Source organism: Pseudooceanicola sp. NS-SX8 (genome assembly GCF_057380755.1).
The window spans coordinates 2,683,387-2,740,190 of the sequence record NZ_CM170819.1; the positions used below are offsets into that span (position 1 = coordinate 2,683,387).

General features: G+C 64.2%; 49 protein-coding genes (2 of these 49 only partly in view). 29 read left to right on the plus strand and 20 right to left on the minus strand.

The features are described from left to right. From AC2IR1_RS12285 to AC2IR1_RS12320, 8 genes are all read right to left on the minus strand, one after another. Positions 1-1,869, minus strand: partial view of an ATP-binding protein gene (locus AC2IR1_RS12285; protein ID WP_486472254.1) — the 5' portion only. 672 nt of this gene lie to the left of the window's left edge; 1,869 of the gene's 2,541 nt are visible here — the first part of the coding sequence; the start codon lies at positions 1,867-1,869; its stop codon lies beyond the left edge, outside the window. 23 nt (positions 1,870-1,892) lie between these two features. After that, positions 1,893-2,312, minus strand: a complete 420-nt coding sequence (locus AC2IR1_RS12290; RefSeq protein ID WP_486472255.1) for an ATP-binding protein — start codon at positions 2,310-2,312, stop codon at positions 1,893-1,895. Next, a complete protein-coding gene (locus tag AC2IR1_RS12295; protein WP_486472256.1) occupies positions 2,312-2,659 on the minus strand; it encodes an STAS domain-containing protein in 348 nt (115 codons plus the stop codon). Before AC2IR1_RS12295 ends, AC2IR1_RS12290 begins: the two co-directional genes overlap by 1 nt. Further along, positions 2,640-3,857, minus strand: a complete 1,218-nt coding sequence (locus AC2IR1_RS12300) for a PP2C family protein-serine/threonine phosphatase (protein WP_486472257.1) — start codon at positions 3,855-3,857, stop codon at positions 2,640-2,642. Before AC2IR1_RS12300 ends, AC2IR1_RS12295 begins: the two co-directional genes overlap by 20 nt. Before the next feature lie 464 nt (positions 3,858-4,321). Then, entirely contained in the window at positions 4,322-4,531 is a 210-nt protein-coding gene (locus AC2IR1_RS12305; protein ID WP_486472258.1) for a hypothetical protein, read from the minus strand. A gap of 142 nt (positions 4,532-4,673) precedes the next feature. Beyond that, a complete protein-coding gene (locus AC2IR1_RS12310; RefSeq protein ID WP_486472259.1) occupies positions 4,674-6,041 on the minus strand; it encodes a hypothetical protein in 1,368 nt (455 codons plus the stop codon). Positions 6,042-6,152: 111 nt separating this feature from the next. Continuing rightward, positions 6,153-7,319 carry an iron-containing alcohol dehydrogenase gene (locus AC2IR1_RS12315; RefSeq protein WP_486472260.1) on the minus strand — a complete coding sequence of 389 codons (1,167 nt, stop codon included), beginning with the start codon at positions 7,317-7,319 and terminating at the stop codon, positions 6,153-6,155. 67 nt (positions 7,320-7,386) lie between these two features. Then, entirely contained in the window at positions 7,387-8,832 is a 1,446-nt protein-coding gene (locus AC2IR1_RS12320) for an NAD-dependent succinate-semialdehyde dehydrogenase (RefSeq protein WP_486472261.1), read from the minus strand. 156 nt (positions 8,833-8,988) lie between these two features. On the opposite strand from AC2IR1_RS12320, the gene AC2IR1_RS12325 reads away from it, so the two are divergent. Next, entirely contained in the window at positions 8,989-9,741 is a 753-nt protein-coding gene (locus AC2IR1_RS12325) for an IclR family transcriptional regulator (protein WP_486472262.1), read from the plus strand. Positions 9,742-9,943: 202 nt separating this feature from the next. Here AC2IR1_RS12325 and htpX read toward each other — a convergent pair whose 3' ends face one another. After that, the gene (gene htpX, locus AC2IR1_RS12330; protein ID WP_486472263.1) at positions 9,944-10,795 is read right to left on the minus strand and encodes a zinc metalloprotease HtpX; all 852 of its coding nucleotides are present in this window, start codon (positions 10,793-10,795) and stop codon (positions 9,944-9,946) included. A gap of 106 nt (positions 10,796-10,901) precedes the next feature. Further along, on the minus strand, positions 10,902-11,693 hold the full coding sequence (locus AC2IR1_RS12335) for an IclR family transcriptional regulator (protein ID WP_486472264.1): 792 nt from the start codon (positions 11,691-11,693) through the stop codon (positions 10,902-10,904). A gap of 482 nt (positions 11,694-12,175) precedes the next feature. Between AC2IR1_RS12335 and AC2IR1_RS12340 the strand changes: the two genes are divergently transcribed. From AC2IR1_RS12340 to AC2IR1_RS12375, 8 genes are all read left to right on the plus strand, one after another. Beyond that, a complete protein-coding gene (locus AC2IR1_RS12340) occupies positions 12,176-13,318 on the plus strand; it encodes a hypothetical protein (protein ID WP_486472265.1) in 1,143 nt (380 codons plus the stop codon). Between the two features lie 170 nt (positions 13,319-13,488). Then, positions 13,489-15,468 (plus strand): tripartite tricarboxylate transporter permease, encoded by a 1,980-nt coding sequence (locus AC2IR1_RS12345; RefSeq protein WP_486472266.1) that lies wholly within the window; start codon positions 13,489-13,491, stop codon positions 15,466-15,468. Positions 15,469-15,489: 21 nt separating this feature from the next. Next, positions 15,490-16,572, plus strand: a complete 1,083-nt coding sequence (locus tag AC2IR1_RS12350; protein ID WP_486472267.1) for an amidohydrolase family protein — start codon at positions 15,490-15,492, stop codon at positions 16,570-16,572. 1 nt (position 16,573) lies between these two features. Next, a complete protein-coding gene (locus tag AC2IR1_RS12355; protein ID WP_486472268.1) occupies positions 16,574-17,671 on the plus strand; it encodes an amidohydrolase family protein in 1,098 nt (365 codons plus the stop codon). 9 nt (positions 17,672-17,680) lie between these two features. Then, positions 17,681-18,094, plus strand: coding sequence for a Rieske (2Fe-2S) protein (locus AC2IR1_RS12360; protein ID WP_486472269.1), 414 nt, complete (start codon positions 17,681-17,683; stop codon positions 18,092-18,094). Beyond that, positions 18,075-18,605 carry a GFA family protein gene (locus tag AC2IR1_RS12365; protein ID WP_486472270.1) on the plus strand — a complete coding sequence of 177 codons (531 nt, stop codon included), beginning with the start codon at positions 18,075-18,077 and terminating at the stop codon, positions 18,603-18,605. The genes AC2IR1_RS12360 and AC2IR1_RS12365 overlap by 20 nt, the downstream gene beginning before the upstream one ends. Beyond that, on the plus strand, positions 18,602-19,813 hold the full coding sequence (locus AC2IR1_RS12370) for an NAD(P)/FAD-dependent oxidoreductase (protein ID WP_486472271.1): 1,212 nt from the start codon (positions 18,602-18,604) through the stop codon (positions 19,811-19,813). The genes AC2IR1_RS12365 and AC2IR1_RS12370 overlap by 4 nt, the downstream gene beginning before the upstream one ends. 53 nt (positions 19,814-19,866) lie before the next feature. Then, positions 19,867-20,190: a 2Fe-2S iron-sulfur cluster-binding protein gene (locus AC2IR1_RS12375; RefSeq protein WP_486472272.1), complete on the plus strand. Its 324-nt coding sequence runs from the start codon at positions 19,867-19,869 to the stop codon at positions 20,188-20,190. A 69-nt stretch (positions 20,191-20,259) separates the two neighbouring features. On the opposite strand, the gene AC2IR1_RS12380 is transcribed toward AC2IR1_RS12375, so the two are convergent. After that, the gene (locus AC2IR1_RS12380; RefSeq protein ID WP_486472273.1) at positions 20,260-21,909 is read right to left on the minus strand and encodes an alpha/beta hydrolase fold domain-containing protein; all 1,650 of its coding nucleotides are present in this window, start codon (positions 21,907-21,909) and stop codon (positions 20,260-20,262) included. 183 nt (positions 21,910-22,092) lie between these two features. Here AC2IR1_RS12380 and AC2IR1_RS12385 point away from each other — a divergent pair, with 183 nt between their 5' ends. From AC2IR1_RS12385 to AC2IR1_RS12420, 8 genes are all read left to right on the plus strand, one after another. Next, positions 22,093-22,971 (plus strand): shikimate dehydrogenase, encoded by an 879-nt coding sequence (locus tag AC2IR1_RS12385; protein WP_486472274.1) that lies wholly within the window; start codon positions 22,093-22,095, stop codon positions 22,969-22,971. 65 nt (positions 22,972-23,036) lie between these two features. Then, positions 23,037-24,017 (plus strand): TRAP transporter substrate-binding protein DctP, encoded by a 981-nt coding sequence (gene dctP, locus AC2IR1_RS12390; RefSeq protein WP_486472275.1) that lies wholly within the window; start codon positions 23,037-23,039, stop codon positions 24,015-24,017. A 71-nt stretch (positions 24,018-24,088) separates the two neighbouring features. Further along, entirely contained in the window at positions 24,089-25,075 is a 987-nt protein-coding gene (dctP, locus tag AC2IR1_RS12395; protein WP_486472276.1) for a TRAP transporter substrate-binding protein DctP, read from the plus strand. A gap of 90 nt (positions 25,076-25,165) precedes the next feature. Continuing rightward, a complete protein-coding gene (locus tag AC2IR1_RS12400; protein ID WP_486472277.1) occupies positions 25,166-25,687 on the plus strand; it encodes a TRAP transporter small permease in 522 nt (173 codons plus the stop codon). After that, the gene (locus tag AC2IR1_RS12405) at positions 25,680-26,975 is read left to right on the plus strand and encodes a TRAP transporter large permease (RefSeq protein ID WP_486472278.1); all 1,296 of its coding nucleotides are present in this window, start codon (positions 25,680-25,682) and stop codon (positions 26,973-26,975) included. The genes AC2IR1_RS12400 and AC2IR1_RS12405 overlap by 8 nt, the downstream gene beginning before the upstream one ends. Before the next feature lie 4 nt (positions 26,976-26,979). Next, positions 26,980-27,909 carry an SMP-30/gluconolactonase/LRE family protein gene (locus AC2IR1_RS12410; RefSeq protein WP_486472279.1) on the plus strand — a complete coding sequence of 310 codons (930 nt, stop codon included), beginning with the start codon at positions 26,980-26,982 and terminating at the stop codon, positions 27,907-27,909. A gap of 22 nt (positions 27,910-27,931) precedes the next feature. Beyond that, positions 27,932-28,906, plus strand: coding sequence for a sialic acid TRAP transporter substrate-binding protein SiaP (locus AC2IR1_RS12415; RefSeq protein WP_486472280.1), 975 nt, complete (start codon positions 27,932-27,934; stop codon positions 28,904-28,906). Positions 28,907-29,246: 340 nt separating this feature from the next. After that, the gene (locus tag AC2IR1_RS12420) at positions 29,247-30,542 is read left to right on the plus strand and encodes a DEAD/DEAH box helicase (RefSeq protein ID WP_486472281.1); all 1,296 of its coding nucleotides are present in this window, start codon (positions 29,247-29,249) and stop codon (positions 30,540-30,542) included. 57 nt (positions 30,543-30,599) lie between these two features. On the opposite strand, the gene AC2IR1_RS12425 is transcribed toward AC2IR1_RS12420, so the two are convergent. The 3 genes from AC2IR1_RS12425 to AC2IR1_RS12435 form a co-directional block, all read right to left on the minus strand. Further along, complete coding sequence (locus AC2IR1_RS12425) at positions 30,600-31,601, minus strand: DUF3137 domain-containing protein (RefSeq protein ID WP_486472282.1); 1,002 nt, start codon at positions 31,599-31,601, stop codon at positions 30,600-30,602. A gap of 203 nt (positions 31,602-31,804) precedes the next feature. Beyond that, positions 31,805-32,887, minus strand: a complete 1,083-nt coding sequence (locus tag AC2IR1_RS12430; RefSeq protein ID WP_486472283.1) for an FAD-binding oxidoreductase — start codon at positions 32,885-32,887, stop codon at positions 31,805-31,807. Further along, positions 32,884-34,119 (minus strand): aromatic ring-hydroxylating oxygenase subunit alpha, encoded by a 1,236-nt coding sequence (locus tag AC2IR1_RS12435; RefSeq protein WP_486472284.1) that lies wholly within the window; start codon positions 34,117-34,119, stop codon positions 32,884-32,886. The genes AC2IR1_RS12430 and AC2IR1_RS12435 overlap by 4 nt, the downstream gene beginning before the upstream one ends. Positions 34,120-34,719: 600 nt before the next feature. Between AC2IR1_RS12435 and metH the strand changes: the two genes are divergently transcribed. The 5 genes from metH to AC2IR1_RS12460 all read left to right on the plus strand — a co-directional run bounded on the left by metH (position 34,720) and on the right by AC2IR1_RS12460 (position 42,763). After that, positions 34,720-38,508, plus strand: coding sequence for a methionine synthase (gene metH, locus AC2IR1_RS12440; RefSeq protein ID WP_486472285.1), 3,789 nt, complete (start codon positions 34,720-34,722; stop codon positions 38,506-38,508). A gap of 258 nt (positions 38,509-38,766) precedes the next feature. Further along, positions 38,767-40,260 carry an alkaline phosphatase gene (locus tag AC2IR1_RS12445; RefSeq protein ID WP_486472286.1) on the plus strand — a complete coding sequence of 498 codons (1,494 nt, stop codon included), beginning with the start codon at positions 38,767-38,769 and terminating at the stop codon, positions 40,258-40,260. Positions 40,261-40,334: 74 nt separating this feature from the next. Then, positions 40,335-40,766: a hypothetical protein gene (locus AC2IR1_RS12450; protein WP_486472287.1), complete on the plus strand. Its 432-nt coding sequence runs from the start codon at positions 40,335-40,337 to the stop codon at positions 40,764-40,766. A 3-nt stretch (positions 40,767-40,769) separates the two neighbouring features. Continuing rightward, positions 40,770-41,453, plus strand: coding sequence for an ABC transporter ATP-binding protein (locus AC2IR1_RS12455; RefSeq protein WP_486472288.1), 684 nt, complete (start codon positions 40,770-40,772; stop codon positions 41,451-41,453). Next, positions 41,450-42,763, plus strand: coding sequence for an ABC transporter permease (locus AC2IR1_RS12460; protein ID WP_486472289.1), 1,314 nt, complete (start codon positions 41,450-41,452; stop codon positions 42,761-42,763). The genes AC2IR1_RS12455 and AC2IR1_RS12460 overlap by 4 nt, the downstream gene beginning before the upstream one ends. Here the strand turns inward: AC2IR1_RS12460 and AC2IR1_RS12465 are convergent. The 4 genes from AC2IR1_RS12465 to AC2IR1_RS12480 are packed head-to-tail and all read right to left on the minus strand — an operon-like array spanning position 42,733 to position 46,819. Continuing rightward, positions 42,733-43,746, minus strand: a complete 1,014-nt coding sequence (locus AC2IR1_RS12465; RefSeq protein ID WP_486472290.1) for a Hint domain-containing protein — start codon at positions 43,744-43,746, stop codon at positions 42,733-42,735. The genes AC2IR1_RS12460 and AC2IR1_RS12465 overlap by 31 nt on opposite strands. A gap of 52 nt (positions 43,747-43,798) precedes the next feature. Continuing rightward, positions 43,799-44,485 carry a GntR family transcriptional regulator gene (locus AC2IR1_RS12470; protein WP_486472291.1) on the minus strand — a complete coding sequence of 229 codons (687 nt, stop codon included), beginning with the start codon at positions 44,483-44,485 and terminating at the stop codon, positions 43,799-43,801. Next, positions 44,475-45,635 carry an acetylornithine deacetylase gene (gene argE, locus AC2IR1_RS12475; protein WP_486472292.1) on the minus strand — a complete coding sequence of 387 codons (1,161 nt, stop codon included), beginning with the start codon at positions 45,633-45,635 and terminating at the stop codon, positions 44,475-44,477. The genes AC2IR1_RS12470 and argE overlap by 11 nt, the downstream gene beginning before the upstream one ends. Beyond that, positions 45,635-46,819, minus strand: coding sequence for a M24 family metallopeptidase (locus AC2IR1_RS12480; protein ID WP_486472293.1), 1,185 nt, complete (start codon positions 46,817-46,819; stop codon positions 45,635-45,637). Before AC2IR1_RS12480 ends, argE begins: the two co-directional genes overlap by 1 nt. 236 nt (positions 46,820-47,055) lie before the next feature. Between AC2IR1_RS12480 and eutB the strand changes: the two genes are divergently transcribed. The 3 genes from eutB to AC2IR1_RS12495 are packed head-to-tail and all read left to right on the plus strand — an operon-like array spanning position 47,056 to position 50,484. Beyond that, positions 47,056-48,096, plus strand: coding sequence for a hydroxyectoine utilization dehydratase EutB (gene eutB, locus AC2IR1_RS12485; protein WP_486472294.1), 1,041 nt, complete (start codon positions 47,056-47,058; stop codon positions 48,094-48,096). Then, positions 48,086-49,066, plus strand: a complete 981-nt coding sequence (locus AC2IR1_RS12490) for a cyclodeaminase (protein WP_486472295.1) — start codon at positions 48,086-48,088, stop codon at positions 49,064-49,066. The genes eutB and AC2IR1_RS12490 overlap by 11 nt, the downstream gene beginning before the upstream one ends. 47 nt (positions 49,067-49,113) lie before the next feature. Continuing rightward, positions 49,114-50,484, plus strand: coding sequence for an aminotransferase (locus tag AC2IR1_RS12495; RefSeq protein WP_486472296.1), 1,371 nt, complete (start codon positions 49,114-49,116; stop codon positions 50,482-50,484). Between the two features lie 389 nt (positions 50,485-50,873). Here the strand turns inward: AC2IR1_RS12495 and mepK are convergent, their stop codons facing one another. Next, the gene (gene mepK / locus AC2IR1_RS12500; RefSeq protein ID WP_486472297.1) at positions 50,874-51,440 is read right to left on the minus strand and encodes a peptidoglycan L,D-endopeptidase MepK; all 567 of its coding nucleotides are present in this window, start codon (positions 51,438-51,440) and stop codon (positions 50,874-50,876) included. 321 nt (positions 51,441-51,761) lie between these two features. Between mepK and AC2IR1_RS12505 the strand changes: the two genes are divergently transcribed. From AC2IR1_RS12505 to AC2IR1_RS12520, 4 genes are read left to right on the plus strand one after another with little or no spacing between them, the layout of a single operon-like run. Continuing rightward, entirely contained in the window at positions 51,762-53,474 is a 1,713-nt protein-coding gene (locus tag AC2IR1_RS12505; protein WP_486472298.1) for a L,D-transpeptidase family protein, read from the plus strand. A 32-nt stretch (positions 53,475-53,506) separates the two neighbouring features. Next, complete coding sequence (locus AC2IR1_RS12510; protein ID WP_486472299.1) at positions 53,507-54,598, plus strand: UDP-3-O-(3-hydroxymyristoyl)glucosamine N-acyltransferase; 1,092 nt, start codon at positions 53,507-53,509, stop codon at positions 54,596-54,598. 34 nt (positions 54,599-54,632) lie between these two features. Continuing rightward, positions 54,633-54,896 carry an acyl carrier protein gene (locus tag AC2IR1_RS12515; protein ID WP_486472300.1) on the plus strand — a complete coding sequence of 88 codons (264 nt, stop codon included), beginning with the start codon at positions 54,633-54,635 and terminating at the stop codon, positions 54,894-54,896. Beyond that, positions 54,893-56,101, plus strand: a complete 1,209-nt coding sequence (locus tag AC2IR1_RS12520) for a beta-ketoacyl-[acyl-carrier-protein] synthase family protein (RefSeq protein WP_486472301.1) — start codon at positions 54,893-54,895, stop codon at positions 56,099-56,101. The genes AC2IR1_RS12515 and AC2IR1_RS12520 overlap by 4 nt, the downstream gene beginning before the upstream one ends. A gap of 171 nt (positions 56,102-56,272) precedes the next feature. On the opposite strand, the gene AC2IR1_RS12525 is transcribed toward AC2IR1_RS12520, so the two are convergent. Continuing rightward, positions 56,273-56,804: the 3' portion of an invasion associated locus B family protein gene (locus tag AC2IR1_RS12525; RefSeq protein ID WP_486472302.1), read on the minus strand. The gene runs 50 nt beyond the window's last position; only the last 532 of its 582 coding nucleotides appear in the window; its start codon lies off the right edge, out of view; it ends in the stop codon at positions 56,273-56,275.

Genomic DNA, 56,804 nt, shown 5'->3' on the forward strand with positions numbered 1-56,804 from the left:
CGCATCTCCGCCCAGGCCGCGGATCGTCTTCGTTGCGGTCGGGCCATCCATTACGGGCATCGACACATCCATGAGGATCAGATCGTAGTCGTGCTTTTTCAGGGCGTTCACGGCTTCGGACCCGTTGACCACGAGGTCCACGTTCTGATCCAGCCTCTCCAGCATGGAGCGCGCGACAAGCTGGTTGGTGCTGTTGTCGTCCGCGACCAGAACACGCATGCGGGGCAGGGCGCTGTCCTCGGGAGAGAAGGAATTCTGTGCATGCGGTTTCGATGGCGTCACAGGCAGTTCCAGCCAGAAGGACGACCCCTCGCCCTCTTCACTTTCGAACCCCATCTCGCCATGCATGAGCTCGGCAAGGCTCTGGCTGATCGCGAGGCCGAGCCCGGTGCCGACCATGCGGTTGCTGTAAGATGCGCCGAGCTGCTCGAACCGCCGGAAGACACGGGAATGGAATTCCTTCGCGATACCTGTGCCCGTGTCACGGACGCAGAAGCGCAGGCGGAGGCTCTCGTTTTCACGCGTGGGCTGGCAGGACACCGAGAGCATGACGCTGCCCTTGTCGGTGAACTTGATCGCATTGCTCACGAGGTTGGCGAGGACCTGGCGAATGCGGCCCGAGTCCGCGCGGATCCAGGCGGGGATCTGCTGGTCGATCTCGCTGTCCAGCAGGACGCCTTTTTCAAGCGCGCGCTGTGCATACAGGTGGATGACACTGCGGACCATCGGTTGCAGTTCGAAGGTTTCCTCCTCGATCTGCATGCGCCCGGCCTCGATCTTCGACGCATCGAGGATATCGTTGAGGATAACAAGCAGCGAATGCGCGCTGCTGCGGGCGATCTTCAACTGGTCCTGCTGGGACTCGTCCAGCTCGGTTTCCTCAAGCGCGCCAAGCATCCCCAGGACACCGTTCATCGGCGTACGAAGTTCATGGCTGATCATCGCGAGGAATTCGCTTTTCGAGGCGTTGGCATGTTCTGCCGCCGCGACCGCATCGCGGAGCTCGTTCTCCTTCGCCACATCCTCGGAGATATCGCGGATGACCAGGTAAAGGACGACCGGCCGATCTTCTGTGTCGAAGGTGGTTTCCAGGACGATCCTGGCGGTCAGATCTTCGCCATTGCAGCGTCGCAGGCGCAGTTCGATGTTCTTGTGATTGTCACCGGCATCGGGTCGGGCGCCCTTGACGGTGGCGAGCTTCCGGCGGAAGGCGTCGAGATCATCTTCCTCGACGATTTCTTCGAGTTCGAGAGGACCCTTCGCGGGATCGCGCCCGACCAGCTCGTAGAGGCCATGGGACCAGGAAATGGACCCGTCCCGCAGGTCCTGACGATACCAGCTCAGATCGGCGACCCGCAGGGCGGCTGCGAGGTTGCGCTCGCTTTCACGCAACTCGGCCTGCTGGCGCAGTTCATCCGTCACGTCCCTGACCGTCGAGATCATGTAGACGGGCCGCCCATCCCGATCCGCCATGAGCTCGGACAGGGCGGAAATGTCCATGATCCGACCGTCGCGGCTGCGCACCTTGTAGACAATTTCGCGCCGGGCAGGTTCGCCCGTCTGCGCGGAGGTCTTGAGGGCGCGTTCCTCGCTGGCGACGACGCGTTCCTCATATTCCGGAAGCAGCATTCCCTGGAAATCAGCTCCGGTCATCCGGCCGCCGGGTTCCAGGCCCAGAAGGCGGGCATATTCGTCGGTCCATTCAACGATGTCTCGCTGAAAGTCCCAGCGGACTGTCCCGATCTGGGCGATGCGCTGCGATTCCTGCAGGTCATGCGCCAGCTCGGCCACGCGCCGTCCCCGGGCCCGAAAGGCCCAGCCCTGATAAAGAAGGGCTGCAATCGCGACGAGGACAGAAAGAAGTGCCACAGGATATCCGGTCTCAAAAAGCATTATTCGGCAAAGTCGGGATGGAAGATCAGTTCCAGGCGATTTTCGCCCTGACGCGGCTGGAATTTCAACCCATCCACGCAATGGCGGATCAGCGAAAGGCCACGTCCGCTTTCGGCCATGGGATCTATATCTTCAGGGCTGTCGACGTCCTCGTAAAGGTCGTCGGGCCCCTGATCGCCGGCGTCGACGATTTCCAGCTTCACGGCATCCTGCGCCATCTGCATCTTGATGCGGATCGGCTGGTCATTGGTCGGGGAAACGCCGTAACGAACCGCGTTTGTCAGCGCCTCGGCAATAGCGATCTCGAAAGAGGCCATCTTGAGCTCGGACAGGAAGGTGCTGGCGGCCTCGTTCAGGGCCAGCACGGTACCGTCGATCTCCGCCAGGTCTGGCCGCATTTCGAGCGATAGGGTCTGCACTAGACGTTTTCCTTGATTGCCCGCAGTGCGGCGTCGCGGTCTTCATAGCTGGAAAAGACACGGTCCATCCGGGTGATCTTGAACATCTGCCGGACATTGTCCGAAAGGCCGCAGACGACGACTTCACCCCGATTGCCGATACGCTTCAGCAGACCGACAAGGGCACCAATGCCGGAGGAGTCGATGAATTCGACATTGTCGAGATCGATCACGAGGCGACTGTTGCCATTGGAGATCAGTTCGAAAACTTCATCCTTGAACGCGGTTGCATTGGCCGCGGTCAGTCGTTCGGTTCCCGGGTCAACGACGCCGAGGCCTTCCTCGGTGTCACCGTGAAACTTGATCATCGGACGTTTTCCTTTCGCAGACGAGAATGGTGAGGTCATCCGCCAGGGTCCGTCCGTCGCGCCATTTGGTCAGCGCTTCGACGATGCGTCCGGGGATGGCTTCGGGTTGCTTTGCACTTTGGGTGAGGACCGCCAGGACGCGATCCTCGTCGAAGGGGGTGCCGGCCAGGTTTTCGGCCTCGGTTGCACCATCGGAGAAGACGGCAATCGCTTCGCCATCGGAAAGCGTGGTCGTGCGGTTGACGAATTCCACGTTTTCCAGAAGCGCGACGGGGAAACCGCCGTCGCCGACCACCCGACAGGACCGGTCGCGTGCAACGACCAGCGGGGAGGGGTAGCCCGCCTGGCAATAGTGAACGAGATCGCTGTCCTTTTCGATCACGCCGCAGAACATCGTGAAGTACTCGGTGCTGTCGGAGCGGTAGAACCGATCATTCAGCGCGCGCACGAGGGCTGCGGGATCAGGTTGCCCGGCGTCGTCAAAGCCCCACTGGTTAAAGTATTCCTCGGTGAGGAGGTGACCAAGTGCGACGGAGAGCAGGGAGGCGTGGACGCCATGCCCTGCCACGTCGATCGCATAGAACCCGATATATCCCGGCGCCAGATCGTAATAGGCGAACATGTCACCGGACAGGATGTTAGAAGGCATGAAGGCCGAATAGAAATTGCAGTTTCCGATCCGGGCCTCTTCCGCCGGCAGCATCCTGCGCTGCGCGGTTGCCGCGGCGCGAATATCTGCCTCGATCTGTTCCTTGGCCTCGGCCAGAACGCGATTGCGCTCTGCCAGAAGCATCTCGTGGCGCAGCAACCGGTCAGCAGAACGGATCCGCGCCGTCAGGCTCGCCTTGTCGAGGGGTTTGGGGATGAAGTCGTCCACGCCGGCCTCTAGCGCGCGCTCCCGCTCGGCGCGCTGGCTTTGGCTGGTGACCATGATGATGTGGACGTAGTGCTCGCTCCCGCCTTCGCGAATCTTCTCGGCAAGCTCGTTGCCGTCGAGGCCGGGCATATCCAGATCACAAAGCAGAATGCGGGCGTCCAGCTTTCGGACCAGTTCCAGCGCGCTGTCACCGTTGTCGACCTCGTAGGGTTCGTAGCCGAGCTTTCGCAGCATGGCCGAGGCATGTGCACGCTGCAATGCGTCATCGTCCGCCACAACCACCTTGAGCTGCGGGAAGATCATCGGTTCGGTCAAGGACAACGGCATTCTGCTCACATTGCCTCCGAGAGGCGAAAAACATGGTTACTACGACAGGGTGGAAGGCCCGTTTGCTCATGCTCCACTTCATAGAAAGAACGTGGCGATTTTGAGACGTTACGTGTGCCGAATTGGGTCCATTGAGCGACCGGTAAATGTCCTTAACGGACGGATGCTGAATGGTCTCTCGGGGCGTCTCACCTTCCGTGTTCGCGGGCGTCCTCCCCGGCCTGCGGCGAACATCTGAGGGGTGTTTCACCGCAAAGTAGCAATCTTACGCAAGGTGAACCATACAATATGGACGTGCTGACCCGTCTCGAAGGGATAGCGGAGGGGAAAATCGCACAGGAATGCGCCAGTCTTCCGTATGAAACCGGAGGAGGCAGGGGGCGTGTTTACTGCCGCGAGCCTGTCTGTTCGGCGAATCCGAGGATGCAGGCTGGCATCGCTGTTTGGGGGGGACGGTATCAGCCCTTGTCGCGCTCCGCCTGGGCGGCTTCCAGCAAGGCGATGGTCTCGTCGTATGTGCCGAGAGACCTGGGGAACAGTTCTTTCTGCTCCTTGTAGAACTCGGTCCAGCGGTCGAGCGTATCGAGCGGGTATGTGTTGAACCACGTCGCAAGTTGCAACGTGAAGGTACCGGCGTCTCGATCTATCTTGCAGGACTTCTTGGGCATGCACCATCTTCTGCGGCGGATCGGGCCCGAGTTCAAGGTCGGACCGCAAGCCCGCCAACGGCGCAGGATGATCCCTCGCCGTGCGGCAAGCAAAACGGGGGCCACAAGGGCCCCCGTTTCATGACTTGCATCGGTCAGGGTCTCAGACGTCCTGATCCTTTACGAAGGTCTTGTCGACCTCTCCGCGGAAGAAGTCGCGGCCGTAAACCAGCAGGCAGAGGACGACACCGACGGCAAAGCCCCAGGCCGCGCCACGGGTGGCCAGCACGGCGCCGACGACGCCTGCGATGCCCAGGTCACGCTGCGAACGCGCTTCCATGACACCGATACGGACCGAGACGTAGCCCTGGATCAGCAGGGTCAGCGCCAGGGCCACGCCCAGGATCGGCTGCACCAGCGTCACGATCGGCATCAGCAGCAGGCCGGTGTTGGTGCCCCAGCGGAAGGAGCCCGCGCCGCCGAAGATCGAGTTCATCGCCTTCTTGCCCTGGGTGAAGCGTTCCACGATGACGACGTGCATGGCTGCCCAGAGCGGGCCGCACATGGCGACATCCGGCCCCATGATCGACATGATCGAGTTACGGGCGCCGAAGATCATGTGCGCACGGTCGGCGGAGTAGTCGATCTTCTCATCGGGACGTTCCGCATCGGCTTCTTCCAGGATCGCCTTGGACTGCAGCACGTCGCCGAAGAGGACGATGTAGGCGGCCAGGACGGTCGGGATCGCGGAGAGGAACATGTGCAGCGGCGGGAAGCCCAGGCCGAAGACGGTGTATTCCGCGAAGAGCGTGGTGAAGTCCGGCTTGGAAATGCCCCATTCGATGGAGGGCCAGGGTGCTTCGCCGAAGATCGGAGCGACGATGATGGCAAGGGCGACGATCGGGAAGATCCCCAGTTTGCCGATGGCGCCGAAAAGCTTGGAGTCACGCTTCAGCTTGGCGAAGTGGCGGGAGAAGATCACGTAGAACGCGATGCCCACGGCGATGGAGATGGTGAAGGGGAAGGTGTCGAAACGCCCGCCGACCTTGAAGACCGAAATCACGGCCGCAATGCCCGCGCCGATAATGACGCCGGACTTGATCGCCTGTGGAATGGCGGCAACCACCCTATGCGCCAGTCCCGAGGCCCCGATGAAGATCGAGAAGAGACCCAACAGCAATTGGAAGGATATCAGCGCATGGACCCGTTCAGGGCCTTCCGGGAAGGACGCGCAATAGGCCATCAGCAGCGGGATCGCCGGAGTGATCCAGCCGGGAATGACCGGGTCGCCCAGCAGGTGGTGGGTCAGATACAGGATGCCGTTCATCATGACGACCGCCAGGGCGACCTCGAAGGGCATGTTCAGCAGTTCGACCATCAGCGGGATCGCTGCCAGGTCGACGGCGCACATCAGCAGCCCCTGGAAATAGTCGGGCCATTCGAACTTGTAGTGCAGGAACGGCAGCCGGATCTTGAACGGGCCAGCGCCCCAATAGGGCGTTTCATGCCCGTCGATACGTTCTAGTGCCATGGTGTCTCCTCGCTTTCAGCGCAGTTGTTGGTCCCCCCCTCCGGGGACGGTGTGTTGGGAGATGCCGGGGCCGTGGCCTGCGCAAGGCGTGACGCGGCCCCGGTTCGAGGGTCAGAACGCTTCGCGGTAGAGCGTGAGCGCGTCCTCTTCCGTCACTTCGACGGGGTTGTTGACCAGCAGACGCGTCTGAAGCATTGCATCGCGGGCCAGCATCGGCAGGTCCTCTTCCGGGACCTTGACGTCACGCAGCTTCAGGGGCGCGCCGGAGCGGTCCATCAGGTCCTGCATGAAGTTCACAAAGTTGGCGGATTTCGCCTGGGTGCCCTCTTCGGACGCGCCCAGGACCACATCGGCCAGCTCTGCATAGAGCTCTGCCGCGGCGGTCATGTTGTAGCGCAGGACCGGGCCGAGCATCAGGGCGTTGGTCAGGCCGTGCGGCAGGTGGTAGTGGCCGCCCAGCGGGTAGGCCAGCGCGTGCACGGCGCCGACGGGGCTGTTGGCGAAGGCCTGGCCGGCCAGCGTGGCGCCCAGCAGCATCGCCTCGCGGGCGGCGCGGTTGGTGCCGTCCTGGCAGGCGGTGATCAGGTTCGCCGTCATGAGCCGCAGCGCTTCCTTGGCGAAGACGTCGGACATCATGTTCTTCTTGTGCTGGCCGGTGAAGGCCTCGATCGCATGAACCATGGCGTCGATGCCGGTGGCCGCGGTCTGCACGGCGGGCAGGCCCACGGTCAGCTCCGCATCCAGAAGCACGCGGTCGGCGTAGAGCTGGTGGGAGACGATGCCCATCTTGGTGGTCTCGCCAGTGGTCAGGATGGTGATGTTTGTCACTTCCGAACCGGTGCCCGCGGTTGTCGGGATCTGCACCAGAGGGGTGCGTTTGCCCTTCACCTTGCCGATGCCATAAAGCTCCGACAGGGGCTGTTCGGAGACGAGCATCACCGCGACCAGCTTGGCGATGTCCATCGAGGAACCACCGCCCAGCCCCAGAACGACGTCGGCGCCCGCGGCCTTGCCCTTCTCGACGCAGGACATCAGCACCGCTTCCGGCGGGTCGGCCACGACGTCGTCGAAGACGGAGATGGTGAAACCGGCCGCTTCGAGGGAGGCCTTCGCGGGATCGAGGAGGCCATTCTCGTGCAGGAACTTGTCGGTCACGATGAGCAGGTTACGCTCGGGGAACCAGTCCCCAAGCAGTTCGCCCAGGCGCTTTGCGCCGCCCCATTCCACCAGAAGGGAACCGGGCGTGTCGAAGGAGAACGGTTTGATACCATCGGTCATTGAACTTGTCCTTGGTGTGTAGAAACTTGGGCCGCCCGCCGCGAAGGCGGGCGGGATGTCGCAGGGGTCAGAGCGCGCTGCAGACGTATTTCAGCTCGAGATAGTCCTCGATGCCGTACTTGGAGCCCTCGCGGCCGAGGCCGGATTGCTTCACCCCGCCGAAGGGGGCGACTTCGTTGGAGATCAGGCCCGTGTTGTGTCCCACCATGCCGTATTCCAGCCCTTCGGAGACGCGGACCATCCGGGCAAAATCGCGCGTGTAGAAGTAGGCCGCGAGACCAAAGATCGTGTCATTGGCCATGGCGACGGCTTCTTCTTCGGTGTCGAAGGGGAAGAGCGGCGCAAGCGGACCAAAGGTTTCTTCCGTCGCGACCTTCATTTCCGGCGTCACGCCGGTGAGGATCGCGGGTTCGAAGAAGAGGCCGCCGAGCCGCTTGCCGCCCTGGATAAGGGTCGCGCCCTTGGACACGGCGTCTGCGATATGATCCTCGACCTTGTCCAGGGCCTTGGGTTCGATCATCGGGCCGATGTCCGTGCCGTCCTTTGTGCCATCACCGACGTTCAAGGCGGCGACCTTCTCGGCCAGTTTGGCGGCGAAGGCATCATAGACGCCGCGCTGCACCAGGATCCGGTTCGCGCAAACGCAGGTCTGGCCGGCGTTGCGGTACTTGGATGCCATCGCGCCTTCGACCGCCGCGTCGAGGTCGGCGTCATCGAAGACGATGAAGGGGGCGTTCCCGCCGAGCTCAAGCGAGACCTTCTTGATGGTATCCGCGCATTGCGCCATGAGCAGCCGGCCCACTTCGGTCGAGCCGGTGAAGGAGAGCTTCCGGACGACATCGCTGTCGGTGATGACCTTGCCGATCTTGGAGGCAGGGCCGGTCACGACCTGAAAGACACCGGCAGGAATGCCGGCACGTTCTGCCAGTTCACCGAGGGCGAGCGCGGTCAGCGGCGTCAGGTCGGCGGGACGCACGATCATGGAGCAACCCGCCGCCAGCGCAGGGGCCGCCTTTCGGGTGATCATGGCTGCCGGGAAGTTCCAGGGCGTGATGGCCGCCGTGACGCCGATAGGCTGCCGCAGGACGGTGATCCGCTGGTTGGTCTTGGGGGCAGGGATGGTGTCCCCGTAGATGCGCTTGGCCTCTTCGGAGAACCATTCGACAAAGGAGGCCGCATAGGCGATTTCACCCTTGGCCTCTGCCAGGGGCTTGCCCTGTTCCAGGGTCATGATCAGCCCAAGATCTTCGGTGTTCGCGATCATCAGATCGAACCACTTGCGCAGAACGGCGGCGCGATCCTTCGCGGCCCAGCCGGCCCATTCGGCCTGCGCAAGGCGAGATGCTTCGATCACCGCGGGGATATCGGTGGGATCCATGGAGGGAACGGTGCCGACGACGCTCCCGTCAGCGGGATTGGTCACTTCGATGGTCTTGCCGGAGGCGGCTTGGATCCACTTGCCATCGACGAGGCAGGCTTCTTTCAGAAGCGTCGGGTCTTTGAGCTTGGGCATTTTGGCTCCTCCTTTAAAATGCGAACCTACTTGACAGGTCAATTTGCAAATGTTCCAAATATGGAACGGGGTTTGCAATATGGAACGTGTGCATCCGTATACAGTGAATTGGGCTCACGGCAACCGATTTAGCGATAACGGCGGAAGAAATTTGAGATGACAGACAAACCCAAGCGGCGCGCGCCCGCAGTTGAACGAGCGGTTCTGATCATGGATCGCCTTGCATCACAGGGCGGACCGCTTGGTGTGTCAGAGCTTGCCCGGGACATTGGCGCCCCCAAGAGTTCGGTCTACGGGATCTGCGAAACGCTTGTGTCCTCAGGGGTTTTGCACGTCGATTCAATGGGCTACAGCTTCAGTGCGCATTGCCTGCGTTGGAGCGGGGCCTACCTGAGCCGGTCCTCTCTGGTGTCCGAGTTTCAGCGCGTTCTCGCACGGGATGGGCGGCTCGCCCAGTACACCGTGACGCTCTCGGCGCTGGAACGGGATGAAGTGGTCTACCTTGCCTGTCGCAATTCCGATAAACCGCTCGGTTTCACGTTCCAGATAGGGATGCGCCTTCCTGCAGTCTATTCTGCGACGGGCAAGGCAATGCTGTCCCGGCTGACCCCGGACGAGCGAAGGGCGGTCCTGAACGAGGGCTGGTACAATCCACTTACTGCAAGCGGCGTCGACAGTCTGAGTGCGTTCGAGGCCGAAGTGCCGGTTTGGACGGGCAATGGCTATGCCGTGGACAACGGCGAAATCCGGGAGGGTATGGTATGCCTCGGCGCCCCGATCTTGGGGCCACGGGGCACGCCAGTGGCCGGGATCGCCATCTCGATGACAAGCGCCGAAGCCCGCCCCGACGTGCAAAGGGAGCTTGGCGGTATCGTCCGTGACATCGCCAACTCGCTCGCCGGCCACTGACCGTTCGTTACCCGCGCCCCTCGGCGCATGCTTTTGGGCTAACTCAGCTCACGCCTCCGCCCGTTTTCGGCGTCGGCGATGCCTCGAGGGGGCATCGGTGCTCGTATTGGGGGGCAGCCAGCAACTCGGTTTCAGGCATGTTGTGTCGGGGGCGGTCCGCATGGAAATGGTCATTCGCGACAAGGGCGAATGGTGGGTGTTCTCAGCGGCGCGAAGAGCTGGTGGCTGCGGCCATGGCGCGCAGTGCGGCGATGCGGTTTTCCGTGGCCGGGTGGGTGGCGAAAAGACTGTCCCTCTTGTTCGCATGCAGCGGGTTGATGATGAACATATGCGCAGTGGCCGGATTGCGTTCCGCCGTGATGTTGTCGATCCGGGCGGCGCCCATGGCGATCTTCTCCAGCGCGGAGGCCAGCCAGAGGGGGTGACCACAGATTTCGGCCCCGGCCTTGTCGGCTGCGTATTCGCGGGTCCGGCTGATGGCCATCTGCACCACTGCCGCCGCCATGGGAGCGATGAACATCATGGCCAGGGTGCCAAGCAGGCCAAGCCGTTCGCGCGAGCCGCCGACGAACAGCGCGAAGTTCGCCAGCATGGAAATCGCACCGGCAAAGGTCGCGGTAACCGTCATGATGGCGGTGTCGTGGTTGCGGATATGCGCCAGTTCGTGCGCGATCACGCCCGCGAGTTCTTCGCGGCTGAGGTTGCGGACCAGGCCGGTTGTCATCGCGACGGCGGCATGGGAGGGGCTGCGCCCGGTGGCGAAGGCGTTTGGCTGCGAGGTGTCGATCAGATAGACTGCAGGTGCGGGCAGGCCAGCGTTGCGGGCAAGGCCGGTCACGAGGTCATGCAGGCCCATGCGATCACCCGGAGAGAGCGGTTGCGCATTGTGCATGCGCAGGACCATCCGGTCGGAATTCCACCATGTGAAGATGTTCATCGCCGCTGCGATAACAAGGGCGATCACCGCGCCACCGGGTCCGCCGATCAGGTAGCCGATGCACATGAACAGTCCCGTCATCGCTGCCATCAGAATGGCTGTCTTGAAGTAACCCATCATCGTCTCCGTTGGTCCTGTCCAGCAGCTACCGAGATATGGGGCGGGTTCCGGCAAGCGCAAGCCGCTGGCGGGGCAACAACTTCTTGAGTGGGTCCTGGTGGGGTCAGCTCGGCTGTGCATCCGGGGCGCGTCCGCCAAGGTGCTGGCTGAGCAGGCGCGCGGCGTCGCGGACCTGTTCGCCGGCGGCAGGCAGGCGCGCCGTCGTCAGGCGCCCGGCGAGGCCGGAGATCGAGATCGCGCAGGCTGGTTCGCCAATGGGTGACCAGACAACAGCGGCCACGCAGCGCAGGCCTGGAATGTGCTCCTCGTCATCCACGGCGAAGCCCTGATCGCGGATGCGGTGCATTTCTTCCAGCACGGCCTTGACCGTGGTCAGGCTGCGGGGGGTGAGCGGGGGCAGGCCGGTGCGCTTGGCCAGGGCGGTGATGTCTTCGTCCGGCCATGTGGCCAGAAGAGCTTTTCCCATGCCGCTGCAGAAAATCGGGGCGATGCCGCCGGGTGGGGAAATGGCGCGGACAATTTCCCGGCTCTCGACCTGGCTGACGGTGACAAGGCGGTCACCGTCGATGATGCCCAGGTTCGCGGTTTCCCGGGTCTGATCGCGCAGTCGACGCAGGTAGGGCAGGGCCGGTGCGATGAACGTGCGCCGCTTCCCGTAGGCGTTGCCGACGGCAAATGCGGTGCGACCGACGTGCCAAAGGGATGTTTCCGGATCGCAATGGGCAAAACCCTGCGATTCCAGCGTGGTGAGCAACCTGTGGGTGGTCGAGACCGCGAGGGCCGCGCGCTTGGCCAGGTCGCTCACTCGGATGCCATCATCATGTTCCGCCAGCAGCACCAGCAGTTCCAGGGCCCGCCGCACCGACTTCACCCCGTCTGTCGCAGACTGTGTCATGTATACCTTGCGTCCTTTGCGAGGTCGTTTCCACGATGTGGGAAAAGAAGACTAATCGTATCTATAAGGCAATAAAAATGATCTACTCAATGGATAGTGAGGAGGATCCGATGAAGTGAGTCTCCGGTTCAGCTGCTCTTGGTGTATACACCGCGACCCGAATTCTCGGGAGGAGAGAAGGGGTTGGCGGTTCGGGGCCGGCTCGTTTCTGAATGGGTACGAGCAGGGTCCGGGGAGGGCAAGGGGCCGGGATGTAGATTTCGGATGATCCCGGCTGGGGGCCGCACGCGGTTGGAGGACCCGCGTGGCGCGCCGACAAAGGATACGGCATTCGGGATGGCAGACCGTTGTATTCCGGGTGATGTGGCCGACCTGCCCATTGGGCGGGGCGGTAGGCCTTTCGGGGCCGGAAGACCGGGCAGGTTCGGGGCAAGAGGAGGCGCCGGGCCTGGGACATACAGCGGTCGTTTAGGGAGGAAGACATGACAATCGAACATCTCGGAAGGAACCGGGCCGCGCAGGCGCCGGGCGAGGAGGCTTTGTCGGTGCGTAGGCCACTGGCGGGGGCGGCCACCATTGCTGTGGCCATGCTGATCGGCTCTGCGCCGGTGACCGCGCAGGTGCTGGACCTGGAGGGCAAGACCGTGACGCTGGTTCACAACGCCTCGCCCGGCGGGGCGACGGGGCTGAGCGCGCAGGTGCTTGCCGATGCCTGGGCCAAGACCATGGCGGGGCATCCCACGGTGGTGGTGCAGTCCGTCGCCGGGGGAGCCCTGACCAAGGGTATCGACCACGTGATGGAGGCGCGTCCCAACGGGCTGACCCTGGGCTATCTGGCGTGGCAGGGCACGACGAGGATCCTCGATCCAGAGCCGCTGCAGATTCCCTTCGGGGATTTCGGTACCATTGCCGGGATCGGGGGATCGAACTTCCTGATCCACGCGCGCACCGACATCGGCGGGGGCCTTGAGGGGCGGGATGAATTCGCCGGGCTCGAGACCGTCAAGGTGGGGGGCTATTCGTCGAAGATGACCCAGGGCATGCAGACCGTGGCGGCGCTGGATCTGCTTGGCGTCGACTGGAGCTACGTTTCCGGCATGTTCGGGGACGGCCCGCTATACGCCGCCTTGCAGCGGGGCGAGATCGAGGCCTATCCGGCAACCACCGCCCAGTACATGAACGAGCTGGAGGATGGCCCGATTGCCGATGGGACTTCCATGGCGGTCTGGCAGATGGGGCCTCTGCTTGCTGATGGCACGATGAAGACGGATCCCGCGCTTGGCGATGTACCGACGGTGGATGCCTATATCGAGGCCGCCACGGGCAAGGCGCCCGAAGGTCCCCTTTGGGATGTCGTGATGTTCCATGCCGAGGCATCAGCTCCGGTGAACTGGATCGTCGTCGCGCCGCCGGGCACCCCGGAAGAACACCTGGAGATGCTACGGCAGAGCTTCGAAGACGCCATCGCCACGCCGGAATACCAGGAGGCGGCGACGAAGGTCTACGGCTCAGCGCCCAACATCGTTCACGCAGACGAGATGAGCCGCATCATCACCGAGGTCTCCAACACGCCCGAGGCGATCAAGGACACGATGCGCAGCCTGATCGACCGGATGGAGCAATGAGCCATGGGGCGCGGCCCCGTGCGGCGCCCCGGCAACCTGCACCATTGCCAGCGCTTTCGGCGGTCCACGTTGCCTGCCCAAGCGTCTGAAGAACCCTTCGACCGCGCCGGGGCGATCTTCCCGACCGCCGCCGGCGCGGCATTCAAGACCTGATTTGTGGGCGAAATTCCATGTTCGACTCTTTTCTGGCAGGGCTGTCCCTTGTCCTGTCCTTTCCCAGTTTCTTTTATCTGCTTGCGGGGATCGCCGTGGGCCTTTGGCTGGGCGTCGTGCCCGGTCTGGGCGGTGTGACCGGTATGGTGGTTCTGCTGCCGCTGACCTTCGGCATGGAGCCGGCAGCGGGCCTGGCGATGCTGCTGGGGCTTTTCGCCGTGGTTTCGACCTCTGACACGATCACTTCCGTGATGCTGGGCATTCCGGGCACGATCGCGAGCCAGGCAACGGTGATCGACGGCAACGCCATGGCCAAGCGCGGCCTGGCGCAGACCGCTTTCGGGGCCGCCTTCGCGAGTTCCGCATTCGGGGGCGTACTGGGCGGCCTGGCCATGGCGGCGTCCTTGCCCTTTGCGCTGTGGATCATCCTGGCCTTCGGATCTCCTGAATTCTTCCTGTTGTCGGTCCTGGGTCTGCTGATGGTCGGGGCGGTCAGTGGCAACGCCGTTTCCAAGGGCCTTGGCGCGGCCGTTCTGGGTCTGATGCTCAGCCAGATGGGCTACCCTGTCGCCAGTTCGATGCCACGCTATTACTTCGGGCAGCGGGAACTTCTGGATGGGCTGCCACTGGTGCCGGTCATCCTCGGCCTCTTCGGCTTGCCGGAAATGATGGACCTGGCGGCGCGGCGCAGCGCGATTGCCCATATCAGCGATGCCCGCGCGGAAGACGACGGGATCCTGGACGGCATCCGCGCGGCGATCCGCAACCGCTGGCTGGTGATCCGCTGTTCGCTGCTTGGCGTCTACGTGGGCATGCTGCCCGCGATCGGATCCTCAGTCGTGGACTGGCTGGCCTATGGTCACGCGACGCAAACGGCGAAGGACAAGGCGGGTTTTGGCCAGGGCGACGTGCGCGGGGTGATCGCACCCGAGGCTGCGAACAACGCGGTTCTGGGGGGATCGCTGATCCCGACGCTGGCCTTCGGAATCCCCGGGTCCGGCGCGATGGCGGTGCTGCTTGGGGCGCTGACGATCCACGGGTTTGCACCGGGTCGGAACATGCTGAGCGAGAACCTGGACGTTACCTTTTCCATGGTCTGGACGATCATCATCGCCAACATCCTGGGGGCTGCGGTGCTGATGGTCTGGGGACGTCAGGTGGCCAGGGCCGCCTTTGTTGACGGGAACTTCATCGTGCCTGCGGTGATCCTGTTCATCTTCATGGGATCCTGGGTGTGGGAGCCGGGAATGTTCACCTGGTGGTGCCTGCTTGGCGTCGGTCTGCTCGGCTACGTGTTGAAGGCCGCAGGCTGGCCGCGTCCGCCCTTCATCCTGGGGTTCGTTCTGGGGCCGGTGCTGGAAAGCGCGATGTCGATCACCTGGCAGAGCTACACGCCGATGGAGGTGATCTCCCGGCCCACGGTCGTCGGGCTGGTCGTGGTGGTAGGCATCGTCTTTTTCTTCGCGCTGCGGTCCACGCGACAGGGGCTGGCAGCCCATGCCATCGAGGACACACGCGAAAGCCGTGCTAGCCTCGTGCTGTCCAGCGCGCTCGCCCTGCTGCTGGTCGTGCTTTTTGCCGGGGCGGTCTGGCTGGCACTGGACTGGAAGCTTCTGGCGAAGATCTCCCCCATCGCTTTCGGACTCGCGGGACTGGTCATCATGGGTTTCGTCCTGCTGCAGGATCGCCTTCGACTGGCTGGCATCGCCGCTGCGCGCCGGGCCGGGGACCCTGCCGCGGGTGGGACGCTGGCACAGTTCTGGGAAGAACACCGCCGGCAGATGGTGTTGCTGCTGGCGGTCGCGCTGATGGTCTTGTTGACGCCCTGGCTGGGCACCTACGCGGCGCTGCTGGGGTTTGCCGCAATCTATGCCGCGGTCTGGGGGCGTTTCCGCTGGTGGGTCGTGGCGCTCTACACCCTTGCCGCCGGGCTTGTCCTCTACGGGCTCTATGACCGGCTTCTTCACACGCCCTTTGAACTCCCGTTTTTCATGTAACCGATCGGAGGAGAGCGAGACATGCTGACAGAACTCGATCAGACCAAGGCAGCGGACCCGGTGCAGGGGATCGGGGCCATCGACTGCGACGTGCACCCTAGAAGTCCCGAACAGGCGGATCTGCTGCCCTATATGGATGCCTACTGGCGCGACATGCTGCCCTATCGCGACATCGGCCGGATGGAGCTGACCTCCTACCCGTTCTCGACCCGGCCCTTTCGGTCCGAAGGGGCCCAGGGTGGGGTTGAAAGCCCGGCACGACTTGCCGCCGCGCACCTGGATCCGCTGGGCCTCTCGGCGGCCATCCTGAACGTGGTGAACGGGGTGCAGGCACTGTTCGATCCCTACATGCAGGCCGCCATGTGCCAGGCCACGAACCGGTGGTTGGCGGCCGAATGGCTGGACCGGGACCCGCGGCTGCGTGCCTCCCTGCTGGTGCCGTTTCGTCACGTGGATGAAGCAGTGGCAGAGATCCGGCGCTATGCGGGTGACGCACGCTTCGTGCAGGTCCTGGCGATCTGCATGGGTGACGGCCTGCTGGGGCAGCGGGACTACTGGCCGATCTGGCGGGCCGCATCCGATGCCGGCATGGCCCTGTCCATCCACCCGGGCAGCAGTTATCGCCATGCGCCCACCCAGTCGGGCTTCCTGTCCTACCTGGTGGAGGAGCAGGTGACCTGGACCCAGGGATTTGCCAGCCAAGCGGCAAGCCTTCTGTCCGAAGGGGTCCTGACGGAGTTTCCGGACATGAAGGTCGTGATGGCTGAAAGCGGTGTCTCGTGGCTCTTCGGTCTTTCCTGGCGCATGGCAAAGGACTGGCGCGGCAGCCGGGTGGAGGTGCCCTGGCTGAAGGAAAGCCCGGAGGTCGTGCTGGAACGGCAGTTGCGCTTCACCCTGCAGCCTTTCGATCTGCCGGATGATCCGGGGGACACGGCCGCCGTCATCGACTGCGTGGGCGGGGCGGAGATGCTGCTGTTTTCCTCTGACTTCCCGCATGACCAGGGGGCGTCCTCGACGCTCTGGCCGCGCGGGCTGTCGCCCGACCTCGCCCAGGCGATCTGCCGCGAGAACATCCTTGCCACCTATCCGAGACTGGAGGTCTGACATGTCTGTCACGGAACTGGAAAAGACGACGGAAGCCGATACGAAGCTCGGGATTGTCGATTGCGACATCCATCCGGCCCTGCATGACCGGTCAGAGATTGCGCCCTTCCTGCCGCTGCGCTGGCGGGAACACGTACGGGACTGGGGGATGCGGTCGGGCGGCCCGTTCGTCGGTGCGCTGCAGTATCCGCGGATGGGCCACGGCATGCGCCAGGACAGCTATCCGCCAGACGGGGGGCATCCGGCCTCGAACCTCGCCTTCATGAAGACCCAGCTTCTCGATGATCTGAATATCGAATTCGGTCTTCTGCATGCCCTGAACGTCGGCCCATCCCTGCAAAATCAGGAGCTGGGAGCTGCGGTCTGTGCGGCGTTCAACGACTGGCAGGTCGACAAGTGGCTTTCCAAGGAGCCGCGATTGAAGGGGGGCATCTCCATCCCGCAGGAAGATGCCGCCGCATCCCTGCGAGAGATCGAGGAGCGGGCGCGTGATCCGCGTTTCGTTCAGGTGGCCTTCGTGCCCCGCTCGATGGAGCCGGCAGGCCGCCGCCGCTACTGGCCGATCTACGAGATGGCCGAGGCATTGCAGCTCCCCATCGGCGTTCACTCCGCGGCAACGGGATGGCGGGCCAACAGTGGGGCCGGCTGGGGCAGCTATTACGTGGAAGAGCACTATGCCTTTGCCCATACCGCCCAGACCATGCTGGTTTCGATGATCTTCGAAGGGGTCTTCGAAAGGTTCCCAAAGTTGAAGCTGGTTCTGGTCGAAGGGGGCTTTGCCTGGCTGGCACCGCTGATGTGGCGCATGGATCGGGAGTGGGAGCGGATGCGGGACGAGGTACCCCATGTCACGCGCAGGCCGTCCGATTACGTGAAAAGCAATGTCTGGCTGACCACCCAGCCCGTGGAGGAGCCCCCGAATGTCCGCCACATGACACACCTGCTGGACTGGATTGGCTGGGACAAGCTGATGTTTTCCACCGACTACCCGCATTGGGACTTCGACCATCCCGATCGCGCCTTCCGCATCGGCATGAGCGAGGAGGCCCGGCGCGGCATCCTTCGTGACAATGCCGTCAATGTCTACCGGCTGACCTGAGGAGGTCCCATGACCGATCATATCATCTGTCGCGTCGAGGAAATCGACGAGGGCAAGGCGCGGCATGTCTCCATCGGAGGGCGCGACATCGCGATCTTCAACCTGGGAAACCGGTTTGCGGCCATCACCAACCGCTGCCCGCACGAAGGGGCAGAGCTGTGCCACGGCAAGATCGCGGCCTTCGTCAGCGCCGATGCGCCGGGCGCCTACCGGACTGAAGACGAGAAGATCATGGTCCGCTGTCCCTGGCACGGATGGGAGTTCGACCTGGCCAATGGCCGGTCCTACTGCGATCCGAACCGGGTGCGGGTAAAGACCTTCGACGTGAAGGTCGCGCCGGGGGAGACACTGGCGGAAGGACCCTACCGGGCAGAGATCTTCGAGGTCAGAACCGAGAACGATTATGTCGTCCTCACGCTCTGACAGGTTGGGGGCGGTGTTCCTTCCGGCGCTGCCCCTGACCGGCGGATGCCAGTGCGGCGCGGTTCGCTACCGGGTCACCGGCGTGCCACTGACGTTCTACATCTGCCACTGCTCGCGCTGCCAGAGGCAGTCGGGAAGTGCCTTCGGCGAAAGCCTGCAGCTGCAGCCGGAGGATCTGCAGATTGAGGGCACACTGGGACGACTGGCGGTGACAGGAGGATCCGGCCGGGCGGGAGAGATCACCTTTTGTCCGACCTGCGGCACCCGGATCACCCACCAGGTCGAAGGGCGCCCCGTCGTGGTCCTGAAACCCGGAACGCTGGACGCGCCCGGATGGCTTCGCCCCGTGGGAGAGATATTCACCGAGGCGCGTGCCGACTGGCTTCGACCGCTCGCAGGGGTTCCGCAATACCCCGATGCGCCGGACATGGCGCGGCTTCACGCGGATTGGGCTGAAATGCTGGTCACGCCCGAGGATGTGGGCCCCGAGGATGTGGGAGATGACGAATGAGCGGGATTGTCGTGGTGGGCGCCGGGCAGGCGGGCTGCGCCCTGGTGGCGCGCTTGCGCGCGGAAGGCTATGCCGGTGCCCTGACGTTCATCGGAGAGGAACCCTGGCCGCCATACCAGAGGCCGCCCCTGTCGAAAGCCTACCTGACGGGCGCCATGCCGCTGGCGCCGCTATTCCTTCGGCCGGACGACTTCTATGCCGTCCAGGATGTGACCCTGATCACTGGCCAACAGGTCGAGGCGATCGCGCCGGAAGAGGGGACAATCCGCGTTGATGGGGCGGACCTGCGCTATGATCAGCTCGTCCTGGCCACAGGTGCGCGGCCTAGGAAACTGCCCGCCGAAATCGGCGGTACGCTTGACGGTGTCTGCGTGATGCGCGGCATCGCGGATGCCGACCTGTTGCAGGCGCGCATGCGCCCCGGGGCGCGGCTTTTGGTGGTGGGAGGCGGCTTCATCGGGCTGGAAGGTGCCGCGGTGGCTGCCAAGCTTGGCCTGAAAGTGACCCTTGTCGAAGCCGCCCCGAGGATCCTGCAACGTGTCGCAGCCGCAGAAACAGCCGACTATTTCAAGCGCCTTCACGCGGCTCACGGTGTGGAGATCATCGAGGGGATCGGGCTTCGCAGGTTGTCTGGCAAGGGCAGGGTGGAACGTGCGGAGCTTTCGGATGGGCGCATGCTCGACGTGGATCTGGTGCTGCTCGGCATTGGCGTTGTGCCGGAAACCTCTCTGGCGGAAGCGGCCGGGCTGGCGCTGGACAACGGGGTCGCCGTGGATGCATTCGGCCGGACATCGAAACCGGGGATCTGGGCCGTGGGGGACTGCTGTTCCTTTCCCTCCCAGGGACGACGGATCCGACTGGAAAGCGTGCCGAATGCCATCGACCAGGCCGAGAACCTCGCCCTGAACCTGCTCGGGACAGAAACGCCCTATCGGCCATCCCCCTGGTTCTGGTCGGACCAGTTCGACGTGAAGTTGCAGATTGCGGGGCTGAACCAGGGCTACGAGCGGGTGATTGCGAGGCCCGGGGCGCGGGCGGGCAGCCGGTCCCACTGGTATTATCGGGACGACGCGTTGATCGCCTGCGATGCGATGAACGATCCCCGCGCTTTCATGACTGCGCGCAGGTGGCTGGCGGAGGGTGTCAGCCCTGATCCCGACGCCCTGATGCAGCCGGGAACGGACCTGAGGGGGCTGACCGCCGCCTGACCTGCAACGTGATAGGCAATGTGCCGGGCATCGACGATTTGGAAGGAGGACCGATGGTCAAGATCATATATATAGAGCACGAGGGTCGGCGCCATGCGCTGGACCTGGTAGAGGGGATGACCCTGATGGAGGGCGCGCGGGACAACGGGGTCGAGGGGGTCGTGGCAGAATGTGGCGGCGCCTGCGCCTGTTCGACCTGCCACGTCTACGTGGATCCGCAATGGATGGGGCGGCTGCCTGCGATGGAACCGATGGAGGAAGACATGCTGGATTTCGCACCGGGGGTCGATCCCGCGCGGTCCCGGCTGTCCTGCCAGATCAGGATCACGGCCGCCCTTGACGGGCTGTCGGTGACAATTCCAGAGGAACAGGCCTGACGCGGCGATCAGCAGGCAGGACTGGTAATTGATAGTTCGGGGGCGGTCCGACCGCCCCCGGCCTGGATGTCACCGCGCGTAGATATCGGCGAGCCAGGCGGCCATTTCCCGCAGGCGCAACTCGGCGTCGGCGCAATATTCCATGGCACGCAGGTAGCCGTGGATAAGCCCTTCGCCACGTTCGACCGTAACTTCGACCTCTGCCCGGGTCAGCGCATCGACATAGGCCAGCCCAGAATCGCGCAGCGGATCGTTGTGGGCAACTGCCACATAGGCCGGCGGCAGCCCGGCGTGACTTTCCGCTGCCAGCGGAGCGATGCGCGGATCGGTGTTGAGCTGCGTCTCATCCGGGCAGTAGAGCGCATTGGTCGCCGCCATGCCGGCGACCTTGAGCAGCGGCCCTTCGGCATTTTCGGCGTAGGACGGTCGGGTGCGGTCGAAATCGCAGGCCGGGTAGATCAGCAGCTGCGCGCAAAGCGGGATCCCCGCGTCCCGGCAGGCCAGGGCGACGGCCGCCGCCAGATTGCCGCCAGCGCTGTCGCCGCCGATGGCCAGGCGGGCAGGGTCGATCCCCAGGTCCGCGGCCTTTTCACTGGCCCAGCGTGCGACGGCCAGGACCTGCAGATAGCCTTCGGGGAAGGGGTGTTCAGGCGCCAGTGCGTAGTCGACCGAGATCACGGTCTGGCGATTCCAGTCCGCAATGCGGGCGGTAATGTCCCAGTGGGTTTCCGGGCTGCCCTGCATCCAGCCACCACCGTGCATGTAGATCAGCGCAGGTTGGGTACCGCCATCTGCATGGCGGAATACGCGCACGCGGACAGGTCCGCCATCGCTGTCGATCCAATGCTCTTCGTCCGTCTCGACGGATGCCGGTGTCGGCAACCTCATGTCCCTTGCGATGCTCTCGAAATGCAGACGGCGATCTGCCGGTGTTGCTCCTGCGGGCAGGGTTGCCCACTTGGCGTCCCATACTTCCAGGAACCGGAAAATATCCGGGTTGATCATGCGTGCCTCCTCCCTCTGACGTGGCATGTCACTTTCGGCGGACAGCCCGGGCTTCATCACGACGCCCAGAACCATGTCGCCAACCTGACGGCGCAGTTTTTGCTGGCCGCGCTCGGTGAAAAGTTCGTCTCCGAAGATGTGCGAAAAGGTCGCCCGGTTCGAGACGTTGAAGATCGACGCGGCAGAGATGTGCCAGTGGATTTCCAGAGCGGTCAGGCTGCGCCGGAAAAGGCCCGCTTCGACGCCGCGCCGATAGATGTCTTCCAGCAGTATGATGACGGAGCTGTTTTGCCCTGAAATCTTGTCGGACCGGGACATATGCTCGCCGCCATGGATGTTCTCGATCATGACGAGCCGGACGAAATCCGGTGCATGCCGGTGGTGCTCGAAGGTGAACTCCGCCAGCTGCCTGAGCGCGGCGACAGGGTTCAGGGAGGCCAGTTCCAGCTGGCCCTCCTCCTTCCGCATGCGTGCATAGGCATCTTCAAGAACGGCCCGGTAGAGGTTCTCCTTGTCGCCGAAATAGTAATAGATCATTCGCTTGGACGTGCGGGTCTTGGCCGCGATCTCGTCGATGCGGGCGCCCGAAAGGCCCTGGCGCGCGAAGACCTCCCTTGCGGACTGCAGGATGTTGTCACGGACCGCGTCTGGGTCCTGCTTCCAACCACCACGCTGCTGTTCACCCGTGCGGCCCGCCGGAACGGAATCGCCCATGTCTCTCCTCCCTCTCATGGTCCCGCATCAGTTCTAACCTCTTGCAGTGCAAGGCGGAATGACCGATGTGAGCCAGTGCTCAAACCAGCAATTTTAACCGGTGTGAACATCTCATTGACTTAATTAACCGAATATAACATTGTTTCGTCAAGATATCTGACGGCCAGGGGAGGAGAGCCGGTGATGTCGGAGGAACAATCCGCTCACGTCGAGCGGGAGGTTTTGCGGCCCTTGCGGATCGGTCTGCTGGGGCGTGGAATTTCCGGTTCGCGCACACCGAGAATGCACATGTGGGCTGCCCGCGCCCTTGGGCTGCCCTATGATTACCAGTTGATCGACGCAGAGGATCGCAAGCTCCCGCAGGGGGCGGCCGAGATTCTGGATCTGCTGGAGGAGGAGGGGTTCGACGGGCTCAACGTGACCTATCCCTACAAGCGTACCGTTGCCGAAGAGCTGGAGGAGCTCTCGGATGCGGCACGCGGGATCGGGGCGGTGAACACCGTCGTCATGCGGGGCGGTCGCCGGATCGGCGACAATACCGATCACTGGGGCTTTCTTGAAAGTCTGCGTCAGGGACTGCCGGACGCGCCGCTGGACCGCGTGCTGATGCTGGGCGCGGGCGGGGCGGGGCGTGCGGTATCCCAGGCCCTGCTCGACGCCGGTGTCGGGCAGTTGATGATCCGTGACACGCAGGAAGGATCGGCGGAGGAATTGGCCGGGCTGCTTTGCGCGCTTTACGGAAGCGGTCGGGCCATGGCGGTGTCCTCTGCGGAGGTGGCCGCGGTGGAGGCACGGGGCATCGTCAATTGCACCCCCATGGGCATGGCGAAACTGCCGGGCACATCAATCGACCCTGACGCGCTGCGGCCGGAGCACTGGGTTGCGGACATTGTCTATTTCCCGCTGGAGACGGAGCTGCTCTGCCGCGCGCGGGAAAGGGGCTGCGCTGTCCTGCCGGGATCGGGGATGGCGCTCTATCAGGCTGTCCGGGCCTTCGAGCTTTTCACAGGCAGAAAACCGGACATCGAGCGGATGCGGGAGGCATTCGACTCGTTCAGCTGAGGGCGCGACGCGCTCTCGATCACGCGGGGAAGAGGAGCCCCGATGCGGAACTTAGGGAGGAACGCATGAACAGACTGACCAGGACGACCCTGACGGCGATCACGCTCGTCACCGGGGTCTCTGCCGGAATGGCGATGGCCGATCCGGTGGAGATCATCTACTCCGATACCGTACAGGAAACGGACCGCCGGTCCGGCATCCTGAAGGAACACTTCGCCAACTGCCTTGGCGACGGTTTCGAGTTCAAACCCTACTTCGGGGCGACGCTCTTTAAGCAGGGGACCGAGCTGAACGCGATGCAGCGCGGCAACCTCGACATGGCAAACCTGGCGATCTTCGATTTCTACAACCAGGTGCCTCAGACCTCGATCCTGGGGACTGCCTACCTGTGGCGCGACTACGACCACATGCGCGCGACCTTTGACAGCGACGTCCTTGACGGGCTGATCGCGGACATGGAGGAGGCCACGGGCATCAAGGTCCTGGCCTGGCCCTACATCGGCACGCGCCATGTCAACATCCGGGGCGACAAGCATATCGAGACTCCAGAGGACATGGCGGGGATCAAGCTGCGGATGCCCGGCGGGGAAGGCTGGCAGTTCGTGGGCGAGGCGCTTGGCGCCAACCCGACGCCACTGGCCTTCACCGAGGTCTACACCGCGCTGCAGACCGGCGCGATCGACGGCCAGGACAATCCGCTGCCCGCCGACAAGCAAATGAAGTTCTACGAGGTGACCGATCAGATCGTCCTGACCGGGCACCTGATCGCGACCAACACCTTTGCCATGTCCGCGAACAAGTGGAGCAGCCTGGACGAAGGTCAGCAGGCAAAGGTGCAGGAATGCGCGCTGGAATTCCAGGGTGCGCTGGATGCGGACACCATCCGCCAGGAAGCCGAGCTGGTTTCCTTCATGGAGGGAGAGGGCCTGCAGGTCTACGAACCGAACAAGGAAGCCTTCCGGAGCCATGTCCTGGAGGTATTCAAGTCTTCGAAGTTCTCTGAAACCTGGCCCGAAGGCGTGCTGGACGCCATCAACGGCCTTTGATGCGCGCGTGAAAAGAAGGGATGCGGCCGCCGGGGGAGAGGCGGCCGCATCTGACAAACAGGGAGGAAATCATGAATTATTCCAACACGATCAAGCATCTGGCCACAGGGACTGCCCTTGCGCTGATGGCGGGCACCACCGTCATGGCGCAAGACAAGCCGTCGCTGATCTATTCCGATACCGTGGCTGCCGCGGACCCGCGCAGCGCCGTTCTGGACGAAGGGTTCGCCGGCTGCCTTGGCGAGGCCTTCGACTTCCAGCCGTATCACGGTGCGACCCTGGTGAAGCAGGGGACGGAACTGACCTCGATGCAACGTGGCAATCTGGACATGGCGAACCTCGCCGTCTTCGACTTCTACAACCAGGTCCCCGAAACCTCGATCCTGGGGACGGCCTACCTGTTCCGCGACGTCGATCATATGCGCGCCGTGTTCAAGAGCGACGTGCTGGACGATCTCGTCGCCACGATGGAAGAGAAGACCCACGTCAAGGTCCTGGCCTGGCCGTACATCGGGACGCGGCACGTCAACATCCGCGGCGACAAGCATATCGAGACACCGGCCGATCTGGCTGGCGTCAAGTTGCGCATGCCCGGCGGCGAGGGCTGGCAGTTCCTGGGCGAGGCCCTGGGAGCGAACCCCACGCCGCTGGCCTTCACCGAGGTCTACACCGCGCTGCAGACCGGCGCCATCGACGGGCAGGACAACCCGCTGCCCACCGACAAGTCGATGAAGTTCTACGAGGTGACGGATCAGATCGTGCTGACCGGCCACCGCATGTCGAACAATGTCTTCACCGTCTCGATGTCCAAGTGGGACAGCCTGACACCGGATCAGCAGGAGGTTCTGCAGACCTGCGCGTCCCAGTTCGAAGACGACATGGCCAACTACGTGCTGGAGCAGGAAGCCGCGCTGGTGTCCTTCTTCGAGGACGAGGGGCTGAAGGTCTATGCGCCTGACACCGAAGCGTTCCGGAACCACGTCCTGGACGTCTACAAGAGCTCCAAGTTCTCCGAGGACTGGCCCGAGGGCCTGCTCGAGAAGATCAACGAAATGTAATGGCTGCGGGTCCGGCGGGTCCTGCCTGCCGGACCTCGTGCAATTGGCTGGCCCCGATGGGGCCGGAGCCTGAAATGCAACGGGGGTTCAATGGACCGCTTGAAAACAATTGCAGGGTGGCTCGGCACGCGGGCCGAGAACCTGCTCGCCCTGATCCTGGGCGCTCTCTTCGTCAGTTTCCTGATCCAGATCGTCTTTCGCTATCTTCTGAACCTGCCGCTGGGGTGGACGGTCGAATTCGTTTCGATCGCCTGGCTCTGGGGGATCCTGTTCGGCTACGCCTTCGTTGTGCGCGAAGCGGATGTGATCCGGCTCGACATCATCTATGCCGCGCTGCCACGTTGGGCCCGTCGGGCTCTGGACGTCATCACCGGCACCATCTGCGCCGGGATCTTCCTTTGGACGCTGCCAAAGGTCTGGGGCTACATCGACTTCATGTCGATCGAGAAGACAGCCTACATGAAGATCCGGTTCGACTACGTCTTTGCGATCTACATTCCCTTTGCCCTCTCCGTCGTCATTCGCTGCGGCATCAGTATCTGGCGCGGCATTTCCGGGGTTGGGCCGGCGTTCGACACGCCCAAAACGGCGGATACCCACGACTATGATTGAACCCTTCACCATCGCGATCATCCTGATCGCCTTCCTGGCCTTCGGCGGGCTTTCCATGGGCCTGGCAATGATCTGCGGGTCCTCCGTTTACCTGATCCTGAAGGGGTTCGATCCCTCGATCGCGTCGGAAACGCTGCTTCAGGGGCTGTTCAACAGCTACACGCTGCTTGCCATTCCCCTGTTCATCCTTGCGGCGGATATCATGAACATCGGGTCCCTGGCGGACCGGCTGCTGCGCTTCAGCCAGGCGCTGGTTGGTCGGTTCAAGGGCGGCCTGGGACACGTGAATGTCGTGTCGTCTCTGATCTTCTCCGGCATGTCGGGATCGGCGGTGGCCGATGCGGTCGGCATGGGCAAGATCATCATCAACATGATGACCAAGGACGGCAAGTACACGGCCTCCTACGCGGCCGCGATCACCGCCGCCTCGGCCACGATCGGGCCGATCATTCCGCCGTCGATCCCCATGGTGCTCTATGCGCTGGTGTCGGATCAGTCGGTGGGCTTCCTCTTCGCTGCCGGCATGGCGCCGGGGCTGTTGATGGGGCTGGTCCTGATGGTCATGAACATGATCATCGCGCACCGGCGGGGGTTCTCCACGGACGAGGCGATCCCGCTGCGCGACATGCCCGGGGTCACCTTCCGGGCGATCCCTGCGCTTCTGCTGCCCGTCATCCTGCTCGGCGGTATCTATGGTGGGGTGATGACCCCGACGGAAGCCGCGGCCGTGGCCGCCTTTTACGCGCTTGCGATCTCGGTCATCCTGTACCGGTCTGTGACCGCGGGGCAGTTCTACCAGACCCTGCTGGCCTCGGCCCGATCGACGGCCACGGTCGGGATCCTGATCGCGGGGGCGCTGACCTTCCAGTACGTCGTCACCCGCGAAAACGTGCCGGATCAGCTGGCCGCCTTCCTTGCCCAGTACGAGCTGTCCAAGGTGGGCTTCCTTCTGGCGATCAACGTGCTGTTCCTGGTCCTTGGATGCATCCTCGAAAGCGGGGCGATCCTGCTGATCATCGTGCCGATCTTCATTCCGACGGCCCAGTCCCTGGGGATCGACCTGGTGCATTTCGGGGTCATCTGTGTCGTGAACGCGATGCTCGGCCTGATCACGCCACCCTACGGGCTGTTGCTGTTCATCGTGTCCTCGATCACCAAGCAACCCCTGGCCAGGATCGTCCGGGATCTGATGCCCTTCCTGCTTGCACTGGTGATCGCGCTCGGGATCATAACCTTCGTGCCCGACTTCGTCCTCTGGCTGCCTCGGCTGCTTGGCTACAAGGGGTGACGGCATGAGCTTGAAAAGAGATCCCGCAGGGACCGGCGCGGCAGCATCTGCCGCCGCGCCCCGGGTCGAACTTGTCCAGCGCGCTGAGGCGCAGCTGGGTGAGACACCTCTCTGGGATTCCCTGCGCGAGACCCTGTGGTGGATCGACATCGAACGGCCAACGCTTTGGCAGCTTGATCCGGCAAGTGGCTCGGCCGAGGCTCAGGCGCATCCGGGGACCTACCTTGGATGCATCGCGATGACACGTTCCGGTGGCCTTCTGGCCGCACGCGATCTGGAGCTGGTGTACCGGGGGCCGAACGACGAGACGTTCACGACCTTCGCGACGACCCCGGGGGAAACCATGCCCGCGACCCGGCTGAATGACGGTCGTGTCGACACCCGGGGGCAGTTGTGGATCGGGACGATGGACAACGGGCTGTCCGAACCGCTCGGAACGCTCTACCGGGTCACCCCGGACGGCGCGATGACGGCCATGCTCGAAGATGTTGTCGTGTCCAACGGGATCACATTCGATCCAGACGGGCGGTACATGTATTTCACCGACACGCGCCGCCACGTCACCTGGAAGCTGACCCTCGACCCGACAGGAGAGGAGATCGTCGGGCGAGAGGTGCTTGCCGACTACTCCGCCACGGGCGACAGGCCAGACGGCGCCTGTGTCGATGTCGATGGCTGCCTGTGGCAGGCCTTTTTCGCCGGTGGCAAAGTCGTCCGCTATGCCCCGGATGGTCGCATCGATCGGGAAATCGCGCTGCCTGTCAGCAATCCGACATGCCTGTGCTGGGGCGGGCGGGACCTGAAGACGCTCTTCGTCACTTCCGCCTCCAAGTTCCTCAGCCCGGAACAGCGTGCGGCAGAGCCCTTGGCAGGGTCTGTCTTCGCCATCGAGGGCGCAGGTCAGGGCCTGCCGGAAAACCTGTTTTCAATCTAGGTCATCAAAGGGGAGGAGACCCATGACTTACCTACGCAACCTGACGGCGGCGGCGATTGCCGTCGCGGCGCTCGCCGGAGCGGCACGTGCCGATGGGATCGAGCTGATCTTTTCCGATGTGAACCCGGCGGATGTGCCGCGCTCCAAGGCGATGACGGATATCTTCGCCAAGGAACTGGGCGATGACTTCAACTTCCAGCCCTATTTCGGCGCGACGCTGATGAAGCAGGGGACGGAGCTAACGGGTCTTCAGCGGGGCAATATCCAGATGGCCGGTCTGCCGCCGTCCGACCTCGCCCAGCAGGCACCGGAGTTCGACATCCTGGGCGCTGCCTATGTGGTGCGGGACCAGCCCCACCTCAAAGCTATTTTTGACAGCGAGGTTGGCGAACAGCTGAAACAGATCGCCCGCGACAAGCTGAAGGTCGAGATCTTGGGAACGTTCTACTACGGCACCCGGCACGTGAACCTGAAAGGCGACGCGGAAATCATGACGCCGGAGGACATGAAGGGGGTCAAGCTGCGGATGCCCGGCGGCGAAAGCTGGCAATTCCTCGGCAAGTCCCTTGGCGCAAACCCGGTTCCCATCCCCTACACCGAACTTTATACCGCCCTGCAGTCCGGTGTCGTCGACGGGCAGGACAATCCGCTGCCCAACGACAAGGCGATGAAGTTCTACGAAGTCACCGATCAGATCGTCCTGACCGGGCACAACGTCGGCTTCGGCATGCTGCTGGTGTCTTCGATGGTCTGGGACAAGCTCACGGATGAGCAGAAGTCGGTGATGCAGGCAGCTGCCGACAAGGCAACCGCCTGGTCGGATGAACAGTACCTGCAACAGGAAGCGGAACTCGTCGCTTTCTTCGAGGGCGAGGGGCTCAAGGTCTACGAACCGGACCTTGCGGCATTCCAGGCCTATGCGCAGGAACAGTACCTGAGCTCCTCCCTGTCTGCGTCCTGGCCCGATGGCATGCTGGAGGCGATCAACGGGCTCTGACCGCAGTCATCAGCGAAGGTTTCAGGGCAGGGGCCCGGCATCCGGACGGGGATGCCGGGCTTTTGTTTGTGCACTTTCGAGTTGTGCCGCCGCGTCTGTCGTTGACATTTCCCGCTGGCGGGGCCATTTGGACCCCATGGTCGAGCTGCTGCGTGAGCAAGCCGCGCCCCGTCGGGCGCATTGGCCATGATCTCCCCCGGTTCCCCATCACGCAGGGTTCTCGATGCGGTAGACTGGCCGAAAGGCGTCAGGCTGCACCGCTTCACCCTCGTGTCCCGCTTCAGGCGGGGCTCTTACCAGTCCCGTCCGGCCCGGTGCCGCGCGGGCGAAAGGAATTTACGTGTCCGATTTCGACACCCTTGGCCTTGCGCCGAAACTTATCGAACAACTCTCTGCCGCGGGTCTGACCGAACCGACCCCGATCCAAAAGCAGGCGATCCCGCTGGCCATGGAAGGGCGCGACGTGCTGGGCCTTGCGCAGACCGGCACCGGCAAGACCCTGGCCTTCGGCCTGCCGCTGATGCACCGGATCCTGGAACGTCCCGGGCGCCCTGCGCCGCGCAGCGTCAAGGCACTGGTCCTTGCGCCGACCCGGGAACTGGTCAACCAGATCGCGGAAAACCTCGCCGTCTTCGCCGACGGTACGAAGCTGAAGATCCGGACGGTCGTGGGTGGCCAGTCGGTGAACCGCCAGGTGAACATGCTGGAACGTGGCTGTGACATCCTGGTCGCGACCCCGGGCCGGCTGATCGACCTGATGGATCGCCGGGCCGTCGACCTGTCGAGCGCGGGTTACCTCGTGCTGGACGAAGCGGACCAGATGCTGGACCTCGGCTTCATCCACGCCCTGCGCAAGATTGCGCCCGCGCTTGGCACGCCGCGTCAGACCATGCTGTTCTCCGCCACGATGCCGAAGCAGATGGAGGAGCTTTCCCGCGCCTATCTGAACAACCCCGAGCGGGTTCAGGTGTCGCCTCCGGGCAAGGCTGCGGACAAGATCACTCAGTCGGTCCACTTCCTCGAAAAGCCGCAGAAGCCGGTCAAGCTGCGCCAGATCCTCGATCAGGATCCGGGGGCGCTGACCCTGGTGTTCGGGCGGACGAAGCATGGCGCGGAAAAGCTGATGAAGGGGCTGGTGGCCGATGGCTACAACGCCGCGTCCATCCACGGCAACAAGAGCCAGGGGCAGCGTGACCGTGCGATCAAGGCCTTCCGCGCCGGTGATATCAACATCCTGGTCGCGACCGACGTTGCGGCCCGTGGCATCGACATCCCGGGCGTGGCCCACGTGATCAACTACGATCTGCCGGAAGTGGCGGACAACTACGTTCACCGGATCGGCCGGACCGCCCGTGCCGGGCGCGAGGGGGAGGCCCATGCCTTCTGCGCACCGGAAGAAGCGGACCTGCTGCGCCAGATCCAGAAGCTGATGAAGATCGAAATCCCGGTCGCCAGCGGAACGCCGCATGCCGGCGCAACCCCGGGCGACAGCCGCAAGCCCGCGGGTGGCGGACGTAGCCGGGGCCGTGGTGGTCGCGGTCAGGGCGCACCCAAGCCTCAGGGTGCAAAGCCCCAGGGTGGCAAGCCCTCGGGCAACCGGCGCCGACGTCCCCGCCGCCAATCCAGCAACGCCTGAGCTTTCAGCTCGTCAGCCCGTCCCTATCACCTTGGGGCGGGCGCGCCACATGCAGGTTCAGCTGCCTCCCGGACCGTCGATCAACAGGTCGATGATGTCACGCGGCAGGGCCATGTCTGCCAGTGCCTGCCTGCAGCTCTCCGCGAATTCCGCTTCGGTGACACGGTAGGCATCGACCTCCAGAAAATCTGTGTCTCGCCGCAGGGCGAGGTAGAAGGTCCTTCCGCGAAACCCGGCGCTGATACGACGCGGCCTGTGGCCCTGGTCGCTCGCGATGCGGACCAGTGTCTCCAGGAATATCGGAGGCAGGAGGTCTTTCGCCGCTGCGGGGTCTTCCGAATAGACCTGGAAGGGAGCCGCGTCGCCCAGGCCGTAATCGACGGCCCTCAGGCCCGCCGCGCCCAGGAATGTCTCATGGATGCGCTGCAACAAGCCGGCAGAGCCCGCTTCGAATATCGTCCAGGGCATGTCGACCGGGGTCTCGATCTCCATCACCAGCCCCTTGAGGATGCGGGTGTCCTTCCTGTCATCCTTGCTGCCATGGGACTCGCGCTTGCGCAGGTTGACCTCTGCCATCCGGTAGCCGACCTCGCGCCAGCGACCCGCGCTCGCGTCCTCGATACGGATCCGGTTGAAGAAGGGCAGGATGCGAAGCTGGTGCAGCGCGTGCAGGTTGAGGTAGGAGGAATTCGGCTTCGCCACGAACTCCGCCACCTGCAGGTGGCGGGCCAGCACCGCGGCGACACGCTCCTTGACCCTTGCGTTGAAGCTTGCCCGTGCCTGCCGCACGACGATCGCGGCGACGATGCCGAAGGCTGCGAAGACAAAGATCGGGACGATCCAACGCTGGGTGTCATCGTCGAAGGGATCTGCCAGGCCAAGGCCCGCGGCCACGAGCAGGCCAAGCAGCAGGATCGCCCGCGCGATCAGCCGCGCCTTTGCGGCCTTCACGCGTACCTCCTCCCGGGTTTCCCGGAAAAGCGGAAGGATCTCCTGCGCGAAGAGAGCGGCGAAGCCGGTTTCATGCGGGTGGCGTTCTTCGAAGGCAGTCGCGGGCACCTGAATCTCTCCGTTTGCAGCCCCGCCGTGGCGGAGCGGTCAAGGGCGTCGATCCCGCTATAGTCCGGGCCCGCCCCGGGAGGGAAGACCGAAGCCATCTGCCATGCCGCGCCTAGGTGCCAAGGCCGCTGAAATGCGAAAGGGCGACCCATTGGGTCGCCCAGTGAAGATGTGCGTGCGAAGATGTCCGTTCGGCTGAGGTATCAGACCTCGACCTCGACCTCTCCGATCGGGTGGGAGCAGCAGGCCAGGACATAGCCGTCGGCGATGTCGTCGTCGGTGATGCCCCCGTTGTGGACCATGTGCACCTCGCCCTTGGTCTTCTTGATCTTGCAGGTGCCGCAGACACCGAAGGTGCAACCCGAGGGAATGTTGAGGCCGGCGGACCGGGCAGCGGCAAGGATCGTATCAGTCTCCGCACAGGTCTGGGTGACACCGGAGGAGGCGAAGTGGATCTCTGCCTTGGTGTCCTCGTCCGGAACCACGTCGCCTTCTGCGGGATCCTCCGCCTCTCCGGCCGTGGGCGCCTGGAAGCTTTCCTGGTGGTAGCGTTCCATGTCGTAGCCCAGCCCCTGCAGGGCGTCGCGGACGGCCTGCATGAAGGGTTCGGGGCCACAGCAGAAGACCTCCCGCTCCAAGTAGTCCGGTGCGATCAGGCCCAGCATCAGCTGGTTGAAGGTGCCTTCGTAACCGGCCCACGGGCGGTAGCGGTCGCTTTCCTCGACGACCCACTTCAGCTTCAGCTCGTCCGTGCGGCTGGCCATATGCTCCAGCGTTTCACGGAAGATGATTTCCGACGGGCGGCGGGCACAGTTCACGAAGACGATGTCGGCAGGTCGCCCGGTATCGTAGAACCAGGTGGTCATGGACTTCATCGGCGTGATGCCGGACCCGGCAGAGATGAACAGGTACTTGTCGGAGCGGTGGTGATGGCTGGTGAAAGTCCCGCCCGGGGCGGTGCTTTTCAGCTTCATCCCGGGTTTGAGATTGTCCAGCATCCAGCGGGTGCCGATGGAATTCGCCTGCGCCTTGACGGTGATCGTCAGGCACAGGGGGCGCGATGGTGTCGAACTGATCGTGTAGGTCCGGTAGAGCGGCCCACCAGGCACCGGCAGTTCGAGGGTCACGAACTGGCCGGGCAGGTAGGAAAAGATCGACTTGTCTTCAGCGGCGAAGCTGAAGGTCACCACATTCGGCGTTTCGGGCAGCACCGCGACACATTCCAGCAGCGCGGTTCCGTCCCAGGTCTTGATCGGCTGGGCAAGGCTCGTGGATGGTCCGGTCATTCCGCCGCGAGCCTCACGGGATCAATGCGGTTGGCCAGGGTGGCGCAGTACCAGTTCACGAATTGAAGCACGCCGTCCTCATGGCTGGCAGAGTAGGGGCCGGGGACATAGGCGGGGGAGAGGATGCCCTGCTGGTTGTCTTCGACGACCTGCCGATCTTCGTCATTGGTATGTTCCCATACGGTGGTCAGGTTCTCCAGGTCGTAATCGACACCCTCGACCGCGTCCTTGTGGACCAGCCAGGTCGTCTGAACCTCGGTCTCCATCGGAGAGATCGGGGTGACGCGGAAGGTGATCGAATGGTCCGACAGGAAGTGGTTCCAGGTGGTCGGATAGTGGAATTTCAGCAGGGTTCCGGCGTCCAGGAACGGGACGCGGCCGAGCCGCTTTTGCACCGCGATCTTGCCGTTCATGGTGTAGCTTTCCGCGCCATCGAGGAGCGGCATCCGCGCGATGCGGTACTGCCCGTCCTCGGCCATGGTGAAGCGAGAGGGAGCGCCGCCGGCTTCAAGCCGTTGGAAATGCGCCTCGACCTTCGGGGGGAAGGTCCCGTCGGCGGAGACGCCGGTGATCGTCGGATCCTCGGGGTAGGTGCGGCAGAGAGAGGGGTGGTTGCCCGCGCAGTGATAGCACTCGCGATTGTTTTCCCACACCAGCTTCCAGTTGCCGTTCTCCACGATGGTGGACTGGAAGGCGACCTTGGCATCGCCCAGGTCATGCACGCCCAGATAGGGGGTGACGGTTTCGGCGAAGGCATCGAAATCGGGCGCTTCATCCGCAAGACAGATGTAGACGAGGCCCGCGACGACACGGCAGTTCACCGGCTTCAGCCCGTGTGACGCGGCATCGAAATCGGGTCCCATGTCGCGCGCCCACAGAAGGCGACCGTCAAGTTCGTAGGTCCACTGGTGGTAGGGACAGACCAGTTTTGCAACGTTGCCCTTGGCGCCCTTGCACAGGATCGAACCGCGGTGGCGGCAGGTGTTGTGGAAAGCGCGAATCTCACCGTCCTGGCCACGCACGATGATCACGCGGTAGGGCCCGACCTTGTGGGTGACGTAGTTGCCGCCCTTCGGCAGCGCCGCCGCCGGGGTCGCGAAGAGCCATTCGCGGTACCAGATCGTCTCCATGTCGAGGGCGAAGATCTCCGGATCGGTGTAGAAGCCCTGCTCGAGGGAATGGCCGGGCTTGCGCCGGCTGAGCATGTCACGTGCCTTGGCCTGAACGTCCATGGCTTGCCTCCTTGGCCGGGCGGCGCCCGGGGAAAAACTTGCATCGGCGAGGCTGGCTGACGGGTGGCATCGGCCGTCCGGCATCCGTCCCCGCACTCTGCGGTTCGACGTGGTACAGGACGGGCTGGCGTCCTCCGGTACGGCTGTTCGCGTGGGGCATTCACCCCGTGATCGCTGCAACATGTCGGTCCCGGACTGGCCGTCGCGGCGGGCGCCCGATTGCGCGGTTGACCCGTGTTCCGACCCCGAAGGGTCGCTGCCTGCATCTGTTCCCACGATATAAAGCGCGGCCGGAGGCGCGATCATGCATTTGCGACATGGTGTCGATCATTCGAGACTTTCGGCACTGCGGCGCGTCATGCTGCGGCGGCAAAATCGCGGGATCGCCCATGCCCGTCGCCACCGGGCACCGCTGCGGGCCGGAATCAATGATTGCAAAGACTTCCCAAGGCAGCGAACGGTCAAAACATGAGCCACTCTCATATTTTCCATGCCTTATATGAGCTGGATGATGGGCAACCGCCGGTGTAGACAGGCGCCAAGTCAGCCAGCGCCCGGAGTCCGTCGGGGCGCGCGAAAAATCAGCAGATCCGAGTTTCCATGTCGTCTTCCATCCTTCGCAAGTCCCCTGTTTTCGACCAGATCCACGCCGCGGCGAAAGAGAGGATCCTCATCCTCGACGGTGCCATGGGGACGCAGATCCAGAAACTGGGTCTGTCGGAAAACGACTTCCAGGGGCATGGCACGGGCTGCGCCTGCGGATGCATCGACATCGGTGGTTCCGGTGACGCCAAGCCGCAAAAGGGCAACAATGACCTCCTGAACCTGACCAAGCCGGAGGTGATCGAGGAGATTCATTTCCAGTATGCGATGGCCGGTGCGGATATCGCCGAAACTAACACCTTCTCTTCTACCACGATCGCCCAGGCCGACTACGGCATGGAAGATCAGGTGCACGCGCTGAACTTCCAGGGTGCTATGCTGGCACGGATGGCGATGGACCGGGCGGAGAAGGTGGATGGCCGCAAGCGCTTCGTTGCCGGGGCGCTTGGACCGACGAACCGAACCGCCTCCATCAGCCCGGACGTGAACAATCCCGGCTACCGTGCCGTCACCTTCGACCAGCTGCGCGAAGCCTATGCCCAACAGGCGCGCGGCCTCATCGAAGGAGGCGTCGACATCCTGCTGATCGAAACGATCTTCGACACGCTCAACGCCAAGGCCGCGATCTTCGCCTGCGAAGAGGTCTTCGTGGAACGCGGGGAACGGTTGCCGGTGATGATCTCCGGCACGATCACGGACCTGTCGGGACGGACCCTTTCCGGGCAGACGCCCACGGCCTTCTGGCACTCCGTCCGTCATGCCGATCCGCTGACCGTGGGCCTGAACTGCGCGCTCGGGGCCGACGCAATGCGCCCGCATATCGCGGAACTTTCCGGGGTCGCCGACACGCTGATCTGCGCCTATCCGAACGCCGGCCTGCCCAACGAGATGGGCGAATACGACCAGACGCCCGAGGAAATGGCGGAGCTGGTGTCCGGCTTTGCCCGGGATGGGCTTGTCAATGTCGTCGGCGGTTGCTGCGGGTCGACCTATGACCACATCCGTGCCGTCGCGGACGCGGTGAAGTCCCATGCCCCGCGGGAAATTCCGGAGCACAAGCCGCTGATGTGCCTGTCCGGTTTGGAGCCCTTCACGCTGACCTCCGACATTCCCTTCGTCAACGTCGGCGAACGGACCAACGTCACCGGCTCGGCCCGCTTCCGGAAACTGATCACCAACCGCGATTATGCGGCAGCGCTGGATGTGGCTCGGCAGCAGGTGGAAAACGGTGCGCAGGTCATCGACATCAACATGGACGAAGGCCTGATCGACTCGAAGCAGGCGATGATCGAGTTCCTGAACCTGATCGCGGCAGAGCCCGACATCGCCCGGGTGCCGATCATGATCGACAGTTCCAAGTGGGAGGTGATCGAAGCCGGGCTGCAATGCGTGCAGGGCAAGTCGGTGGTCAACTCCATCTCCCTGAAGGAGGGCGAGGAGGCCTTCCTGCACCATGCGCGCCTGTGCCGGGCCTATGGTGCGGCGGTTGTCGTCATGGCCTTCGATGAGACCGGACAGGCTGACACCGAAGACCGCAAGGTTTCCATCTGTCAGCGCGCCTACAAGATCCTGACCGAGCAGGTGGGCTTCCCGCCCGAAGACATCATCTTCGACCCGAACGTCTTTGCCGTCGCGACGGGCATCGAGGAACACGACAACTACGGCGTGGACTTCATCAAGGCAACGAAGCGCATCACCGAGACTTGTCCGCACGTGCACATCTCGGGCGGTGTGTCGAACCTGTCGTTCTCCTTCCGCGGCAATGAACCGGTGCGCGAGGCGATGCACGCGGTGTTCCTGTACCATGGCATCCAGAACGGCATGGACATGGGCATCGTCAACGCCGGTCAGCTGGCGGTCTACGATCAGATCGACCCGAAGCTCCGCGAAGCCTGCGAGGATGTGGTGCTGAACCGCACCCCGGCCAATGGCAACTCCGCCACCGAAAACATGCTTGAAATCGCGGAGGAATATCGCGGGCAGGGTGGTGCCAAGGGCCGTGAAAAGGACATGTCCTGGCGCGAATTGCCGGTCGAGAAGCGGCTGGAGCACGCGCTGGTCAACGGCATCACCGAATTTATCGACGATGACACCGAAGAAGCGCGCCAGGCGGCGGAACGTCCGTTGCATGTCATCGAAGGCCCGCTGATGGCGGGGATGAACGTCGTGGGGGATCTCTTTGGTGCGGGCAAGATGTTCCTGCCGCAGGTGGTCAAATCAGCCAGGGTGATGAAACAGGCGGTCGCCGTCCTTCTGCCCTACATGGAAGAGGAGAAGCGCCTGACCGGTGGGGATGAACGCGAAAGCGCGGGCAAGGTCCTGATGGCCACGGTGAAGGGCGATGTGCACGACATCGGCAAGAATATCGTTGGCGTCGTGCTGGCCTGCAACAACTACGAGATCATCGACCTTGGCGTCATGGTTCCCGCAGAAAAGATCCTGCAGGTGGCAAAGGACGAAAACGTCGACGTCATCGGCCTGTCGGGGCTGATCACCCCGTCGCTGGACGAGATGGTCCACGTTGCCTCCGAGATGGAGCGTCAGGGCTTCGACATCCCGCTGCTCATCGGCGGGGCGACCACCAGCCGCGTGCATACGGCGGTGAAGATCCACCCGCGCTACGACCTGGGCCAGGCGATCTACGTGACCGATGCATCCCGCGCGGTCGGTGTCGTGTCCTCTCTCCTGTCCAAGCAGGTCAAGGCGGAGTACGTCGCCAACATCCAGGCGGAATACGCCGATGTGGCGGAGAAACACGCCCGTGCGGAAGCCGCGAAGACCCGCCTGCCGCTGGAGGCCGCGCGGGCGAACAAGCTGAAGGTCGACTTCAGCGGCTACAAGGCAACGGCGCCTTCCTTCCTTGGCACCAAGGTCTTTGACGATTGGGATCTTGCGGAGCTGGCGCGCTACATCGACTGGACCCCGTTCTTCCAGACCTGGGAGATGAAGGGCGTCTATCCCAAGATCCTGGAGGACGAGAAGCAGGGCGAAGCGGCACGGGCTCTGTTCGAAGACGCGCAGGCGATGCTGAAGCGGATCATCGACGAGAAGTGGTTCACCCCCCGCGCCGTCGTGGGCTTCTGGCCCGCGAACAGCGATGGCGATGACATCACCGTGTGGTCGGACGAGGGCCGGGAAGAGGAGAAGGCAACCTTCTACACCCTGCGTCAGCAGACGTCGAAACGCGGCGATCGGCCCAATGTTGCCATGTCCGATTTCGTCGCTCCGGCGGGGCAGGCGGATTACGTGGGTGGTTTCGTCGTGACCGCCGGGGTCGAGGAGATCGCGATCTCCGAAGCCTTCGAAGGCAAGAACGACGACTATTCGTCGATCCTTGTGAAAGCTCTGGCCGACCGTTTTGCCGAGGCCTTTGCCGAGCGCATGCACGAAATGGTCCGCAAGGAGCTTTGGGGCTATGCACCGGATGAACCCTACACGCCAGAGGAGCTGATCAAGGAGCCCTACGATGGCATCCGCCCGGCGCCCGGCTACCCGGCGCAGCCTGATCATACTGAAAAGACGACGCTTTTCGGTCTTCTTGACGCAACGGCCGCGACCGGGGTCGAGCTGACGGAGAGCTATGCCATGTGGCCCGGCTCTTCGGTGTCGGGGCTCTATATCGGCCATCCGGAGAGCTATTATTTCGGTGTCGCCAAGGTCGAAAGGGATCAGGTCGTCGATTATGCCGAGCGCAAGGGCATGTCGGTGCAGGAGGTAGAACGTTGGCTGGGTCCGATCCTGAACTACGTGCCCGGCAAGGATCCGGCGACCATCGCCGCCGAATGATCGCCGCGAGGAACTGACAGGAAAGGCGTGCCACCGGGCGCGCCTTTTCCGTTTGTAGGCCTTTGCGACGGGGGCGGATCGGATGTTGACGGAGTTCGATAGGGCAGCGTATGTTATGACATAACGGAATCGGCGTGATCATGATCGCGGCGGCTCACTTTTCTGTGGGCTGTCGCATAGTGTTTACGGTTCTGTCGTCTGAATGACGTCTGCGGCGCCTAGTGCGGTCCTCATAGTGACCCACTGGAGTGACCACGCATGAAAACCCTCGTCTCCGCATCCTTGCTGGCGCTGACCGCCGCCGGAGCTGCCTGCGCCCAGGATCTGCCGCAGGCCTCGAGCCAATGGTTCGCCGATGGCCAGTCCGCCATCGAAGCCGCCCTGGCCAAGCAGGACAACACCGGCCGCGCGCTGAACGTCATCCTGTTCGTCGCCGACGGTAACGGCGTGGCCTCCAACTACATGAACCGCCTTTGGGCCGGTCAGCAGGAAGGTGGCATGGGCGACGACTACGTTCAGCCGCAGGAAGCCTTCCCCGAACTCGCGCTGGTGAAGACCTACAACATCAACGCCCAGACCCCCGACAGCGCGCCGACAGCAGGCGCGATGAATACCGGCGTCAAGCAGCGCTTCAATGTGATCAACGTCGGTGAAGACGCGATTAACGGCGCGTGCGAGACGGAGGCCGGGAACGAACTGACGCTCTTCTCGGAATTGATGACCGATGCCGGCAAATCCGTTGGTGCCGTCACCACCGCCCGTCTGACCCACGCCACGCCGGCGGCCGTCTATGCCAAGACCGCCAACCGCAACTGGGAAGACGAAGTGCCGGAAGGCTGCGAGAGCTCCCGCGATATCGCGACCCAGCTGATCGACGCCATGGAAGCCGGTACTGTCGATATCGCCCTGGGTGGCGGCGCGCGCTACTTCTTCCCGAAGGGCGCCCAGACCCCGAACGGCGGTCAGGGTCACCGCCCCGACGGGCGCAACCTGATCGACGGCGCAATCGCCAACGGCATCCAGTACGCCTCCAACAAGGAAGAGCTGGCTGCGCTGGACCTTTCCAAGCCGATCCTGGGCATGTGGACCGACAGCCACGCCTCCTACGAAGCGGACCGTCCCGACACCGAGCCGTCGCTGGCGGATATGGTCGAGACCGCGATCAACAAGCTGTCCATGAACGAGAACGGCTTCTACCTGGAGGTCGAAGCGGGTCGCGTTGACCACGCCAACCACGCCACCAACGCCAAGCGCGCCATGATCGACGGCAAGGTCTTCGCCGATGCCATCGCAAAGGCCGACGAGATGACCGATGACGCGGATACGCTGATCATCGTCACTGCCGACCACGAGCACGCCATCGCGATGAACGGCTACTGTGGCCGCGGCACCCCGATCGACGGACTGTGCTACGATGTTGCCAAGGAAGGCATCATGCACACCGACGACCCGGTTCTGGCCTCCGACGGCAAGCCCTACACCGTGGTCGGCTACCTGAACGGCGCTTCCTCGGTCATGGTCGAGCAGGCGGATGGCACCTATGCCGCGCCGGAGGGTCGTCCGATGATCACCCAGGAAGAGGCAACCGATCTGGACTACAACCAGCAGGTTCTGATCCCCAAGTCCTCCGAAAGCCACTCCGGCGTGGACGTCGCGCTTTATGCCAAGGGCCCCTGGGCGCATCTGTTCGATGGCACCATCGAGCAGAACTACATCTTCCACGTCATGAACTACGCGGTGAACGCCGAGTGATCGGCGCCTGACCCTATGCAGATTGGCGGAGGGCCCCCGGGCTCTCCGCTTCCGTTCAGACCGAGAGCCCTAACATGCCCGTTACCCGCCGCACCTTCGCAGGTTCCGTCCTGGCCACGCCTTTCCTGACCCTCCCGGCGCTTGCCGCCGAAGAGCCGCTGAAGCTGCGCGACCTCTACATCAAGGGGGGCGATTTTTCCGATCTGGCGAAGTCGTTGGAAGGAAAGCGGATACTGCTGGAAGGCTACATGGCGCCGCCGCTGAAGGCTGATGCGAAATTCTTCGTTCTGACGAAGATGCCAATGGCGACCTGTCCCTTTTGCGAACCGGGCATCGAGTGGCCGGACAATATCCTGCCGGTCTACACCCGCCGCAGGGTCGAGGTGATCCCGTTCAACGTTCCCATGGTGACCCAGGGGCGTCTGGAAATGGGGGAGTTCACGGACCCTGAAACCGGGTTCTGGAGCGTCATCCGCCTTTCCGAAGCCACCTACGAGCGGAGCTGAGACATGTCCCTGTCACTTCAAATCCGGGACCTTGTGGTCCCCGGGGAGGATGGGCCGCTGCTGGAAATCGGCGCGCTGGATCTGCCGGCGGGATCGCTTGTCGGGGTGCGCGGCGCGTCGGGGGCCGGCAAGACGACCTTCCTGCATGCCATCGCCGGTCTGCGCGGGCAGGCCCGGGGCCAGGTGAAATGGGGGCAGACTGACCTTCTGGCCCTCTCGGCCGAAGGGCGAACCGCCTTCAGGGCGGGGCACATCGGCATGATTTTCCAGGACTTCCTGCTGTTCGACGAGCTGGGATCGCAGGCCAATGCGGCGCTGTCGGCGATGTACCGACCAAGGGCCGAGCGCGCGGCGCTGAAGGCACGCGCGGCGTCGCTGTTGCAAAGGCTCGGCTTGGCGGAAACCGCGCGCCCGGTTGCTACCTTCTCCGGCGGGGAAAGGCAAAGGGTCGGCATCGCCCGGGCCCTCGCCGCCGATGCACCTGTCCTGCTTGCGGATGAGCCGACGGCGAGCCTGCACCGCGATGCGGCTGAGGCATTGATCGCGGATCTTGTGGCGCTGGCGCGGGATGCGGGGCGCAGCATGATCGCGGTCAGCCATGATGAGGCGCTTCTGGCCCGGATGGACCGGGTCCTGACGTTAGAGGCCGGAAGGCTGGTGCAGGATGGCGGGAGGGCCGCGGCATGAGAAACCTATGGGACAGTCTTCCGCTCTGGTCGCAGGATCTGTTGGGCGTTCTGGTGCTTTTGCTGCCGCTTCTCGGGCTGGGGATCTGGTTCCTGCGCGGCTTTGCGCCCTGGCCGTTGGTGCGCGCGCTGCTGGCGCGGTTTCGCTGGACGAACCTTCTGTTCGTTGGGCTGATCGCCGTGTCCGTCGGGATGAGCATCGGGTTGATCGCGCAGGAACGGGGGCTGCGCACGGGATCGGCGCGGGCCGCAGACAAGTTCGACCTGGTCGTTTCCGCCCCGGGGTCGGAGATCACGATGCTGATGGCGTCCGTCTTCCTTCAACCCTCCGACGTCGGGCTTCTGGACGGGGAGACCTTTGACCGGATCGCCGCGACCGACAGCGTCGAGATCGCCGCGCCCCTGGCCTATGGCGACAGCTACCAGGGGGCGCCGGTTGTCGGCAGCATTGCCGATTTCGTCACCTACCTGGCCGATGGCCGGATAGAGGGGCGGATCTGGCAGGATCACGACGAGGCGGTGGTCGGTGCCCTGGTGCCGCTGGAGCTGGGTCAGGAATTCACCCCGGCGCACGGGCAGGGCGAAGCGGCAGAGGAACATGCCCATGATCACAGCCACTTCCACGTGGTGGGCCGCATGGCGCGCACGGGCACACCCTGGGATCGGGCCATTCTGGTCCCGGTGGAGGCCGTGTGGGAGGTGCACGGGCTGGCCAATGGTCATCCGCCCGAAGACGAGGAGGCGATCGGCCCGCCCTTCGATCCGGCCTATTTCCCCGGCACGCCGGCGGTGGTGGTGAAGGCAGAGGCGATCTGGGCCAACTACGCGCTTCGTGATGCTTTCACGCAGACCGGGCAGTCCATGGCATTCTTCCCGGCAACGGTGCTGACGCAGCTCTATTCGGTCATGGGCGATGTGCGGCAGGCGATGTCGCTGATGTCGGGCGTGACACAGGTGCTGGTCGCAGCCTCGGTTCTGACGGGATTGTTGATCCTGTCGCGGCTGTTTCGGCGGCAGATCGCGATGCTGCGCGCACTGGGTGCGCCGCGCCGCTTCGTGATGGCGGTCGTCTGGTCCCAGGCCACGGCGCTGCTGATGCTGGGAACCGCCCTCGGGCTGATCCTTGGGGTGGGGGCCACGGCGATCCTCTCGGCGGTTCTGACCGCAAGGACGGATATGCTGATCCAGGCCAGCCTGGGCTGGCAGGAGATCCGGCTTGCCGCGCTCTTCCTGTCGGCCACAAGCGTGTTGTCGCTGCTGCCTGCGCTCTCCGTTCTGCGTCAGCCGATTTCCGACGGGCTGAGAAGCTGAATGTTTCCGGAGCCAAGGCGCCGGCGTGCCTGCTGGACCGGGATGAAGGGCAGGGCCGGCGTGGGCGCAGGGCCCATGTGCGCCTCCACCCGCGCGCGGTCCGCAGGTGACAGGGCCTTCATGGCCTCCGGGCCGGGCCAGAAGCTTTCGCAGGGCAGGCCATTGGCCAGAAGGATCGCGTGCTGCGCAAGCACGAGGTGGACATAGGTGACATCGGCCACGTCGCGCAGCGGGCCGATGCGGGGCAGGCAGGTCAGCGCCTTGGCGGCGACCAATCCGTCGAGGGCCCGCAGGAACACACGGTGCTGCGGTGACAGGATAAGCCGGCCGCGCGGCAGTCCGGGCCCAAGCGCGTCCTTCTGGATCCGAACGGGCAATCCTTCGCCCTGCCGGCCCGGGTGCGCCTGCTGCCGGATCACCAGCGCCACTGGCGCGGTGCCGCCAGTGGCCAGGGTCACGGGCATGCCCGTTTCCAACGCCTCCACCTGGACGTCCCCGCCGGGCGTGGCGATCAGGGTGCCGGCGGCAAAGCAGGCCGGGGTCGTCGATTCATAGAGCTGGACGCCAGAAACGCCATCGCTGTTCCCGACAACTATCAGGTCGACGCCAAAGGGCGGCATCTCCCCAAGAACGGCGAACCCGTAGATGCTGAAGGCGTCCCCATTGACCGAGATGAACTGTATCGAGTAGATCGTGCCATCGGGGCCACTTACGAAAAGCTCATACTCCGCTTCGACGGTTGTGCCGGCGGCGACGTAGATCCCGTCGACCCACTGGTCATAGGGAATCGTCTGGGCATAGTCGTCGTCATCGAAATATGGGTCGTCGTCGTCCACCACGACCGTTTCGGTCGCCGCGGCGTTGTCGATCCTGACAGTATCGACGCCATGGACGAACTGGTAGCCGCCATTGTCGTTGAACCCCGCGGCATTGCTGGTCGAGATTTCGGAGATCCAGAAGAATTCGAGGTTGTAGTAGGTCATGGCGGCCCCGGCAGACGTTGCCGCATCATCGCCGAAACCGGTTTCGACCGGGTTAAGCCCGCTGGCCCCGCCGCGCCCTGAGCCGCCGCCAGGAGAGGGAGACATGGGCCCGGTGGATCAGCGCGGCCGCCTCCATGTCACCGGCTTCGAGGGCGATCAGGATCTCTTCGACCTCGCGGGCGAAGGTCGCGATTTCCTCCCCCAGGTCGAGGTCGGAGGCATAGAGCGAGTGCACCCAGAGGCGTGCGGTCTGGGAATAGAGGTGCGTCGCGAAATCCATCAGGGGTCGGTTTTGCGAAAGCTCTGCCTGGGCCTGGATGAAGTCGTAGATCAGCCGGGCCAGCGGGCGCGGGCTGTCGGGATCGGGGCGCAGGGCGCGGGCCCGTTCCGCGAGGTTGCGGAACCGCGACAGGGTTCCCTGCGAGGGCGGCACCGGATCCAGCCGCGCGGCAAGGCTCGCCAGTTCCAGGCGCAGGCGATAGATCTGGTCCAGTTCCTCATCCGCGAGTTCGGTCACGAAGGTGCCGACACCGTGACGCGAGGCCACCAGCCCCGCGCCTTCGAGCTTGGCCAGGACCTTGCGCAGCGGTGTCCGGGAGATGCCGAATTCCGCCGCCAGCTCTGCCTCCGACAGGCGCTGACCGGGGGCGTAGTCGAGCAAGCAGATCCGTTCCTTCAGCTCCGCCTCCAGGGCATCGGCGCGGTCCAGCGCGCTGAGGGGAGAGTGATCATTTGCCATGGCGGAGTGAGATATTGTCGATAAGCTGCAGGCACTTGTCCAGTTCGGACACCTCGATCCACTCGTCGGGCTGATGGGCCTGGGCGATGGATCCGGGGCCACAGATGATGGCATGAAGTCCCAGCTGCTGAAAGAGGCCCGCTTCGGTGTTGAAGGGCACGCAACTGGCGCCGTTCGCGCCGGTCAGCTGCTGCACCATCGTGCGGATCTCGTTTTCGGGCATGGGCAGCAGGCCGCAGACCTCTCCCACCACCTCGGTCACGACATCGGCCGATGCGGAGGTCCGGCGCATTTGCGGCAGCAGGTCCTGCGCGACGAACCCTGCGATCGCGGATTTGACAAACGCCTGATCGTCGTCATTGATCGGGCGCATCTCCCAGTCTAGCTGGGCCGAGGCGGGGATGACGTTATGGGTCGTGCCGCCATGCAGGGCGCCGATGTTGATCGTCGTATGGGGCGGATCGAAGGGGGATCCTTCGGGCGCCCGGGCCTTCAGCTCTTCCCGCAGGGACATGAGTTGCGCGATGTAGCGGGTGGCGTATTCGACGGCATTGACCCCTGCTTCGGGGCTGGACCCGTGGCCACCGGTGCCGGTGAACCTCACGCTGTATTCGCAGCACCCCTTGTGGCCATCCACCACCTGCATCAGCGTCGGCTCCCCGATCAGGGCCATGGCGGGACGGATCGGGCGCTTCGCCAGTTCGTCGACCAGCGCGCGCCCGCCAAGGCAGCCCGTCTCCTCGTCATGGGTGAAGGCAAAGTGGTAGGGCCTGTCGCCCACCCGTTCGGCCAGCCGGGGAGCCATGGCCAGGACGCAGGCGATGAACCCCTTCATGTCGCAGGTGCCACGGCCGTAAAGACGCCCGTTTTCTTCATGCATGTCAAAGGGATCGCGCGACCAGTCCTGCCCCGCGACCGGGACGACGTCACTATGGCCGGAAAAGACCAGCCCGCCATCGACCTCCGGCCCCAGCGTGGCCCAGAGGTTGGCTTTCTGCCCGGAGGCATCGCGCAGGATCTCCACCCGGGCGCCGACATGGCCCAGCACCTCGGCGATGTAGGCAATGGCATCCAGGTTGCTGTCGGTGGAAATGGTGGGGAAGCCTACCAGCTCCCCCAGCATTGCCTTCGCGGTTGCGAGGTCGGTCATCAGTCTTTCACGAAGAGCTTGCGTTCGATGTTGCAGAGCGTTTCCGCCGGTCCGTCTTCCTTGATCAGGATCGTCTCGGTGGTTTCCAGGCCCCAGTCATCCATCCAGAGGCCGGGCATGAAGTGGAAGGTCATGCCGGGTTCCAGCACGGTTTCATCCAGCGCCCGGATCGAGACGGTGTGCTCGCCCCAGTCCGGCGGATAGCTGAGCCCCACGGCATAGCCCGCGCGGTTGGGGCGTTCGATACCCACCTTCAACAGGGCCGCATCCAGCGCGCGCGCGATGTCGCAGGCGCGGTTGCCGGCGCGTGCCACCTCGATCCCGGCGTTCAGCCCTTCGGTCAGCGCCTCGGAGGCGTCGATCATGAACTGAGGCGGCTTGCCCAGGAAGACGGTGCGCGACAGCGGCGCGTGGTAGCGCCGGTAACAGCCTGATTGCTCGATGAAAGTCGCCTCGCCGGATTTCAGCGCCTCACCGTTCCAGGTCAGGTGCGGGGCAGAGGCATCCTCACCCGAGGGCAGCAGCGGCACGATGGCCGGGTAGTCGCCCCAGCTGTCTTCCTCCCCCTGCACGGCGGTCTTGTAAAGCTCCCCCACCAGGTCGTGCTTGCGCATGCCGGGTTCTACCAGTTCCACCGCGCGGGAGATCACCAGCTCGGAAATCCGTGCGGCGCGACGCATGAAGGCCAGCTCCTCCTCGGACTTGATGAGGCGCTTCCAGTTCACCAGCGTCGATGCATCGGAGATCGTGGCATCCGGCAGGCCGTCCAGCAGAACGGAATGCGCCTTGGCGGTGTAGAAGTAGGTCTCCATCTCCACCCCGATGCGGGCATCGCCGAAGCCCATGATCCGCAGATGGGAGGCAAGATCCTCCATCGGGTGGTTGTCGGGGTTCTGGATGTAGCGGTCGGCGTAGAACAGGATGTGATCGTGGTCCATCCAGACCGTGCGCTTGGCGCCATTGGCGTCCTGCAGGCGGCCCCACCAGTAGGGGTCGCCCTCCATCGGCAGGATCACGCCCTGGTGGACGTAGAAGGACCAGCCGTCATAGCCCGTCAGCCAGTACTGGTTGGACGGGTTGGTGATGAAAAGCACGTCGATCCCGGCTTCGGCCATGGCCTGACGGGTGATGCGAATGCGCCGGGCATATTCGGCGGCAGAGAAGGGGGCCTTGCTGGCGGACATCGATTCCATCCGATTTGTACACATCGTGAGCAACCACGCCCCGGACGCCCCGTGTTCCCCCTTGTTTCGGCGCGGTTCGCGTGCGCCTTGCCGGGTTCCCTCTTTGCGACTCGGACCGTGTTGTGCACAACATCAGCGAAACACCGATGCCCGCGTCAATCGGGAATTTGCAGCGACAGGAGCGGACGAATGAAAACCACTGCCTTTGCCCGCCTCTTCGCCTGCGGGATGAGCGTATGATCCCGCGTGAAGGTGAACAAAGTCCTGACGGCCCGCGCAAGGCGATGCCGGTCCTTGCTGATGTGCTGAAAGCTTCGGCGCGGATACGGGGGCAGGCGGATGGCACGCCATTCGTTCCATCGGCCCTGTCCGGGGCCCTTGGGTGCGACCTTCGGCTGAAACTGGAAATCGCCCAGCCCACCGGCGCCTTCAAGTTGCGCGGCGCGCTCAATGCCGTGGCGGCGGTGCAGGCGCCGGGCGTCACTTGCTGTTCCACCGGCAACCATGGCCGGGCCGTGGCCCATGCCGCGCGGGCGCGTGGTTTGCGTGCGGTCATCTGCATGTCGGACATGGTGCCCGCCAACAAGGTGGAGGGGATCCGCGCCCTGGGCGCAGAGGTCCATATCGCCGGGCGCAGCCAGGACGAGGCCCAGGTTGAAAGCACCAGGCTGGCGCAGGCGCAGGGACTGGCCGAGGTTCCCCCCTTCGATCATCCGCTGGTTATCGCGGGGCAGGGCACGATTGCCCTTGAAATGCTCGCCGCGGAGACCGCGCTGGAGTGCCTGCTGGTGCCGCTTTCCGGTGGCGGGCTGGCGGCGGGGGTCGCGCTTGCCGCAAAGGCGATCCGCCCCTCGATCCGCGTCATCGGGATCAGCATGGACCGGGGCGCCGCCATGGCGGCCTCTCTCGCTGCGGGGCATCCGGTCGAGGTCGAAGAGGTCGAGAGCCTGGCAGACAGCCTGGGCGGGGGCATCGGCCTGAACAACCGGTGGAGCTTCGCCCTCTGCCGCGATCTTCTGGACGAGGTCGTGCAGGTGACCGAGGCGGAGATCTATCGCGGCATGCAAGCGCTTTACCGGGAGGACCGGCTGGTCGCCGAAGGGGCATCCGCCGTGGGTATTGCGGCCCTGCTTGCCGGCAAGATCCCGGCGCGGGGGCGGATCGGGGCGATTGTCACCGGCCGCAACGTCGACATGGATCAATTCACGAAAGTCGTGACGGGGCAGGCGGTTCGCCTTGGCGCCCTCACCGTTGAAGGAGGCCTGTATGGGGCATGAGATCCGGATCGTGACCGAAAGCCAGCTGCGAGAGGTTCTGCGCCTGGACCTGGCGCTGATCGACGCGGTGGAGGCGGGCTTTGCCGCCCTGGCCTGCGGCGGCGTGGTGATGCCACCGGTCCTGTCGATGCACCTGCCGCAGGTTAACGGAGAGGTCGACGTGAAAACCGCCTGGGTCCCAGGGGTCGAGGGCTTTGCCCTGAAGGTCAGCCCGGGTTTTTTCGACAATCCGGCAAAGGGCTTGGCCAGCCTGAACGGGCTGATGGTGCTGCTGTCGGCCACCACCGGCCTGGTGCAGGCGGTGTTTCTGGACAATGGGTTCCTGACGGATCTGCGCACGGCCGCCGCAGGGGCCGTTGCCGCGCGTCACCTGGCCGGAGAGGTGCAGACGGCCGGGATCATCGGCACCGGGGTGCAGGCACGCCTGCAGGCAGAGGCGCTGCACCTGGTTCGGCCCTTTGAAAATTGCCTTGTCTGGGGGCGTGATGCGGCCCGGGCCGAAGCCTGTGCAGAGGATATTGCCCGGGTGACGGGCGCGCGCGCCACTGCCGTTTCCGATCCGGAAGGTCTGGTTGCGCGGTCCCAGGCGGTTGTCACGACGACACCAGCCACCGCACCGGTGCTGAAGGCCGACTGGATCCATCCCGGGCTGCATATCACGGCCATGGGGTCCGACCAGGCGGGCAAGCAGGAGCTGGAGCCGGGCGTGATGGCTGCAGCGGACCTGCTGGTCTGCGACCGGGTCAGCCAATGCGCCACCATGGGGGAGTTGCGAGGGGCACGCGCCCTTGGCCTGCTGGCAGAGGACCCGGCGGAGCTGGGGCAGGTGATCTTGGGCTACGCGCCCGGGCGTGTGGCCGGGGCGCAGGTCAGCGTCTGCGATCTGACCGGGACCGGCGTGCAGGATACCGCCATGGCAAGCTTTGCCCTGACCCGTCTGGGCGGGGCCGGAATTACGATTGAAACCTAGGGAAAACAGGGGGCTGACCCATCGGCGCCCCCATGCAGGAGCGAGAGATGCTGACGAACGACCAACTCGACAAGTGGGACCGCGAGTCCTTCTTCCACCCGTCCACCCACCTGGCGCAGCATGCCCGGGGGGAGACGCCCAGCCGGATCATCAAGACCGCAGAGGGGGTGCATATCCAGGATCGGGACGGCAATCGCATGCTGGATGCCTTTGCCGGGCTATATTGCGTGAACGTGGGATACGGGCGGCAGGAGATCGCGGAAGCCATTGCCGACCAGGCCCGGGAACTGGCCTATTACCACGCCTACGTGGGCCATGGGACGGAGGCTTCCGTCACCCTGGCGCATATGGTGATGGAGCGCGCGCCGGCCCATATGAGCAAGGTCTACTTCGGCCTGTCCGGGTCGGACGCGAATGAAACCAACATCAAATTGATCTGGTATTACAACAACATCCGCGGCCTTCCGGAGAAGAAGAAGATCATCAGCCGCTGGCGTGGCTACCATGGCTCCGGAGTGATGACCGGGTCGCTGACGGGGCTGGAGACCTTCCACAACAAGTTCGACCTGCCGCGGGCGCCGATCCTGCATACGGTGGCGCCCTATTACTTCCGCCGCGATGATCTGGACATGTCCGAGGCGGACTTCGTCGCGCATTGCGTGGCGGAGCTGGAAGCCCTGATCGCGCGGGAAGGGGCGGAGACCATCGCGGCCTTCATCGGGGAGCCCGTCCTGGGCACCGGGGGGATCGTGCCGCCGCCCGCAGGCTACTGGGAAGCGATCCAGAAGGTTCTGGAAAAGCACGATATTCTGCTGGTCGCGGATGAGGTTGTCACGGGCTTTGGCCGTCTGGGCACCATGTTCGGGAGCGACCATTACGGGATGAAGCCGGATCTGATCACCATCGCGAAGGGGCTGACGAGCGCCTATGCGCCGCTGTCGGGGTCGATCGTGGGCGACAAGATGTGGAAGGTGCTGGAGCAGGGAACCGACGAAAACGGCCCCATCGGCCATGGCTGGACCTATTCCGCACACCCCATCGGGGCGGCGGCAGGTGTCGCGAATCTTCGGTTGATCGACGAGCTGGGCCTGGTGAAGAACGCCGGGGAAACCGGCGCCTACCTGTTGAACGCCATGCGGGAAGCCCTTGGAAGCCATGCGAAAGTCGGCGACATCCGCGGCGAGGGCATGATGTGCGCCCTGGAGTTCGTGGAGGAGAAGGAAGGGCGCAAGTTCTTTGATCCGGCAAAGAAAGTCGGTGCGGCTGTCGCGGCCGAGCTTGCTTCCATGGGCGTGATCGGGCGGGCGATGCCCCAGGGCGACATCCTGGGCTTTGCCCCGCCGCTCTGCCTGACCCCGGAAGAGGCCGACACCGTGGTGCAAGCCACTGCGAAGGCAGTGAAAAACGTTCTCGGCTGAGGGCCGGATTAACGGCCGGATTAACGGCCGGATTAACGGGATGTGACGGGGCGGTGCGCTGCATCGCCCCGTTTTGCGTCGAATCGCGATTTTGCGAAGGTTAACAGCGCCGTAGAGGCCGAAACGCCATGTCGGTATCGCGTCGGTATCACGTCGGTATAGCGTCGGTGCGTATTATTTCCCGCCCCCCGGATTAACGCGGCGCACGGTGGTCGGGACGACCCCGCGTGGCAGCCGCATCCGGGCCAAGCGACGGGCTGCAGCGGACATGAAAAAACCGCCCCTGAGGGCGGTCATTTCGGAGTGTGGCGCGCAGGCCCGGAAGGCGGCACCGGGACGTGCCGCCAGAGACCTGACACCAGACACCTGCGGAGTAGGGTCGAGGGGGCTCAGGCGCCCCAGTGACGCACGGCGCCGCAGTCCATGTGGACGAAGTTGGAGCCGGAGTAGCGGCCAACGCCACCGGCGCGGCAGCTTTCAGCGGCCGAAGCCATCTGGTTGACCGAGCGGGAGGCAAGGCGAAGGTCGCCGGCCTGGCCCTTCATGTGCAGCGAGTTGCGCGCAACACCGCTGGAGCGGGCGCGAAGCATCGCGTTGGTTTCGGGCGAACGGTAGCCCGAAAGCAGCATGTAGGGTTCGGTCACATCCATCAGCGAATGAGACGCTGCCATGATGTCGACGGTGCGCAGGTCGATCGGCTTGATCTGATCGGTGCGCCAGTCGCGGAAGAAACGCGTGATCTCTTCCGAGGCGTCCTTCAGGTATTGGCCTTCGATCCAGTAGATCATGTCGAGATGTTCACCCGTCCGGGCGGAGTACATCTTGATCCTGCGGATATCGCCTGCGTTTCTAAGGAAGCCTGCGGCCTTGGAATAGGTCGGTGCTGCCGTGATTGCGGTTGCCGCAAACGCACCCAGCAGGGCGCGTCGCGAGATACTCGCTGTGCCTTTGGTCATTTAGCGCTGTCCCGTCGCTCGTCTTTTCTTTGTCCCGCCAGCAGAAGCGGGTGGTGTCATCATCCCCAGATGCGAGGCGTTTATGACACGGTTGAAAATTATCTCAAACCCGGGAATGGGTCTGGTTCCATGGTTCGGCAAATTTCGGCTGAATCTTGCGCAAAATGGTGGGGAATCCCGCCATTGGACGAGACGGGCGCGGCTGTTATATCTCAACAAGGAGGCAAATCCCGGCCTGACCCTTTTGTGAGTGGACAGGTTCAAGCCTCTGACACAGCTTTGTTAAAAGCGTCCCGATGCCCGTCCCGAAGGAAAGTCCCCATGATCTTCTGGCAATCCACCGCCCGCACTCAGTTTGCCCGCCCGCAGTCTGCCCGCCGTTCCGGCGCCAGTTTGAGCAGCGCGCGGCGCGCCCTGCGCGGTGCGACCGCCGCCCTGGCCCTTGGCCTGACCCTTGCGCCCGTGGCCGTGCCATGGGGGGGCGGTGTGGCGCAGGCGGCCGAAACGCAAGGCTTTGCCCTGACGGGGTTCAAGACCGCCGTGGCGGAGGCCGCTGCGCGCAACCGTGACCTGGCGGCCTTCTACCGGGCGCGCGATTTCGCCCCGATCTGGACGGGCGAGGGGGCGGAGTTCACCGCGCGGCGCGCCGCCCTGCTGGAAGCGATCCGCATGATGCCGGTGCATGGCCTGCCGGCGGACAAGTATGATGCCGCCGACCTGATCGCCCAGATGGGCGCCGCCGTCAGCGACCGCGACCGTGGCCTGCTGGACGTGGAGCTGAGCCAGGTCCTGCTGGATGTGGCAAGCGATCTGCAGACCGGGATCCTGGTGCCCCACGAGGTCGACAGCGAGATCCTGCGCGAAGTGCCGCTGCGCGATGCCTCGCAGTACCTGGAGGGAATCCAGAACGCGGATCCGATGGAGTTTGTCCGGTCCCTGCCGCCGCACAATGCGGAGTACCGCCGCCTGCTGCGCGCGAAGATGGACATGGAGATGGGCCTGCGCGCCGGGGGCTACGGCCCGCAGGTGCAGGCCGGCAAGCTGGAACCGGGTGACCGGGGCCGGGCGGTGATCCAGCTGCGTGACCGGCTGGTGCACATGGGCTACCTCGCGCCGCGTGGCGCGGCCGTCTACGACGAGGTGATGACGAATGCGGTGCGCCAGTTCCAGCAGGACAGCGGGCTGGAGGTCGACGGGGTCGTCGGGCCGTCCACCCTGGCGGCGATCAACACCAGCGAAGCGGACCGGCTGAAGTCGATCCTGGTGGCGATGGAGCGTGAGCGCTGGCTGAACCGCCCGCGCGGGGAACGCCACGTCTGGGTGAACCTGACCGATTTCCACGCCAAGCTGATCGACCATGGCGAGGTCGTCTTCGAAACCCGGTCGGTGATCGGGGCCAACCGCGACGGCCGTCGCAGCCCCGAATTCAGCGATGTCATGGAACACATGATCATCAACCCGACCTGGAACGTGCCGCGTTCCATCGCGGTGAAGGAATACCTGCCGCAGATGCAGCAGGATCCCTATGCCGCCAGCCAGTTGAACCTGGTGGATGCGCGTGGCCGGGTTGTGCCCCGCGATGCGGTGGATTTCACCCAGCTGACGGCGACGAACTTTCCCTTCGACCTGAAGCAGCCGCCGTCGCGGTCCAACGCGCTTGGCCTGGTGAAGTTCATGTTCCCCAATGCGAACAACATCTACCTGCATGACACGCCCTCCAAGAGCCTGTTCAACCGCGAGACGCGGGCCTTCAGCCACGGTTGTATCCGCCTGGCCGATCCCTTCGACTTCGCCTATGCGCTGCTTTCCGCCCAGGAGGCGGATCCGGAGGGGTATTTCAAGGCGCGTCTGAACAGCGGGCGCGAAACCCAGGTAAACCTGGATCAACCGCTGCAGGTGCACCTGGTTTACCGCACCGCCTTCACCGATGTGCGGGGCAAGGTCCATTTCCGCAACGACGTCTACGGGCGTGACGGGCGGGTCTGGAATGCCCTTGCCGCGCAGGGGGTGGTGCTGGGTCAGGTGAGAAGCTAAACCGGCCCGCAAATGCGGGAAGGATCTCTTTGATGGCATACAGCATGAGTGAAATCGCCCGGGCCCTGGGCGGAGAGGTGCTTGGCAACGGCGCGTTCGAGGTCGAGGGCGTGGCAGAGCCCGCCGCGGCGGGCCCGCGCGACCTGGCGCTGGCGATGAAACCGGAATTCGCCGAGGGCCTGTCGGAGGGGGCTGCGAAGGCCGCGCTGCTGTGGGCCGATGCGGACTGGTCCGAACTGGGGCTGGAGGCCGCGGTGCTGGTCCCCCGGCCGCGCATGGCGCTTTCGGCGGTGACGCGGATGATGGATCCGGGCGTCGGCTATGCCCCGGGGATCCACCCGACCGCCCATATCGAAGAGGGTGCGGAGCTGGGCGAGGACGTCAGCGTCGGCGCCTTCACGGTGATCGCCCGGGGCGCGAAGATCGGCGCCGGGTCGGTGATCGGGCCTCAGTGCCATGTCGGCTGGGACAGCGAGCTGGGCGCGGGGGCCTTCCTGTTCTCCGGCGTGAAGATCGGGCCGCGGGTCAGCATCGGTGCGGGGTTCATCGCCCATGAGGGGGCGGTTGTCGGCTCCGACGGGTTCAGCTTCGTCACGCCGGAGGCCAATGCGGTGGAGGAAGCCCGGTCGAACCTGGCGGGCGAGACCCATGCCAAGGCCCAGGCCTGGGTGCGGATTCATTCGCTGGGCGCGGTGCAGATCGGCGACAACGTGGAGCTGGGCGCCAACACCTGCATCGACGCGGGCACGGTGCGGCCGACGCAGATCGGCTCGGGCACGAAAATCGACAACCTCTGCCATATCGGACACAACGTGGTCATCGGCGAGGACTGCCTGATGGCGGCCTTTGCCGGGATCGCCGGGTCCACGCGGATCGGGAACAACGTCGTGATGGGCGGCCGCGTGGGCGTGTCCGACAACGTGTTCATCGGCGATGGCGTGATCTGCGCGGGCGCGTCGGTGGTGCTGTCGAACGTGCCTGCGGGCCGTGTCGTCATGGGCTATCCGGCCACGAAGATGGACGCCAACATCGAAAGCTACAAGGCGCTGCGCCGCCTGCCGCGACTGATGAAACAGGTGGCCGAGCTGCAGAAAGCGGTTTTCAAGTCGGGTCAGACCGACTAAATCGACCGCAAGAACGCGAGAGGGGGTCGGGTCCATGACGGACATCAGGCAGAAGGTCATCGAGATCATCGCGGAGCAGGCCGTTCTGGAGCCCTCCGACGTGAAGATGGAGAGCACGCTGGACGACCTGGGGATCGACTCCCTGGGCCTGGTCGAAAGCATCTTCGCCATCGAGGAAGCCTTCGACATCGAAGTCCCCTTCAACGCCAACGAGCCCGACGAGAGCGATTTCGACATCTCCGATGTCGCCTCCATCGTTACCGGTGTCGAAAAGCTGGTGGCGGAACAGAAGGCGTGAAGCGGGTCGTCATTACCGGCGCCGGAACCATCAATGCCCTGGGGCATGATGTGCCGGCCACGCTGGAAGCCATGCGCGAAGGCCGTTGCGGCATTGCCGAACTGGACGTGCGCGATGCCGACCGGCTGATGGTGAATATCGGCGCGCAGGTGAAGGGGTTCAGCTCCGAAGGGTTGTTCAACCGCCAGCAGATGGCGCTGTATGACCGGTTCACGCAATTCGCCCTGGTCGCCGCGCGGGAGGCCATCGCGCAGTCCGGCCTGTCCTTCGCGGGGGAGCTGGCGCACAGGACCGGCGCGATCCTGGGCAACTCCGGCGGTGGCATGACCACCATCGACGAGAACTACCGCTCCGTCTACGAGGAGGGGAAGAACCGCGTTCACCCCTTCGTCGTGCCCAAGCTGATGAACAATGCCGCCGCCAGCCATGTCAGCATGGAATTCAACCTGAAGGGGCCGACCTTCACCGTCAGCTCCGCCTGTGCGTCGTCCAACCACGCCATGGCGCAGGCGTTCCAGATGGTGCGCACCGGCATGAGCCCGGTGATGATCACCGGCGGATCCGAAAGCATGCTGTGCTTTGGCGGCGTGAAGGCCTGGGAGGGCATGCGCGTCATGTCCAAGTCCGGTTGCCGCCCGTTCAGCGCCAATCGCAACGGCATGGTGCAGGGCGAGGGCGCGGGGATCTTCGTCTTCGAGGAATACGAACACGCCAAGGCCCGCGGCGCGGAGATCCTGGCAGAGGTGGCGGGCTTCGCCATGTCCTCTGACGCGACCGATATCGTCATGCCGTCGAAACAGGGCGCGGCCCGGGCGATTTCCGGCGCGCTGCGCGATGCGGGTCTGAACCCCGGCGATGTGCAGTACATCAACGCCCATGGCACCGGCACCGCCGCCAACGACAAGACCGAAAGCGCGGCCGTGGCCGATGTCTTCGGGCTGCATGCGGATACCGTCATGATCTCCTCCACCAAGGCGATGCATGGGCACCTGATCGGCGGCACCGGCGCGGTCGAGCTGCTGGCCTGCATCATGGCCCTGCGCGACGGCGTCGTGGCGCCCACCATCAACTATGAAGAGCCGGACCCGGAATGCGCGTTGGACGTGGTGCCCAACGAGGCGCGGGAGGCCAAGGTCGACGTGGCGCTTTCCAACGCCTTTGCCTTTGGCGGGCTGAACGCGGTGCTTGCGCTGAAGAAAGTCTGACGGGGTCTGACCCCTAACAAGGGTTGGGCCAGGCACATGAAAAAGGCGCGGTTCCGGAGGGAGCCGCGCCTTTTCGTCTGTCTGGTTCATCTGTCTGGCCGGAAGGGGCCCGATGTGAAAACGCCGCGCCCGGGATGGGCGCGGCGTTCAGAATGCCAGGCCCCTATGGGATCAGTTGCCGGCGCCGGGGACCGCGGTCACCTTGTCAAAGGCGGCGGTGAAGCCTTTCAGCGACAGGGTCATCGGCACTTCGACGTCAGGTGCGGCGAAGGGACGGATCACCATCTTGGCCGCGCTGCCGCCCTTGAAGGCCGCCAGTTCCGCCGCGGTGAAGCCCACGCGCGCGATGCAGCCGTTCCGGTTGCAGAAGCTGTAGTTGTAGACCTTTTCCTGGCCGTCATCGATCGCCAGGCGCAGGCCGGCGGGCAGCAGGGTTTCCAGCGGCACCATGATGGAGGCGCCAAGCGCGGCCTGGGATCCTTCGGGCGTGCGGAAGAAGGTGACGGTCGCAATCGGGTTGCCGTCATCCTGGCGCATCAGCTGGGTCATCTGGCAGGGTTCATCCTGGCCGTCTTCGGTCTTGATGCAGTCGAGCGACCAGTCGCCGATGGTTTCCTTGGAGTAGGTCTGCCCGACCTGCGGGGCGGCATTGGAATCCGCACCCATGTCGAGACTGTCGTCCTGGGCCAGGGCGGGGCCGGCC

What these genes read in the sequence shown, in the direction of transcription:
- AC2IR1_RS12295 (WP_486472256.1), bottom strand. Translation starts at nt 2,659, where the DNA reads ATGATCAAGTTTCACGGTGACACCGAGGAAGGCCTCGGCGTCGTTGAC.
- AC2IR1_RS12305 (WP_486472258.1), bottom strand. Translation starts at nt 4,531, where the DNA reads ATGCCCAAGAAGTCCTGCAAGATAGATCGAGACGCCGGTACCTTCACG.
- AC2IR1_RS12310 (WP_486472259.1), bottom strand. Translation starts at nt 6,041, where the DNA reads ATGGCACTAGAACGTATCGACGGGCATGAAACGCCCTATTGGGGCGCT.
- AC2IR1_RS12315 (WP_486472260.1), bottom strand. Translation starts at nt 7,319, where the DNA reads ATGACCGATGGTATCAAACCGTTCTCCTTCGACACGCCCGGTTCCCTT.
- AC2IR1_RS12320 (WP_486472261.1), bottom strand. Translation starts at nt 8,832, where the DNA reads ATGCCCAAGCTCAAAGACCCGACGCTTCTGAAAGAAGCCTGCCTCGTC.
- AC2IR1_RS12325 (WP_486472262.1), top strand. Translation starts at nt 8,989, where the DNA reads ATGACAGACAAACCCAAGCGGCGCGCGCCCGCAGTTGAACGAGCGGTT.
- htpX (WP_486472263.1), bottom strand. Translation starts at nt 10,795, where the DNA reads ATGGGTTACTTCAAGACAGCCATTCTGATGGCAGCGATGACGGGACTG.
- AC2IR1_RS12335 (WP_486472264.1), bottom strand. Translation starts at nt 11,693, where the DNA reads ATGACACAGTCTGCGACAGACGGGGTGAAGTCGGTGCGGCGGGCCCTG.
- AC2IR1_RS12340 (WP_486472265.1), top strand. Translation starts at nt 12,176, where the DNA reads ATGACAATCGAACATCTCGGAAGGAACCGGGCCGCGCAGGCGCCGGGC.
- AC2IR1_RS12345 (WP_486472266.1), top strand. Translation starts at nt 13,489, where the DNA reads ATGTTCGACTCTTTTCTGGCAGGGCTGTCCCTTGTCCTGTCCTTTCCC.
- AC2IR1_RS12350 (WP_486472267.1), top strand. Translation starts at nt 15,490, where the DNA reads ATGCTGACAGAACTCGATCAGACCAAGGCAGCGGACCCGGTGCAGGGG.
- AC2IR1_RS12355 (WP_486472268.1), top strand. Translation starts at nt 16,574, where the DNA reads ATGTCTGTCACGGAACTGGAAAAGACGACGGAAGCCGATACGAAGCTC.
- AC2IR1_RS12360 (WP_486472269.1), top strand. Translation starts at nt 17,681, where the DNA reads ATGACCGATCATATCATCTGTCGCGTCGAGGAAATCGACGAGGGCAAG.
- AC2IR1_RS12365 (WP_486472270.1), top strand. Translation starts at nt 18,075, where the DNA reads ATGTCGTCCTCACGCTCTGACAGGTTGGGGGCGGTGTTCCTTCCGGCG.
- AC2IR1_RS12370 (WP_486472271.1), top strand. Translation starts at nt 18,602, where the DNA reads ATGAGCGGGATTGTCGTGGTGGGCGCCGGGCAGGCGGGCTGCGCCCTG.
- AC2IR1_RS12375 (WP_486472272.1), top strand. Translation starts at nt 19,867, where the DNA reads ATGGTCAAGATCATATATATAGAGCACGAGGGTCGGCGCCATGCGCTG.
- AC2IR1_RS12380 (WP_486472273.1), bottom strand. Translation starts at nt 21,909, where the DNA reads ATGGGCGATTCCGTTCCGGCGGGCCGCACGGGTGAACAGCAGCGTGGT.
- AC2IR1_RS12385 (WP_486472274.1), top strand. Translation starts at nt 22,093, where the DNA reads ATGTCGGAGGAACAATCCGCTCACGTCGAGCGGGAGGTTTTGCGGCCC.
- dctP (WP_486472275.1), top strand. Translation starts at nt 23,037, where the DNA reads ATGAACAGACTGACCAGGACGACCCTGACGGCGATCACGCTCGTCACC.
- dctP (WP_486472276.1), top strand. Translation starts at nt 24,089, where the DNA reads ATGAATTATTCCAACACGATCAAGCATCTGGCCACAGGGACTGCCCTT.
- AC2IR1_RS12400 (WP_486472277.1), top strand. Translation starts at nt 25,166, where the DNA reads ATGGACCGCTTGAAAACAATTGCAGGGTGGCTCGGCACGCGGGCCGAG.
- AC2IR1_RS12405 (WP_486472278.1), top strand. Translation starts at nt 25,680, where the DNA reads ATGATTGAACCCTTCACCATCGCGATCATCCTGATCGCCTTCCTGGCC.
- AC2IR1_RS12410 (WP_486472279.1), top strand. Translation starts at nt 26,980, where the DNA reads ATGAGCTTGAAAAGAGATCCCGCAGGGACCGGCGCGGCAGCATCTGCC.
- AC2IR1_RS12415 (WP_486472280.1), top strand. Translation starts at nt 27,932, where the DNA reads ATGACTTACCTACGCAACCTGACGGCGGCGGCGATTGCCGTCGCGGCG.
- AC2IR1_RS12430 (WP_486472283.1), bottom strand. Translation starts at nt 32,887, where the DNA reads ATGACCGGACCATCCACGAGCCTTGCCCAGCCGATCAAGACCTGGGAC.
- AC2IR1_RS12435 (WP_486472284.1), bottom strand. Translation starts at nt 34,119, where the DNA reads ATGGACGTTCAGGCCAAGGCACGTGACATGCTCAGCCGGCGCAAGCCC.
- metH (WP_486472285.1), top strand. Translation starts at nt 34,720, where the DNA reads ATGTCGTCTTCCATCCTTCGCAAGTCCCCTGTTTTCGACCAGATCCAC.
- AC2IR1_RS12445 (WP_486472286.1), top strand. Translation starts at nt 38,767, where the DNA reads ATGAAAACCCTCGTCTCCGCATCCTTGCTGGCGCTGACCGCCGCCGGA.
- AC2IR1_RS12450 (WP_486472287.1), top strand. Translation starts at nt 40,335, where the DNA reads ATGCCCGTTACCCGCCGCACCTTCGCAGGTTCCGTCCTGGCCACGCCT.
- AC2IR1_RS12455 (WP_486472288.1), top strand. Translation starts at nt 40,770, where the DNA reads ATGTCCCTGTCACTTCAAATCCGGGACCTTGTGGTCCCCGGGGAGGAT.
- AC2IR1_RS12460 (WP_486472289.1), top strand. Translation starts at nt 41,450, where the DNA reads ATGAGAAACCTATGGGACAGTCTTCCGCTCTGGTCGCAGGATCTGTTG.
- AC2IR1_RS12465 (WP_486472290.1), bottom strand. Translation starts at nt 43,746, where the DNA reads ATGACCTACTACAACCTCGAATTCTTCTGGATCTCCGAAATCTCGACC.
- AC2IR1_RS12470 (WP_486472291.1), bottom strand. Translation starts at nt 44,485, where the DNA reads ATGGCAAATGATCACTCTCCCCTCAGCGCGCTGGACCGCGCCGATGCC.
- argE (WP_486472292.1), bottom strand. Translation starts at nt 45,635, where the DNA reads ATGACCGACCTCGCAACCGCGAAGGCAATGCTGGGGGAGCTGGTAGGC.
- AC2IR1_RS12480 (WP_486472293.1), bottom strand. Translation starts at nt 46,819, where the DNA reads ATGTCCGCCAGCAAGGCCCCCTTCTCTGCCGCCGAATATGCCCGGCGC.
- eutB (WP_486472294.1), top strand. Translation starts at nt 47,056, where the DNA reads ATGATCCCGCGTGAAGGTGAACAAAGTCCTGACGGCCCGCGCAAGGCG.
- AC2IR1_RS12490 (WP_486472295.1), top strand. Translation starts at nt 48,086, where the DNA reads ATGGGGCATGAGATCCGGATCGTGACCGAAAGCCAGCTGCGAGAGGTT.
- AC2IR1_RS12495 (WP_486472296.1), top strand. Translation starts at nt 49,114, where the DNA reads ATGCTGACGAACGACCAACTCGACAAGTGGGACCGCGAGTCCTTCTTC.
- mepK (WP_486472297.1), bottom strand. Translation starts at nt 51,440, where the DNA reads ATGACCAAAGGCACAGCGAGTATCTCGCGACGCGCCCTGCTGGGTGCG.
- AC2IR1_RS12505 (WP_486472298.1), top strand. Translation starts at nt 51,762, where the DNA reads ATGATCTTCTGGCAATCCACCGCCCGCACTCAGTTTGCCCGCCCGCAG.
- AC2IR1_RS12510 (WP_486472299.1), top strand. Translation starts at nt 53,507, where the DNA reads ATGGCATACAGCATGAGTGAAATCGCCCGGGCCCTGGGCGGAGAGGTG.
- AC2IR1_RS12515 (WP_486472300.1), top strand. Translation starts at nt 54,633, where the DNA reads ATGACGGACATCAGGCAGAAGGTCATCGAGATCATCGCGGAGCAGGCC.